Annotated in this window: 44 protein-coding genes and 3 pseudogenes (2 of these 47 cut by a window edge); 22 read left to right on the forward strand and 25 right to left on the reverse strand. The window is 65.4% G+C overall.

Annotated features, from left to right (window positions below):
- A protein-coding gene (locus P5W99_RS31805; RefSeq protein ID WP_434666288.1) for a trypsin-like peptidase domain-containing protein crosses the window boundary here: on the reverse strand, positions 1 to 468 show its 5' portion. 1,389 nt of this gene lie to the left of the window's left edge; 468 of the gene's 1,857 nt are visible here — the first part of the coding sequence; the start codon lies at positions 466 to 468; its stop codon lies off the left edge, out of view.
- Between the two features lie 341 nt (positions 469 to 809).
- On the opposite strand from P5W99_RS31805, the gene P5W99_RS31810 reads away from it, so the two are divergent.
- Positions 810 to 2,720 (forward strand): sensor domain-containing diguanylate cyclase, encoded by a 1,911-nt coding sequence (locus P5W99_RS31810; RefSeq protein WP_421028536.1) that lies wholly within the window; start codon positions 810 to 812, stop codon positions 2,718 to 2,720.
- 157 nt (positions 2,721 to 2,877) lie between these two features.
- Positions 2,878 to 4,506 (forward strand): EAL domain-containing protein, encoded by a 1,629-nt coding sequence (locus tag P5W99_RS31815; RefSeq protein ID WP_434666291.1) that lies wholly within the window; start codon positions 2,878 to 2,880, stop codon positions 4,504 to 4,506.
- Between the two features lie 32 nt (positions 4,507 to 4,538).
- On the opposite strand, the gene P5W99_RS31820 is transcribed toward P5W99_RS31815, so the two are convergent.
- The 4 genes and pseudogenes from P5W99_RS31820 to P5W99_RS31835 form a co-directional block, all read right to left on the reverse strand.
- Entirely contained in the window at positions 4,539 to 5,492 is a 954-nt protein-coding gene (locus P5W99_RS31820; protein ID WP_434662652.1) for an ABC transporter substrate-binding protein, read from the reverse strand.
- Positions 5,493 to 5,607: 115 nt separating this feature from the next.
- Positions 5,608 to 6,564, reverse strand: a pseudogene (locus P5W99_RS31825) (ABC transporter permease subunit); the annotation flags it as partial.
- 149 nt (positions 6,565 to 6,713) lie between these two features.
- On the reverse strand, positions 6,714 to 8,267 hold the full coding sequence (locus P5W99_RS31830; RefSeq protein WP_421026894.1) for a sugar ABC transporter ATP-binding protein: 1,554 nt from the start codon (positions 8,265 to 8,267) through the stop codon (positions 6,714 to 6,716).
- Positions 8,254 to 9,516 carry an ROK family transcriptional regulator gene (locus P5W99_RS31835; protein ID WP_434666293.1) on the reverse strand — a complete coding sequence of 421 codons (1,263 nt, stop codon included), beginning with the start codon at positions 9,514 to 9,516 and terminating at the stop codon, positions 8,254 to 8,256. The genes P5W99_RS31830 and P5W99_RS31835 overlap by 14 nt, the downstream gene beginning before the upstream one ends.
- Positions 9,517 to 9,736: 220 nt before the next feature.
- Here P5W99_RS31835 and P5W99_RS31840 point away from each other — a divergent pair, with 220 nt between their 5' ends.
- From P5W99_RS31840 to P5W99_RS31855, 4 genes are all read left to right on the forward strand, one after another.
- Positions 9,737 to 10,090, forward strand: a complete 354-nt coding sequence (locus P5W99_RS31840) for a YciI family protein (protein WP_421028539.1) — start codon at positions 9,737 to 9,739, stop codon at positions 10,088 to 10,090.
- A gap of 160 nt (positions 10,091 to 10,250) precedes the next feature.
- Complete coding sequence (locus tag P5W99_RS31845) at positions 10,251 to 10,676, forward strand: YciI family protein (RefSeq protein ID WP_421028540.1); 426 nt, start codon at positions 10,251 to 10,253, stop codon at positions 10,674 to 10,676.
- Between the two features lie 45 nt (positions 10,677 to 10,721).
- Positions 10,722 to 11,144, forward strand: a complete 423-nt coding sequence (locus P5W99_RS31850; protein WP_421028541.1) for a VOC family protein — start codon at positions 10,722 to 10,724, stop codon at positions 11,142 to 11,144.
- On the forward strand, positions 11,144 to 12,574 hold the full coding sequence (locus P5W99_RS31855) for an RNA polymerase sigma factor (RefSeq protein WP_434666591.1): 1,431 nt from the start codon (positions 11,144 to 11,146) through the stop codon (positions 12,572 to 12,574). Before P5W99_RS31850 ends, P5W99_RS31855 begins: the two co-directional genes overlap by 1 nt.
- On the opposite strand, the gene P5W99_RS31860 is transcribed toward P5W99_RS31855, so the two are convergent.
- Complete coding sequence (locus tag P5W99_RS31860) at positions 12,571 to 13,224, reverse strand: glutathione S-transferase family protein (protein ID WP_421028542.1); 654 nt, start codon at positions 13,222 to 13,224, stop codon at positions 12,571 to 12,573. The genes P5W99_RS31855 and P5W99_RS31860 overlap by 4 nt on opposite strands.
- A 158-nt stretch (positions 13,225 to 13,382) precedes the next feature.
- Entirely contained in the window at positions 13,383 to 14,354 is a 972-nt protein-coding gene (locus P5W99_RS31865) for a serine hydrolase (protein ID WP_434666298.1), read from the reverse strand.
- A 466-nt stretch (positions 14,355 to 14,820) separates the two neighbouring features.
- On the opposite strand from P5W99_RS31865, the gene P5W99_RS31870 reads away from it, so the two are divergent.
- The 11 genes and pseudogenes from P5W99_RS31870 to P5W99_RS31920 form a co-directional block, all read left to right on the forward strand.
- Positions 14,821 to 15,825, forward strand: coding sequence for an AraC family transcriptional regulator (locus P5W99_RS31870; protein ID WP_421028543.1), 1,005 nt, complete (start codon positions 14,821 to 14,823; stop codon positions 15,823 to 15,825).
- 376 nt (positions 15,826 to 16,201) lie between these two features.
- Positions 16,202 to 17,992, forward strand: coding sequence for an acyl-CoA dehydrogenase (locus P5W99_RS31875; protein ID WP_421028544.1), 1,791 nt, complete (start codon positions 16,202 to 16,204; stop codon positions 17,990 to 17,992).
- 36 nt (positions 17,993 to 18,028) lie between these two features.
- Entirely contained in the window at positions 18,029 to 19,702 is a 1,674-nt protein-coding gene (locus tag P5W99_RS31880; protein WP_421028545.1) for an electron transfer flavoprotein-ubiquinone oxidoreductase, read from the forward strand.
- 45 nt (positions 19,703 to 19,747) lie between these two features.
- Positions 19,748 to 20,935 (forward strand): beta-ketothiolase BktB, encoded by a 1,188-nt coding sequence (bktB, locus tag P5W99_RS31885; protein ID WP_434666303.1) that lies wholly within the window; start codon positions 19,748 to 19,750, stop codon positions 20,933 to 20,935.
- A gap of 168 nt (positions 20,936 to 21,103) precedes the next feature.
- A complete protein-coding gene (locus P5W99_RS31890; RefSeq protein ID WP_421028547.1) occupies positions 21,104 to 22,753 on the forward strand; it encodes a fatty acid--CoA ligase in 1,650 nt (549 codons plus the stop codon).
- Positions 22,754 to 22,772: 19 nt separating this feature from the next.
- Positions 22,773 to 23,276, forward strand: coding sequence for a DUF523 domain-containing protein (locus tag P5W99_RS31895; RefSeq protein WP_421028548.1), 504 nt, complete (start codon positions 22,773 to 22,775; stop codon positions 23,274 to 23,276).
- 82 nt (positions 23,277 to 23,358) lie between these two features.
- On the forward strand, positions 23,359 to 23,703 hold the full coding sequence (locus tag P5W99_RS31900; protein ID WP_434666594.1) for a hypothetical protein: 345 nt from the start codon (positions 23,359 to 23,361) through the stop codon (positions 23,701 to 23,703).
- An 81-nt stretch (positions 23,704 to 23,784) separates the two neighbouring features.
- Positions 23,785 to 24,825 (forward strand): DNA-binding protein, encoded by a 1,041-nt coding sequence (locus P5W99_RS31905; RefSeq protein ID WP_421028549.1) that lies wholly within the window; start codon positions 23,785 to 23,787, stop codon positions 24,823 to 24,825.
- Between the two features lie 135 nt (positions 24,826 to 24,960).
- Complete coding sequence (locus tag P5W99_RS31910; protein ID WP_421028550.1) at positions 24,961 to 25,647, forward strand: pyridoxamine 5'-phosphate oxidase family protein; 687 nt, start codon at positions 24,961 to 24,963, stop codon at positions 25,645 to 25,647.
- 559 nt (positions 25,648 to 26,206) lie between these two features.
- A complete protein-coding gene (locus P5W99_RS31915; protein WP_434666307.1) occupies positions 26,207 to 28,408 on the forward strand; it encodes a T6SS effector phospholipase Tle3 domain-containing protein in 2,202 nt (733 codons plus the stop codon).
- Positions 28,405 to 29,466 (forward strand): annotated as a pseudogene (locus tag P5W99_RS31920) (virulence factor); the annotation flags it as partial. The gene P5W99_RS31915 and the pseudogene P5W99_RS31920, both read left to right, overlap by 4 nt.
- Positions 29,467 to 29,624: 158 nt before the next feature.
- On the opposite strand, the gene P5W99_RS31925 reads toward P5W99_RS31920, so the two are convergent.
- Positions 29,625 to 30,830 carry a hypothetical protein gene (locus P5W99_RS31925; protein ID WP_434666310.1) on the reverse strand — a complete coding sequence of 402 codons (1,206 nt, stop codon included), beginning with the start codon at positions 30,828 to 30,830 and terminating at the stop codon, positions 29,625 to 29,627.
- Between the two features lie 178 nt (positions 30,831 to 31,008).
- Complete coding sequence (locus P5W99_RS31930; RefSeq protein ID WP_434666312.1) at positions 31,009 to 32,001, reverse strand: DNA-binding protein; 993 nt, start codon at positions 31,999 to 32,001, stop codon at positions 31,009 to 31,011.
- A 174-nt stretch (positions 32,002 to 32,175) separates the two neighbouring features.
- Here P5W99_RS31930 and P5W99_RS31935 point away from each other — a divergent pair, with 174 nt between their 5' ends.
- On the forward strand, positions 32,176 to 32,484 hold the full coding sequence (locus tag P5W99_RS31935; protein WP_434666315.1) for a type II toxin-antitoxin system VapB family antitoxin: 309 nt from the start codon (positions 32,176 to 32,178) through the stop codon (positions 32,482 to 32,484).
- The gene (gene vapC / locus P5W99_RS31940; protein WP_027820332.1) at positions 32,481 to 32,885 is read left to right on the forward strand and encodes a type II toxin-antitoxin system VapC family toxin; all 405 of its coding nucleotides are present in this window, start codon (positions 32,481 to 32,483) and stop codon (positions 32,883 to 32,885) included. The genes P5W99_RS31935 and vapC overlap by 4 nt, the downstream gene beginning before the upstream one ends.
- 57 nt (positions 32,886 to 32,942) lie before the next feature.
- Here vapC and P5W99_RS31945 read toward each other — a convergent pair whose 3' ends face one another.
- Positions 32,943 to 35,381 carry a TOTE conflict system archaeo-eukaryotic primase domain-containing protein gene (locus P5W99_RS31945; RefSeq protein ID WP_434666322.1) on the reverse strand — a complete coding sequence of 813 codons (2,439 nt, stop codon included), beginning with the start codon at positions 35,379 to 35,381 and terminating at the stop codon, positions 32,943 to 32,945.
- Positions 35,382 to 35,491: 110 nt separating this feature from the next.
- On the opposite strand from P5W99_RS31945, the gene P5W99_RS31950 reads away from it, so the two are divergent.
- Positions 35,492 to 36,469: a site-specific integrase gene (locus P5W99_RS31950; protein WP_434666325.1), complete on the forward strand. Its 978-nt coding sequence runs from the start codon at positions 35,492 to 35,494 to the stop codon at positions 36,467 to 36,469.
- Positions 36,470 to 36,536: 67 nt separating this feature from the next.
- Here P5W99_RS31950 and tnpC read toward each other — a convergent pair whose 3' ends face one another.
- Positions 36,537 to 36,908: a Tn3 family transposase post-transcriptional regulator TnpC gene (gene tnpC / locus P5W99_RS31955; RefSeq protein ID WP_175233003.1), complete on the reverse strand. Its 372-nt coding sequence runs from the start codon at positions 36,906 to 36,908 to the stop codon at positions 36,537 to 36,539.
- 6 nt (positions 36,909 to 36,914) lie between these two features.
- A complete protein-coding gene (locus tag P5W99_RS31960; RefSeq protein WP_434666328.1) occupies positions 36,915 to 39,911 on the reverse strand; it encodes a Tn3 family transposase in 2,997 nt (998 codons plus the stop codon).
- 146 nt (positions 39,912 to 40,057) lie between these two features.
- On the opposite strand from P5W99_RS31960, the pseudogene P5W99_RS31965 reads away from it, so the two are divergent.
- Together P5W99_RS31965 and P5W99_RS31970 are read left to right on the forward strand one after the other, a co-directional pair.
- Positions 40,058 to 40,465, forward strand: a pseudogene (locus tag P5W99_RS31965) (virulence factor); the annotation flags it as partial.
- A 117-nt stretch (positions 40,466 to 40,582) separates the two neighbouring features.
- Positions 40,583 to 41,920 carry a virulence factor gene (locus P5W99_RS31970; RefSeq protein ID WP_434666331.1) on the forward strand — a complete coding sequence of 446 codons (1,338 nt, stop codon included), beginning with the start codon at positions 40,583 to 40,585 and terminating at the stop codon, positions 41,918 to 41,920.
- Between the two features lie 20 nt (positions 41,921 to 41,940).
- On the opposite strand, the gene P5W99_RS31975 is transcribed toward P5W99_RS31970, so the two are convergent.
- The 13 genes in view from P5W99_RS31975 to P5W99_RS32035 are tightly spaced (at most 56 nt apart) and all read right to left on the reverse strand, a layout consistent with a single transcriptional unit that may run on beyond the window.
- Positions 41,941 to 43,062 (reverse strand): hypothetical protein, encoded by a 1,122-nt coding sequence (locus tag P5W99_RS31975; RefSeq protein WP_434666333.1) that lies wholly within the window; start codon positions 43,060 to 43,062, stop codon positions 41,941 to 41,943.
- Between the two features lie 9 nt (positions 43,063 to 43,071).
- Positions 43,072 to 45,432, reverse strand: coding sequence for a hypothetical protein (locus P5W99_RS31980; protein WP_421028555.1), 2,361 nt, complete (start codon positions 45,430 to 45,432; stop codon positions 43,072 to 43,074).
- 55 nt (positions 45,433 to 45,487) lie between these two features.
- A complete protein-coding gene (locus tag P5W99_RS31985) occupies positions 45,488 to 46,936 on the reverse strand; it encodes a hypothetical protein (RefSeq protein WP_434666336.1) in 1,449 nt (482 codons plus the stop codon).
- Positions 46,929 to 47,423, reverse strand: coding sequence for a hypothetical protein (locus P5W99_RS31990; RefSeq protein ID WP_421028557.1), 495 nt, complete (start codon positions 47,421 to 47,423; stop codon positions 46,929 to 46,931). Before P5W99_RS31990 ends, P5W99_RS31985 begins: the two co-directional genes overlap by 8 nt.
- A 56-nt stretch (positions 47,424 to 47,479) precedes the next feature.
- Complete coding sequence (locus P5W99_RS31995) at positions 47,480 to 47,839, reverse strand: hypothetical protein (RefSeq protein WP_421028558.1); 360 nt, start codon at positions 47,837 to 47,839, stop codon at positions 47,480 to 47,482.
- Positions 47,840 to 47,850: 11 nt separating this feature from the next.
- Positions 47,851 to 49,959, reverse strand: coding sequence for a hypothetical protein (locus tag P5W99_RS32000; protein WP_421028559.1), 2,109 nt, complete (start codon positions 49,957 to 49,959; stop codon positions 47,851 to 47,853).
- Complete coding sequence (locus tag P5W99_RS32005; RefSeq protein WP_434666340.1) at positions 49,956 to 50,603, reverse strand: hypothetical protein; 648 nt, start codon at positions 50,601 to 50,603, stop codon at positions 49,956 to 49,958. The genes P5W99_RS32000 and P5W99_RS32005 overlap by 4 nt, the downstream gene beginning before the upstream one ends.
- A gap of 2 nt (positions 50,604 to 50,605) precedes the next feature.
- A complete protein-coding gene (locus P5W99_RS32010) occupies positions 50,606 to 51,100 on the reverse strand; it encodes a hypothetical protein (protein WP_421028561.1) in 495 nt (164 codons plus the stop codon).
- Positions 51,101 to 51,820, reverse strand: a complete 720-nt coding sequence (locus P5W99_RS32015; RefSeq protein WP_421028562.1) for a hypothetical protein — start codon at positions 51,818 to 51,820, stop codon at positions 51,101 to 51,103.
- A gap of 26 nt (positions 51,821 to 51,846) precedes the next feature.
- A complete protein-coding gene (locus P5W99_RS32020; RefSeq protein WP_421028563.1) occupies positions 51,847 to 56,613 on the reverse strand; it encodes a hypothetical protein in 4,767 nt (1,588 codons plus the stop codon).
- Between the two features lie 19 nt (positions 56,614 to 56,632).
- Positions 56,633 to 56,875 carry a hypothetical protein gene (locus P5W99_RS32025; RefSeq protein ID WP_421028564.1) on the reverse strand — a complete coding sequence of 81 codons (243 nt, stop codon included), beginning with the start codon at positions 56,873 to 56,875 and terminating at the stop codon, positions 56,633 to 56,635.
- A 21-nt stretch (positions 56,876 to 56,896) separates the two neighbouring features.
- Positions 56,897 to 57,331: a hypothetical protein gene (locus P5W99_RS32030; protein ID WP_421028565.1), complete on the reverse strand. Its 435-nt coding sequence runs from the start codon at positions 57,329 to 57,331 to the stop codon at positions 56,897 to 56,899.
- A gap of 45 nt (positions 57,332 to 57,376) precedes the next feature.
- Positions 57,377 to 57,671 carry the 3' portion of a hypothetical protein gene (locus P5W99_RS32035; RefSeq protein ID WP_421028566.1) on the reverse strand. The gene runs 890 nt beyond the window's last position, so only the last 295 of its 1,185 coding nucleotides appear in the window; its start codon lies beyond the right edge, outside the window; it ends in the stop codon at positions 57,377 to 57,379.

Below are 57,671 nucleotides of genomic sequence, written 5' to 3' on the forward strand. Positions count from 1 at the left end.
CACGACGTGCGCCGTGGTGAACACGAGGCCATGCGAGGTCACGATGAAGCCGGAGCCCGCGCCCGTCATCGCGCGCGGCGCGCCGGGCTGGCCCTCGGACGGTGGCCGCGGCGCACGCCTGAAGAACGCGAAGAACGGGTCGTCGGCGTCGATGGCTTCCTGCCCGGGCGCTTCGGACTGGTCGTCGGGGCCGCGCGCGATCACGTGCACGACGGCAGGGCCGTAGCGCTCGGCGAGCGCGAAGAAGTCCGGCGTGGCCATCGCGGAGGGCGTGACTGATGAAGCTCCGGCGATGGTCCCAGCGCGAGTGACGGCAGCGGGCTTGCCTGGCGCGGATTTGTTGGCGCTGGATACGCTGGACGCCGGCACGGGCGTTGCCGCGTTCGTCCGGAGGCAGAAAGCACTGGCGAGCGCCAGCGTGAGCGCCGCCGCGGGGCGCGAGGTGCGGGCGAAAATGAGGCGGAGCACAGCACACCTCCCAGGGCAATCGTGCTGGCGGACGTGGACCGGGATGCAATGGTGATGCAGCGGGCGCCGACAGAAATAGTTTAGTCACGCGGCGCAGCGAGTGGGGAGGAGGGTTTGTCCGGTTGCGCACGCAGAGGGCTTGGTGCCGGGCGCCGATGCGCCCGCAACGAAACCGGGCACAGCGCGTGCGGCTACGCCGTCCGGTTGAAAAATCGGCGCTGATATACTGGGCGCTCGATTTTTTCGTCCCCGCGCGCGCCATGCCCGTTCCCCAATCGTCAGCCGAATCTGCGTTCGTCCCGCCCACGGCGCCGGCTCGCGATGCGCATGGGAGCGTCCGCGTGCCCGGCGTGCATAGCGCGGGCTCGCATGCCGGGAACGGGCTCGATTCTCTGCTCGATGCGCTGATGCGGCTCGTGGCCCGCCATTTCGGCGTGGCGGCCGCGTGCGTGTTGCCCGGCGATGCGGCGGACGGCGCGCCGGCCTGGGCGGGCGCGGGTGTGGAAGCCGCGGGCGCCGCTGCATCGGGCGTTGCGTTGCCCTTGCGCGAGGCGCTGGCCGAAATCCGCTCTGCACAGAGCGCGCTCGCCATGAGCGGTCCGGCTGGCACGGCTGAGCCGCATGACATCGCAGGCGCGGGCGAGCCGTTCATCGTCGGCGATCTCGGGGCCGCCCCCGCATGGCAGGCGTGCTTGTCGCGGGCGAGCGCGCTACCGTTTCGCTTCGTGGCGGCCTGGCCGCTGCGGGGGGCCGGCGGGGACCCGCTGGGCAGCCTGTGCCTGCTCGATCATGCGCCGCGCAAGCTTTCGCCGGCCGACCGTGCGAGCCTCGACGACTTCGCGCGCGTGATCGCGGCGCTGGCGGCGCAGGAATCGATCATCGAAACCCGGGGCGCGCCGTCCCCAGCCGAAGCCATGCTGCTCGAGGAGCTTGAATCGCTGCGCGCCCGCGAGCGGCTTCTCGCGCTCGCCATCGCAGGCAGCGGCACGGGCATTTGGGATCGCGATGTAGCCACCGGGGAAATCCGCTATTCCACCGGCTGGAAAGCGATGCTTGGCTACGCCGACGACGAGGTGACCAACCGCATCGAAGACAGCTACCAGCGCCTGCACCCCGACGATATCGACTACGTGAAGGCCACCATGCAGGCCCACTTCGAGGGCCGCACCGAGCAATACGAAGTGGAGCACCGCATCCGCTGCAAGGACGGCAGTTACAAGTGGATTTGCAGCCGCGGCAAGGTCACCGCGCGCGACAGCGAAGGCCGCGCGCTGCGCATGATCGGCACCACGACCGATGTGACGTCGATGCACCAGATGGCGGAGCGCCTGCGTGAGTCGGCCAGCCTCGTCACCAATCTCACGAATGAAGTGCCGGGTCTCGTGTTCCAGTGCCGCCGCACGCCCAGCGGCCACATGAGTCTGCCTTACGCGAGCGCGGGCATCGCGGAGATTTACGAGCTCGCGCCGGCGCAGGTCGCGGCGCACGCACGCGCGATCGAGGCGCTCATTCATCCCGACGATCTCGACGCGTACCGCGCGTCGTTCGCGGCTTCGGCGGCCACGCTTGCCCCGTGGCACCTGGAATATCGCGTGTGCCTGCCGCGCCAGGGGCTGCGCTGGCGGCAGGGCGATGCGAAGCCGCAGCGCCTCGCCGATGGCGTGATCGTCTGGCACGGCTTCATTACCGACGTCACCGAGCGCAAGCGCATCGAGGCCGAGCTGCAGGAGTTCGCCACGACCGACGGCCTCACGGGCCTCGCGAACCGTCGCCACTTCATGATGCGGCTCGAGGCGCAGCTTGCGCTGTTACGCCATGCAGACAGCGTGGGCAACCCCGGCCATGTCGGCCACGCGAGCGCCGCCGTGCTGATGTGCGACCTCGATCATTTCAAGTCAATCAATGACCGCTTCGGCCATGCCGTGGGCGACGAGGCATTACGCCATTTCGCCGGAATCCTGCGCACGCATCTGCGCGCAGGCGATGTGGCCGGGCGCATCGGCGGCGAGGAATTCGCGCTCCTGATCGGCGGCGCCGATCTCGACGGCGCGTGCACGGTCGCGCGCCGCATCCAGGATTGCATTGCCCGCGCGCCGCTCGCGGGCGGGGCCGCCGGAGTGCCGCTCACGGTCAGCATCGGCGTCACGCAGTTGCGCGCCGGCGACCCGAGCGTCGAAGCCGCGCTTTCGCGCAGTGACGGCGCGCTATATCGCGCGAAGAAAGGCGGACGCAATCGCATCGAGCGCGCCTGAGCCGCATGGTGTGATCGGCCTGCGGCCGGCGCGGGCGAGCGGCACGGCCCACTCTTCATTCCGGCCCTTGGTGTAACGTTCCAGCAAGCCAATACTTTTCGCGCCGGCGCGCCAGGCGGCGTGTCGCCGGCCGCCGCCCAGTCGCAGGGAGGCGTATTTGCCGGAGCTCGATTCCAGGTTTTCGCACCAGCAGCAGACCGGCGCGGCTAGCGCGTGGGCGCGCGCCGCTCAGGCGGCGATGATGGCGCTCGCGGCGGCGCTGCCGGTACTGCTATGCGCCGCGTTCCTGCGTTACGAAGCCGCGCGCCTCGTGCGCAACGAGGCCGGGCTCGTCTCCAATTTCGTCGTCAATCAGGTGGTCGCGATTGCCGAGCGCGCGCGCAATGCGGCGCGGGTCGTCGCGCCGCGCGCCGCCGAGCCGTGCACGAAGCTGGCGGTCGCGCTCACGCTCGGCGCGGCCATGGAGCCGTATATCCGCACGCTCAATATCGTCGACGGCGATCGACTTGTCTGCTCTTCGGCGCTCGGCCAGCAGGCGCTCGCCCCGCACGCCGCCATGGCCGTCAATGGGCGCCTGCCGCGCGGCGACTGGCTCGCGATCGTGCCGCACACGCCGATGGTGGTCGATCGCCCGACGCTGCTGGTGGGCGTGCGCGCGCCAGGCGCACGCACCGTGGTTGCGGTGGTCGATTCGCAATATCTGCTCGACTTGCTGCGCGCGGCCGCTCCGCTTTCCGTGTATCGCCAGGCCGATTTGCGCGTGGGCACCGGCACCTCGCTGCGCGAAGCCCGTGACAATACCCCGCTGGCCTCGAGTCCGCTCGTGGCCGATACGCGCAAGCTGTTTGCGGGCAGCGTGATCGACCTGCAGCTTTACGGCGAGCCCGCGCACCTGAACGACATCTGGGGCGGCCTGCTGCTGCGTTACATGCCATGGGTGGTGGCGTTCTCCGCGCTGCTCGCGTGGCTCGTGCACCGCATGCAGCGCAGCCGCCAGTCGCGCCGCGAGCAGTTGCTGCGCGCGATAGGCGCGGGCGAATTCCACGTCGAATATCAGCCGCTGTATGGCGTCGAGTCGGGCCGTTGCGAGGGGGCCGAGGCGCTGCTGCGCTGGGTGCGTCCGGGCATCGGCGCGGTGCGCCCCGACGAGTTCATTCAGGCCGCCGAGGAAGACGGCGTGATCGTGCCGCTCACGCAGCATCTGCTGAAGTTGATCGCGCGCGACGTCATGCGCTGGGGCACGCGGCCAGGCTTTCACCTGGGCATCAACTTCTCGCCGGAGCATCTTTCGGGCGAGGACCTGCTACCTGACGTGCGGCGCTTCATCACCCAGATCGAAGGGCGTCAGATCCAGACCGTGCTGGAAATTACCGAGCGTTCGATCATGCGCAATACCGGGCAGGCGCGGCACAATCTGGACACATTGCGCGGCGAAGGCGTGCAGGTCGCGATCGACGATTTCGGCACGGGGTATTGCGCGCTGTCCTATCTGGAGAAATTTCCATTCGATATCCTGAAGATCGATCGAGGCTTCGTGCTTACGATCGATGCCGAGGGGCGCAGCGCAGTCGTGCTAGACACCATCGTCGGCCTCGCTCACAGCCTGGGCGCGCGCATCGTGGCGGAGGGCCTGGACTCGCAGGCGCAGTTCGAGTATCTGCGCGCGCGCGGCGTGAATTACATGCAGGGCTTTATCTATGCGAAGCCGATGCCGGCTGATGTCTTCAGCCGCTGGTATAGCCGCGCGGGCAGCGAGGCGTGCGCCAGTCCGGAGGCGCACGCCTGAATCATGACAGGGGCAACACCGAATAAAGCCACTCAATGCGGCGACGACCAGCCCTTGTAGCTGCCGATGTTGTCGCGCGTGATGAGCTGCGGCGTCATCTGGATCAGCGGATTGGCGGGCCTCTTGCCGTTCATGATGTCGTAGCCCACCTGCACGGCCGTCTGCGCCATCTTCCACGGATCCTGGCTTGCCGAGGCCTGCACCAGCGTGCTGGTCTTGAGCGCCGTTTCGATATCGGGCGCGCCGTCCACCGAGGTGATCACGATGTTGCTGCGATTGAGCTGCTTGGCGGCCAGATCGCTGCCCACGGCCTGCGGATCGTTGATGGTGAACACGCCGGCCACTTGCGGGAAGCGCGTGAGATAGCCCTGCATGGTGTTCATGCCGCCTTCGCGCGAACCCTTGCCGTCCTGGTCGTCGGAGAGGATCTTGATGCCCGGCGACTTCGCGAGCACCTGCTTGCAGCCGTTCACGCGGTCGATCACGGCCGAGACCTGCGGGCCGTTCTCGATGATCACGTTGCCCTTGCCGTTGATCTTCTTCGCCAGATATTCACACGAGATCTGGCCAGCCTTCACGTTGTCGGTCTGCACGGTGGCGTCGGCGCCCGCGGCAGCCACGTCCACCGCCACCACCACGATGCCCGCGGCGCGCGCCTTCTTCACGGCCGGCTCGATCGCCTTCGGATCGGAGGCGTTCAGCAGGATCATGTCGACGTGCGCCGAGATGAAGTTGTCGATCTGCGTGAACTGCTTGTTCAGGTCATAGTCGGCGGACACGGCGGTGACTTTCGCATTCGGATTGAGCTGCCTGGCCTTGGCTTCGGCACCCTGCACGATCGTGACGAAGTAAGGATTGCCAAGCGAGCCCACGGTGATGCCGATCGACTTCAGTTGCTTGTCGGCGGCATGCGCGCCCTGCAGCGCGAAACCGAGCGCGAGTGCGGCAGCGGCGCGAACAGCGAAAGCAGCCTTTTTCTTGAACATAACGTTGTCTCCAGAGGGGTCCGGTTGGTGTGTGTCATGCAGGGCGGGGGCAGGAGGACCGCCTGCCCCCGCTTTCAAAGCCGGTTCAAGGCCGGTTCAAGGCCGGTCAAGCGGTTCAGGTGCGCGCCGAGCCGCGCTGGCGGTAACGGTCGAGCGCCACGGCACCGACGATCACGAGGCCCTTGATGATGTATTGCCAGATGTCCGAGACGCCCAGCAGCACGAGGCCGTTCGAGAGCACCGCGATGATGAGCGCGCCGATCAGCGTGCCGACGATCGAGCCCACGCCGCCCACGAAGCTCGTGCCGCCCAGGATCACCGCCGCGATGGCGTCGAGTTCGTACGACTGGCCGAGCTGCAGGCCGTTCGCGGCATAGAGGCGCGCGGCCGACATCACCGCGCCCAGGCCCGCGAGCAGGCCCGAGACCGCATAGACGAACATCTCGATGCCCCACACCTTGATGCCCGAGAGGCGCGCCGCTTCGGGGTTGCCGCCCACCGAGTAGATGTGCAGGCCAAGCACCGTGCGGCGCAGCACGAACCACGACACGGCCACCACCACCAGCGCGATGATCACGAGCCAGGGCACGCCGAACACCGTGCCGTTGCCGATGAAGGCGAACGAGAGTTGCGGATTGAAGACGGTGGTGTCGTGGCCGATGAGGCGGGCGATGCCGCGCACGGCCGTGAGCGAGCCGAGCGTGACGATGAACGGCGGCAGGCGCAGCAGCGAGATCAGCGCGCCGTTGACGATGCCAAAGCCAAGCCCCACGCCGAGCGCGGCGGGAATGCCCAGCCAGCCCCAGCCCGGCACGGTCGAGCACAGCATGGCCGTGACCGCCGAGGCGGCCAGTATCGAGCCCACCGAGAGGTCGATGCCGCCCGTGAGAATCACGAAGGTCATGCCGGCGGCGAGCACGATGTTGATCGACGCCTGCTGCGCGACGATCGAGAGATTCTGGAACGTGACGAAGCCATCGGTCAGGAAGCCGAAGCCGATGCATAGCAGCACGAGCACGGGCAGCATGCCTGCCGTGCGCATGAGGGATTTCATGCGGGCGCGATGGCCGTCGGGCGCAGCGCCCCCGCGCGCGGCCTGGGCCGGTTGGGCGGGCGACGCTGCAACGCCGTGGCGGGGAAGGATGTTCTTCATGATGTCGTGCTCCTCAATATCTCTTCGACTGGTGCGTCGGACTGGTGCGTCGGACGGGTGCGTCTGAATCAGGCGGCCTCGTCCAGCGCGTCCTGCGAGCCGGTGGCGAGTTCGATGATGGCTTCCTGGTTGATGGGCTTGCCGGTGTAGCCGCCCAGCTCTCCGGCGAAGACGCCTTCGCGCATGACGAGCACGCGGTCGGCCACGCCGATGATCTCGGGCAGTTCGCTCGAAATCACGATGATGCCCACGCCGGTTTTGGCGAGGTCGTTGATGATGCGGTAGATCTCCGACTTCGCGCCGATGTCCACGCCGCGTGTCGGCTCGTCGAGGATCAGCACGCGTGGTCTGGTTTCCAGCAGGCGCGAGAGCAGCACCTTCTGCTGGTTGCCGCCCGAGAGCGCGCCCACGTTCACGCGCGGGCTGGGCACGCGGATCGAGAGCGAGCGGATCGAGTCCTTCGCGCGCGACGCGCCGCGCGCGAGGTCGAGCACGCCGAAGCGCGCATCGCGCCCGGCCACGGCCACGTTGATGTTGTCGCGCACGCTCATGTCGAGAAAGAGGCCCTGATGCTTGCGGTCCTCGGTCAGATAGACGAGGCCCGCCTCAATCGCATCGCGCGGGCCATGCACGTGGAGCGTGCGCCCGTCGATGGCGATCTCGCCGCGCACGCGCGGCTCCGCGCCGAAGATCAGGCGTGCGAGCTCGGTGCGGCCCGCGCCCACGAGGCCGGCAATGCCGAGCACTTCGCCCGCATGCAGGTCGAGACTGCAGCCGCGCACGCGGTTGTGGTCGGCCACGTCGCGCACCGTGAGCACTGCCTTGCCGGGATCGTAGGGCGCGTGCTCCTTTTTGTAGAACCCCGAAATATCGCGGCCCACCATCATGCCCACTAGGCTTTCCGCGTTGAGCGCGTCGCGCATCAGCGTGCCCACGTAGCTGCCGTCGCGCAGCACCGACACGCGGTCGGAGAGCTCATAGATCTCGGCCATGCGGTGGCTGATGTAGATGATCGCGAGCCCTTCCTCGCGCAACTGGCGGATCAGCTTGAACAGACGCTCGGTTTCGCGCGAGGAGAGCGGCGTGGTGGGCTCGTCCATCACGATGATGCGCGCGTCGCCATGCACGGCGCGCGCGATTTCCACCAGCTGGCGTTCGGCGATGGAGAGCGAGCCCACCAGCGTCGCGGGGCCGAAGCTGGCGCCGAGACGCTTGAGCACGTCTTCGCAGCCGCGCTCCATGGCGGCCCGATCGACCATGCCGAAGCGGCGGCCGCCGCGGCGCAGCTCGCGGCCCGCGTGAATGTTTTCGGCAACCGAAAGGTTCGGCGCGAGGCTCAGCTCCTGGTAGATCACGGCCACGCCCAGCTCGCGCGCGGCGAGCGGCCCGTCGATCACGACCGTCTTGCCGTCGAGCACGATCTCGCCGCCGGCGTCGGCCTGATACGCGCCCGAGAGAATCTTCATGAGCGTGGATTTGCCCGCGCCGTTCTCGCCCATCAGCGAATGCACCTCGCCGGGCCACACCGAGAGGCGCACGTTGTCGAGCGCGCGCACGCCGGGAAACGTCTTGCTGATACCCCGCATTTCCAGCAGCGGGGGCGTCTGTTCAGAGCGCGACATGGCTCTCCTCCTGCGCTTGTACGTTGGCTTGTGCGCCGGCGCCCATCAGGATGCCCGCACGCGGCGAAAAGTTGAAGAACATGGGCAGCGTGGCGGCGCCCAGCGCGCCGGCGTCGGGGCCGAAGGTGCCGCGCACCAGCGCGGGCGTGCCGCGCGCCTCGGGCGCGGTGGCCGCCACGGCCACGCGCAGGCGCTGCATGAGCGTATCGATGAGGCCCGCGTCCACGTCGGCGTCGAGCACCACGGCCGGCACGTCGAGCACGCACAGCGCGGCGCGCAGCGCGGGCGCGAGCGCGTCGATGCAGTCGTCGAGCCATTCCCCGACGGCCGGATGGCCGCGTGCGATGCACGCCTCGATATCGGCGCGGTTGTCCACCATCTCGCCGTGATATTGCAGATGGCGGCGCAGCGCGATGAGCGAGGCGCGCGAGAGCAGGATGTCCCACTTGCCGGCGGGCTTGTGCGCCGAGGGCAGGGCGCCCGGCGGCACGGGCATCACGGCGAAGTCGCCCGCGTTGCCGGAGAGGCCGCGCACGCAGTCGCCGTTGATGGCGATGCCGCCGCCAATGGCCGGGCCGAGGAACAGATAAAGGAAGTCGTCGCGCTGACGGCCGCAGCCGTAGAAGATTTCGGCGATGGCGGCGGCGTTGCCGTCGTTTTCGCTGAACACGGGCAGCCCGAGCGCGCGGCCCAGCTCGCCCGCGAAATCGACGTCGCTCCACACGCGGAACGCCTCGGCGGGCAGACCCAGCTCGCTCAGCCAGCTGCCAAGGTTGTACGGCTGCGCGACGCCAATGCCCGCGAGCCGGCTGCGCTCGGATTTATCCAGCAGGGCGGATAGTTCGCGGATGTCCTGCTGGACGATGTCCTGCGCCACCGAAGGTTGGGGGAGCAGCATGTCGTGCGAGCGCCGGCCGATCATCTGGCCCGCGAAGTCGACCAGCACGGTTTCGATATTGGTCCGGTCGAGCCGCACGCCGATGGCGAACGCGCCGCGCGGCGCGAGCCGCAGGAGCGAGGCGGGCTGGCCGCGTCCGCCGTCGAGGCGCCGTCCGCTCATCTCGATGAGGCCGTTTTCCGCAAGCGAGGTGATGATGCTGCCCACGGCGGTGCTGGTGAGATTGGCGAGGCGGGCGAGATCGGCCTTCGAGGCCTCGCCGGCGCGCCGCAGCGCCTGCAGCAGCAGTCGCTCGTTGAAGCGGCGGACATTGGCCGAGTTGCTGCCCTGGCCGACATGCGGACTTCTCACGTGTTTTCTCCGGTTGCGCCAGCAAAGGGTGTGACAGGGTTGGCGACTAAATAAATCAAGTTGATTTATTTAATGACGGAACGCGGCCTGTGTCAGCCTGGGGAAATCCCGGTCGCCGTGTAGCCGCCACGTCTTCCTCCTGAGCTATGCTTTCTTTGCTTTCAACGGCTTTCATCTGTGCGCGGCGATCGTGCACGGTGCACACAGGAACAGGAACTTCATGGCATACATGCTGCTCATTGCAGAACCGCGCGGCCAGCGGAACGCGCGCACCCAGGCCGAGGGCGAGGCGCTCTACGCCCGCATGCTGCGCTTTGCCGACGATCTTGCCGTGCGCGGCGTGTTGATCGACGCGCAATCGCTCGTCTCCGACAAGGAGGCCGCTCGCGTGCAGGTGCGCGAAGGGCGGGCCAGCGTGCTCGACGGCCCGTTCGCGGAGGTCAAGGAAATGATAGGCGGCTTTTTCATGGTCAATTGCGCAACGCGCGCAGAGGCCCTCGCCATCGCGCGCGAATGCCCCGCCGCCGAGTGGGCGAGCGTGGAGGTGCGCGAGCTTGGCCCGTGCTTTCGCTAGTCAGCGAAGGCTGATTGGCGGCATCGGCCCAGGTAGTTTCCCTGGGTAAGCAAAAAAATATTCAAGCGATGTCGATTTGCTGGGCCGTGACGCGTCGTGTGAATGAGCGCATCGAAACGATGGCGCCAACCCCGCACCCGAATGGAGACAGGAGAAAGCAATGCGATTCATGATCATGGTGCGCGCCAACGCGCTGAGCGAATCGGGCGACACCCCCAACGACCCGGAGATGTTCGCCCAGATGGCCACCTACCACGAGGAACTGGCCAAGGCGGGCGTGCTGCTCGACGCCTCGGGCCTGCAGCCGAGCTCGCGCGGCTTTCGCGTGCGCTACACCGACGGCAAGCCGGCCATTGTCGACGGCCCGTTCACCGAGACGAAGGAGCTGATTGCCGGTTACACGCTGATCCAGGTGCGCTCGCGCGACGAAGCGCTCGAATGGGCGCGACGTTTCCCGGCGCCGTTCGGCAAGCACACGGACGGCGAGATCGAAGTGCGCCAGCTTTATGAACTCGACGATTTCGCACCGTGCGAGGGCATCGAACGCTTTGGCGCGCTCCTCGAAAAAGAGCGCCGCGCCAAATAAGCGATTTATTCTGCAATCCAGACGATATCGATAAAGGAAACCATCATGCACAAGCATATTTTCGTCAATCTGGGCGTGCGCGACCTGAAGCGCTCGATGGACTTCTTCGGCAAGGTTGGCTTTACGTTCGAGCCTAAATTCACCAACGACAAGGCTGCCTGCATGGTGATCGGCGAGAACATCTTCGCGATGCTGCTCACCACCGACTTCATGCGCGGCTTCACTGACAAGGCGCTCGTCGATGCGCGCGAGCAGACCGAAGTGCTCGTGTGTCTTTCGTGCGAGTCGCGCGACGAAGTGAACGCGCTCGTGGAGAAGGCGCTGGCGGCGGGCGGCAGCTCGAAGCGCCCGCCCATGGATTGCGGCGATGCCATGTATGGCCGCAGCTTCGAAGACCCCGACGGCCATATCTGGGAGCTCATGTACATGTCGCCGGAAGCGGTCGAGAAAGGCGCGCACGGTTCGTGATGCGCGAGGCGCGCCGCGAGCATGACGAAGCAGCCGGCCAGGCGGCGACGCACCGCGCGATTGCCGCGGTCTGGCGCATCGAATCGGCCAGGGTGATTGCCCATGCCGCGCGCCTGCTCGGCGACGTGGGGCTCGCCGAGGATGCCGCGCAGGACGCGCTGCTCGCGGCGCTCGAAAGCTGGCCTGCGAGCGGCATCCCCGCCAACCCGGGAGCCTGGCTCATGACGGCAGCGAAGCACCGCGCGCTCGACCGCTTGCGGCGGGCCGCCTCGCATGCGCGCGCGCACGAAGCGCTGGGCGCCGATCTCGAAGCGCTCGAAGCGCACTTCGCGCCTGATTTCGTCGATGCGCTGGACGCCGCGCGCGAAGACGACATCGGCGACGACCTGCTGCGGTTATTGTTCGTGGCCAGTCATCCGGTGCTGCCACGCGAGGGGCGTGTGGCGCTCACCTTGCGGCTCCTGGGCGGGCTGACCACGGCCGAGATCGCGCGCGCGTTTCTCGTGGCCGAGGCCACCGTCGCGCAGCGCATCGTGCGCGCGAAGCGCACGCTGGCGGAGGCAAACGTGCCGTTCGAAGTGCCGGACAAGGCCGCGCGCACGGCGCGGCTTGCTTCGGTGTTCGAAGTCATCTATTTGATTTTCAATGAGGGTTATGCAGCGACGGCGGGTACGGACTGGATGCGGCCGGCGCTTTGTGAAGAAGCGCTGCGCCTCGCCCGCATGCTTGCCGAGCTGGCGCCCGAGGAGTCTGAAGCGCATGGGCTTGCCGCACTGCTGGAATTGCAGGCGTCGCGATTGCCTGCGCGCGTGGACCGGCAAGGCCGCGCGGTGCTGCTCGCCGACCAGAACCGCGCGCGCTGGGATACGCTGCTGATCCGCCGCGGCCTTGCCGCGCTGGCGCGCGCCGAACAATGTGCGAGGTTGGCGGGGGAGCGATCCGCACCGCGGCCCGGCGCTAAGCCAGATGCGGGATCTGCGCAGCGAGAGGCCGACGCGGCACTTGGGTCGTATGCGCTGCAAGCCGCGCTCGCCGCGTGTCATGCGCGTGCGCCGAGCACGCAGGAAACCGACTGGGCGCGCATCGTTTCGCTCTACGATGCATTGCTGCGCATCGCTCCGTCTCCCGTGGTGCAGCTCAATCGCGCCGTGGCGGTGAGCATGGCGCAGGGGCCACAAGCGGCGCTCGACATCGTCGATGAGTTATGCGAGGAGCCGGCCTTGCGCCAATACCCCTGGCTGCCTGCCACGCGCGGCGATCTGCTTGCGAAGTTGGGCCGCGCCGATGAGGCGCGCGCCGAGTTCGAGCGCGCCGCCGCGCTCACGCAGAATGCGCGCGACCGCGAGGTGCTGCTCGAGCGGGCCGCAACGGCACCAACCGATCAGCCGAACGTGAACGGCCAGGACCGGAATTTCAAAACACGCACCTAAACATTGCGCGGCGCAATGCGCTCGCCTGGCATCAGTTCATAGGGGGCCTTCCAGCCGGGCAGATGCGCGATTCGCTGCGCCCAGCGCGCGATGTTCGGATAAGCGGCGGGAAGATCGAAGCCCGTTTCTTCGGCTGGATAGAACACGTATCCGGCGAGCGAGAGATCGGCGATGGTGGGCCGTTCCCCCACCATATACTCGTTCCCCGCGAGATGGGTTTCGACAATCGAGTACGCGGCCTCGGCCCGGCCCTTCAAGAACTTCTGGACTTCGGGGTGCTGCGGAGTTGTCGCGAACGAGCGGAAGTAGCGATAGGTGGCGATATAGCTGGTGAACTTGTGGTTATCGAACAGGATCCACCGCAAGATTTCGCGCCGCTCGTGCTCGCTGCGCGCGGCGAATGTTCCGAGGCGATCGGCGAGGTAGTCGAGAATCACGCCCGATTGCGTCAGCGTGTTGCCGGCATGTTCGAGAACGGGCACTTCACCCATTTCATTGGTGCTTGCGCGCCAGTCCGCGCCGCGCGTTTGCCCGTGGAAAAAGTCGACGAACACCGGTTCCCAGTCGACGCCCGAGCAGGCGAGCATCAGCGCCACCTTGTACGCGCTGCCCGATTGCGCAAAGCAGTGCAGCTTGTATTCCGTGCTCATGATGGTCCTCCGGGGTGCGCCCTTGGGTTATGCCATCGGCAGCGTAGCAGCAAACCGGCGTGCTGTACGCAAGCGGCCACTAATTCGTTGGCAAGGGCGCGAGCGGCGTGGACGTGGTGCGTTGCTGAGGGCATCGCTTCAAGCGAGCCTCGCCGGCCTCAGCGCAGCGAGCAATTGAGCCAATGCGCGATGCGCATGCCGTCGAGGCGCGAGCCTTCGGCGCTCGCGCTGTCGAGCATGACGACAATCACGGGGCGCCGCCCGTGCACCATCACGCGCATGACCATGTTGTGCCCCGACTCGTTGATGAAGCCTGTTTTCTGCAGGCTCGCCTGGACGCGCTCGTAGCGCACGAGGCGGTTCGTGTTCACGTACAGGAGTTTTCCGGGGTCGGTGAATACGAGTTGCTGTTTGTCGGTCGAGTAGCGGCGGATCAGCGGATAGCCGTTGGCGGCACGCACGAGCCGCGCAAGCTCGCGCGCGGTGGAGACGTTGTGCGGCGAGAGGCCCGAAGCGTTGACGAAATGCGTGTGCGGCATGCCGAGCTTGCGCGCTTTGGCGTTCATTGCTGCTACGAACGCGGGGCGCCCGCCCGGATAGTCGCGGGAAAGCGCCGCTGCCGCGCGGTTCTCCGAGGACATTAGTGCGATATGGAGCATGTCGGCACGCGAGAGGCTCGAGCCCACCGGGAGCCGCGAATGGGTGAACTTGAGCGTGTCGAGGTCGGCGTCGGTCACGGCAATGTGGCGTGCCAGCGGCGTGTCGTGCTGATCGAGCCAAACCACGGCGGTCATCAGCTTCGAGACCGATGCGATGGGGGCGACGGCGTCGGCGTTGCGCGCGTAGAGCGGCGTGCGCGTTTTTTCATCGACGACATAGACCGAGCGTGAGAAGAGCTTTCTGCGCGAGGCCGGCGTGAAGCCGCAGCGCGTGAGCAGGCGCGGGCCGGCCGTGCTGGTTGTGCTGGTTGTGCCGGTCGTGCCCCCGGGTGTCGCGCGTGCCGCGTGCCTGCTCTTTGCTGCGCGCGGCGGACGCGATGTATGCGGCGCGGCTTTTACCTTTGGCCGCTTTGCGCGGCGTTTCGCATCGGACGCTTCGCCGCTCGCCAAGGCCGGCGAAGTGCGTTGCACGGAGCGCCGCTTGCGCGTGATTTTTTTCTTTTTAACGGGCGCGTGCGCGCGCATTTCGGTGTGATGCCGCTGTGGCGTGGTGGCGAAGGCGGCGGTTGCGGTCAGGCTCGCAATGAGCAGGGCACAGAGAACCAATGGGAGTCGAGAAAGGGAAATCACCGGCGGACGCAGTTGAAGCTTGAGTTCGGATGGGCTGAATATCCAGGCGAGTTTCGGGCGTGAATTTCGCACCGAATGGAATCGGGACCTGGAGGTACGAGTCCGCGCCACGGTGTGCGCGAGGCCTCCATGGTACAGGCACGTTGCTGCGCGGTGTAGTTTGTGGCCGTGCAACGATTCGTGATGCAGCGTCACCCATGGCAGCGGGCTCGATGGCGAGACGCGGTTCGGAAGTATCATGCTGGTTTGCGTAGCAGCGCTCCTAACAAGACAATTCTGTTCCGGCCGCCTGGCCGCTTACCCACGCATGCAACTCACGGGCTCGACAGTTCCCATTTCCCTCGTACGCGGTTTTCTTGCTGCCGCCCAGGCGCGGCCGGAAGTCGTTGGCCACTATCTGGAACAGGCGGGCATTCCTGCGGAACTGCTCGACGAACTCGGCGCGCGCGTGACGGAGGAGCAGTTCTCCACGCTCTACCGCCTGCTCGCCATCGAACTCGACGACGAAATGCCGGGCATCTTCAGCCGCCCGTTTCGCAGCGGCACACTGAAATTCCTCTGCCTGAGCCTGCTGGATGCACGCAACCTCGAGACGGCGCTGCATCGCTTCGGCCAGTTCTTCCATATCGTGCTCGACGACTTCCGGCTCGAATCGCGCCGCAGCGAACTCGTGGCTCAGGTGGAGTTGCGCCCGCATGCCGCGTTCGGGCCGATCGGTCCGCTCGGCCAGGAGTTGATGCTCAAGCTGGTGCACGGTGTGTCGTCCTGGTTGATCGGCCAGAAGATCCCGCTGCTGCAAGTCGAACTGGCCTGTGCGCGGCAGCCTCACGCGCTCGATCACCGCTACTTCTTCTCCTGCCCGGTGCGTTTTGGCTGCGAGACCGCGCTGTTCCGCTTCAGCGCCGCCTACCTCGACATGCCGATCCGGCAGAGCAAGCGCAATCTCAGGCAATTTCTCGAGCGCTCGCCCGGCGAGTGGATTTTCGAGTCGTTCAGCGAGCAACTCGTGAGCCATCAGGTGCGCCAGTATCTGGCCAGCACGCTGCCCGATCTGCCGACCATCGAGGCGGCGTCCATGCATTTGCATTGCTCGGTGCGCACGCTGTGCCGGCGGCTCGCCTCCGAAGACACGTCGTTTCAGATGCTCAAGGACGATCTGCGGCGCGACGTGGCGATCCAGCGCCTCACCGATACGCAGGACACCATCGCCGCAATCGGCGCCGACATCGGCTTCGACGACCCCAGCGCCTTTCATCGTGCCTTTCGCCACTGGACCGGCAGCACGCCCGGCACTTATCGCGGGCGGCCCTGAGCAGCGCGTCCCGGTTCGAGCGATCCCGGGTGTGATTCCTGCTGCTTGACTGTCCGATGTGTCCAGTTTTGCACGCGATCCGCACCTGACCCGGTTCTGTTCCCCAGCACGATTTCCAGGCGGATTTCACGCCGGAAGCGGCCCCCCGCCGTAAGGGGGGCGCGTGCGCCGAAGGCACCAGGTTCAACCCTGGTCACCCGAGCCTCTCGTCGAATTCCGGCAAGCCGTGGCAAGATTTGTCACTAGATGGGCCGGTTTGGACAGTTTCGCGGGCGGGTTTTGGGGCTACGATCCATCGACATCGCCCCAGGTGCGCCGGCTCCGCAGCCAGCCCGCGCCGCGGCTCCCGAGATCCACGCGTGAAAAGAGGTTCGCCATGAGCTTTACCGCCCCCGTCAAAGACATGCTGTTCGTGCTGAAAGAATTGGCCGGCATCGACGAAGTTTCCACCTTGCCCGGCTTCGAGGATGCCGGATTCGACACCGCCCAGGCGGTGTTGGAGGAGGCTGCGAAGCTGTGCGGGGAAGTGCTCGCGCCGTTGAACGTGGAAGGCGACCGTACGCCGAGCAGCTGGCATGACGGCGAAGTCACGGCCTCGCCGGGCTTCAAGGCCGCGTTCGAGCAGTTCGCCGAAGGCGGCTGGCAAGGTTTGCAACACCCCGCCGAGTTCGGCGGCCAGGAGCTGCCGAAGCTCATCGGCACGCCCTGCAACGAAATGGTCAACGCCGCGAACCTGTCGTTCGCCCTGTGCCCGCTGCTGACCGACGGTGCGATCGAGGCGCTGCTGACCGCCGGCACCGAAGAGCAAAAGGCCCGCTACGTGCCGAAGCTCATTTCGGGCGAATGGACCGGCACGATGAACCTGACCGAGCCGCAGGCCGGCTCCGACCTCGCCCTCGTGCGCTCGCGTGCCGAGCCGCAGGCCGATGGTTCGTACCGCGTGTTCGGCACGAAGATTTTCATCACGTGGGGCGAGCACGACATGGCGAAGAACATCGTCCACCTCGTGCTGGCGCGCGTGCCGAATGCACCCGAAGGCGTGAAGGGCATTTCGCTTTTCATCGTGCCGAAGTTTCTCGTCAACGAAGACGGCAGCCTCGGGGCGCGCAATGACGTGCATTGCGTGTCGATCGAACACAAGCTCGGCATCAAGGCGAGCCCGACGGCCGTGCTCCAGTACGGCGACAACGGCGGCGCGATCGGCTATCTCGTGGGCGAAGAGAACCGCGGCCTCGAGTACATGTTCGTGATGATGAATGCAGCGCGCTTCGGCGTGGGCACGCAGGGCGTGGCGATTGCCGAGCGTGCGTACCAGCAGGCAGCGGCGTTCGCCAAGGAACGCGTGCAGAGCCGCCCGGTGGATGGCTCGGCGAAGCAGTCGGTGACCATCGTGCAGCACCCCGACGTGCGCCGCATGCTCGCCACCATGCGTTCGATGACCGAGGGCGCGCGTGCGCTCGCCTATGTCGCGGCAGGTCACTGCGATATCGCGCATCGTCATCCGGACGAAGCCGTGCGCGAGCGTCATCAAGCGATCTACGAATTCCTCGTGCCGATCGTGAAGGGCTGGAGCACCGAGATGGCCAACGAGGTTACGAGCCTCGGCGTGCAGGTGCATGGCGGCATGGGCTTCATCGAGGAAACGGGCGCGGCTCAGCACTATCGCGACGCACGCATTCTCGCGATCTACGAAGGCACGACGGCGATCCAGGCAAACGACCTGATCGGCCGCAAGACGGTGCGTGACCGCGGCGCGGTTGCGAAGGCGCTGCTCGGCGAAGTCGCGAAGACGATCGAGTCGCTCGCCCAGGCCGATGGCGCGGAAGCCGCTTCGATGCGCGTACAACTTGAACAAGGCGCACAGGCGCTCTCGCGTGTCGTCGACTTCATGATCGAGAACGTCAAGCGCGATCCGAACGGTACGTTCATGGGCAGCGTTCCCTATCTGAAACTCGCGGGCATCGTGCTGTGCGGCTGGCAGCAAGCGCGCGCGCTGCTCGCGGCGCAGCGCAATCTCGCCGACGATCCGTCGTTCTACGGCGCGAAGATCGCCTTGGCGCAGTTCTATGCCGACCATGTTCTCTCGCAGGCCAATGGCCTCGCGACGGCAGTGCTGGGTGCGCGCGGCGCGCAAGGCGTGCTGGCGCTCACGGAAGAACAGTTCTGATACCGGCCTGATGCCGGCCGAAACGGGAAACGCAGCATGAATACGAACGATTTGATCGCACAATACGGCCCACGCGAGTCGATGGAATACGACGTGGTGATCGTGGGCGGCGGCCCGGCAGGCCTGTCCGCAGCGATCCGCCTGAAACAGCTGGCAGCAGAAAAAGGCGCTGAGATCGGCGTATGCGTGCTGGAAAAAGGCTCGGAGATCGGGGCGCATATCCTCTCGGGCGCGGTCATGGATCCGCGCGCCATCGGCGAGCTCATTCCCGACTGGAAAGAGCAAGGTGCGCCGCTGAACGTGCCCGTTACCGAAGATCAATTTCTTTTCCTTTCGGAAACCAGCGCGAAAACGGTGCCCAACTGGGCGCTGCCGGACAACTTCAAGAACCACGGCAACTATGTGATCAGCCTTGCGAACGTCACGCGCTGGCTTGGGACAATGGCCGAGGCGCTGGGCGTGGAAATCTTTCCGGGTTTCCCGGCCGCCGAAGTGCTCTACAACGACGATGGCTCGGTCAAGGGCGTGGCCACCGGCAACATGGGCGTCGGCAAGGATGGCGAGCCTACCGAGATTTTCCAGCTCGGCATGGAGTTGCACGCGAAGTACACGCTGTTCTGCGAGGGTTGCCGCGGTCACCTGGGCCGTCAACTGAACGAGCATTTCAAGCTCGGCAAGGACGCGGATCCGCAGGTGTATGGCATCGGCATCAAGGAGCTGTGGGAGATCGATCCGGCCAGGCACAAGCCAGGCCTCGTGATTCACACGGCGGGCTGGCCGCTCGAAAAAGACACGTACGGTGGCTCGTTCCTCTACCACACCGACAATAACCAGGTGATGGTGGGTTTCGTCGTCGGCCTCGCGTACCAGAATCCGTACCTCTCGCCGTTCGAGGAATTCCAGCGCTACAAGACGCATCCGGCGATCCGCAAGTATCTGGAAGGCGGCAAGCGCGTTTCGTATGGCGCGCGTGCAATGACGGCGGGCGGGCTGATGTCGCTGCCGAAGCTGGTGTTCCCGGGCGGCGCTTTGGTGGGCGACGACGCGGGCTTCCTGAACGCTGCGCGCATCAAGGGCAGCCATGCGGCGATCAAGACCGGCATGCTCGCGGCTGAAGCGGCGTTCGATGCCGTACAGGCTGGCCGCCAGAGCGATGAACTTGCCGCCTATCCGGAAGCGTTCAAGCAGTCGTGGCTCTACACGGAACTGTACAAGGCGCGCAACTTCAAGCAGTGGATGAGCAAGGGCCTGTACCTGGGCACGCTGATGGTGGGCATCGAGCAGAAGCTCATGGGCGGCAATGTGCCATGGACGCTGCATCACCAGCACCGCGATCACGAGATGCTCAAGCCGGCGTCGCAGTGCAAGCCGATCGAGTATCCGAAGCCCGATGGCAAGCTCACGTTCGATCGCCTGTCTTCGGTGTTCATTTCCAATACGAATCACGAAGAGAACCAGCCGGCCCACCTCACGCTGAAGGACATCACCGTTCCGGTGGGCATCAACCTTAAAACTTACGCGGGTCCCGAATCGCGCTTCTGTCCAGCAGGCGTCTATGAATTCGTCAAGGACGATTCGGACGATGACCGCCTGCAGATTAATGCGCAAAACTGCGTACACTGTAAAACCTGCGACATCAAGGATCCGACGCAGAACATCGTGTGGGTCACGCCCGAGGGCGGCGGCGGCCCCAATTATCCGAACATGTGATGCACGCGGCGCAATCGCGAGCGAGACAATGAGCAAGGAGCGGAAATGAGCAAAGAAGTCGTGGTAGTAGGCGGTGTGCGAACCGCAATCGGCAAATTCGGTGGCAGCCTGAAGGATTTCGCGCCCACCGAGCTCGGCGCGATCGTGCTGCGCGAGCTGCTCGCGCGCAGCGAGGTCAAGCCCGAAGACGTGGGCCATGTGGTGTTCGGCAATGTGATTACCACCGAGCCGAAGGATCTTTATCTTTCGCGCGTCGCGGCCATCAACGCGGGCATTCCCGATTCGACGCCGGCCTTCAACGTCAACCGCCTCTGCGGATCGGGCTTGCAGGCGATCGTTTCGGCTGCGCAGACCATTCTGCTGGGCGACGCCGATGTCGCGATCGGCGCGGGCGCGGAGAACATGAGCCGCGCGCCGTATATCGCACCCGACATGCGCTTTGGCGCACGCATGGGTGATGCGCGTTTCATCGACATGATGCTCGGCGCGCTCCATGACCCGTTCAATACGGTGCACATGGGCGTGACCGCCGAAAACGTCGCGCGCAAGTTCGACATTTCGCGCGAGCGTCAGGATGCGCTGGCGCTCGAATCACACCATCGCGCGGCGCGCGCGATTGCACAGGGGCGGTTCAAAAGCCAGATCGTGCCCGTCACGCAGAAGGTGAGGGGGCGTGAAGTCGTTTTCGACACGGACGAACATCTGCGCACCGACGCAACGATCGAAGACTTCTCGAAGCTCAAGCCTGTCTTCGCGAAGGAGAACGGCACCGTGACGGCCGGCAACGCCTCGGGCATCAACGACGCGGCCGCAGCCGTGCTGCTGATGTCGCGCGAAGCGGCCGAGCAGCGCGGCGTCAAGCCGATGGCGCGACTCGTGGCCTACGGGCACGCCGGCGTCGATCCGCTGCACATGGGCATCGGCCCTGTGCCGGCCTCGCGCCTCGCGCTGCAGCGCGCGGGCCTGCGCGTCGAAGACCTCGACGTGATCGAATCCAACGAAGCCTTCGCGGCCCAGGCGTGCGCGGTTACGCAGGAACTCGGTCTCGATCCCGCCAAGGTCAACCCGAACGGCTCGGGTATCTCGCTTGGCCATCCGATCGGCGCGACCGGTGCGCTCATCACCGTGAAGGCGCTGCACGAGTTGCAGCGCATCGGCGGCCGCTATGCGCTGGTGACGATGTGCATCGGCGGCGGCCAGGGCATTGCGGCGATCTTCGAGAACCTCGCTTGAGGTTCGATGCGGGTTCGATGCGGATTGATACGGGTTCGATAAGGACTCGAAGAAAGCCTGCTCAAGGCTCGAAAACGCATCGATAGTGCCGGCGCGCCTCGTGAATCGAACGCGGCGCGCCTTTGTAGTTGTCACTTGTAATTGATACACCGACTGTTAGGGACTGCCATGTACGACCCGGCTAGCGAAGCAATGTCATCGGCTTATGCCTACCCTCTCTTGATCAAGCATCTGCTGCGCACGCCGATGGCACACGCGCCGAATCAGGAGATCGTCTACCGGGGCAAGGTCCGCATGACCTACACCCAGCTCCGGGAGCGCATCGCGCGACTCGCGAACGGCCTGCAACGGCTTGGCGTGGAGCATGGCACCACGGTCGGGGTGATGGACTGGGACAGCCATCGCTATCTGGAGTGTTATTTTGCAGTGCCGATGATGGGCGCCGTGCTGCAAACGGTAAACATCCGTCTCTCGCCGGCTGAGATCACCTACACGATCAACCATGCGGGCGCCCAGGTGCTGCTCGTCAACGCGGATTTTCTGCCGGTGCTGGCGTCGATTCGCGACAAGCTCGAACACGTGCGCGCGATCGTGCTGATCGACGACGAAGGCAATGCGGCGGCCTCGTCCGGGATTGAATTCGCCGATGAATACGAGCATCTGCTCGCGACCAGCGGCACGCACTTCGACTTCCCCGATTTCGACGAGAACACGCGCGCCACGACGTTCTACACCACGGGCACCACGGGCCTGCCCAAAGGCGTGTATTTTTCGCATCGGCAACTGGTGCTGCACACCATCACGGGGATGGCGGCGCTGGCGAGCCCTGCGTCGGGCCAGCGCTTCCATCGCGGCGATGTGTACATGCCGCTCACGCCGATGTTCCATGTGCACGCATGGGGCATGCCGTACATCGCGACCGTGATGGGCGTGAAGCAGGTGTACCCGGGCCGTTATGTGCCGGACCGGATCGTCGAGCTGATGCGCGAAGAAGGCGTCACCTTCTCGCATTGCGTGGGCACGATTTTGCACATGCTACTGAGCTGCCCGCAGGCCAAGACCGCCGACTTCAGCAAATGGACGGTCGTGATCGGTGGCGGGGCGCTGCCGCATGGTCTCGCGCGTACCGCACTGGAGCGCGGCATCGACGTCTTCACGGGTTACGGCATGTCCGAGACGTGTCCGTTACTCACGCTCGCGCAGTTGAAGCCGAGCGCCGAGCCGCGCGACATCGATGAGGAAGTCAGTCTGCGCTGCCGCACCGGTCTGCCAGTGCCGCTCGTGGACCTGCGCATCGTCGACGACGAAATGCAGGATCTCCCGCACGACGGCGTGGCGAGCGGCGAAGTGGTCGTGCGCGCGCCCTGGCTCACGCAGGGTTATCTGCACAATCCCGAAGCCTCCGCGCAGTTGTGGGAGGGTGGCTATCTGCATACGCAGGATGTGGCGCGCATCGGCACGGACGGCTATCTGCAGATCACGGACCGCATCAAGGACGTCATCAAGTCGGGTGGCGAGTGGGTTTCGTCGCTGGAGATCGAGAGCCTGATCTCGCAGCATCCCGCCGTGGCCGAAGTGGCTGTCATCGGCATCAAGAACGAGAAGTGGGGCGAGCGCCCGGCGGCCGTGGTCGTGCTGCGTCCCGGGTACGGCGAGCCGGTGAGCGAAGACGAAATCAAGCAGCATGTCCTGCGCTTCAGCGAAACCGGACAGATCTCGAAGTATGCGGTGCCGGAAGTCGTCAAGTTCGTCGACGCGCTGGAGAAGACCAGCGTGGGCAAGATGAACAAGAAGTGGCTGCGCGAGAACTTCGACTGAGGTGACGGCTTCGTCCGCGATGACCCGCGATGATTCAAAAATCCTGATAAGCGCGTGCCTGCTCGGCAGTCCGGTTCGTTATGACGGCGCGGCTAAAGCGCTTGTCCATCCGGCGCTCGATGCCTGGCGGCGCGAGGGACGCATCGTGTCTGTCTGTCCCGAGTTGAGCGGGGGATTCGGCGTGCCTCGTCGGGCCGCCGAAATTGCCCGCGCGGAGTCGGGCGAAACGGTTCTTGCGGGCGCGGCCCGCGTGGTCGATATCGCGGGCGTCGATGTCACCGCGCTTTTTCTGGCCGGTGCGCGGGCGGCGCTGCAACTCGCGCGCGAACACGATTGCCGCTTCGCATTGCTGATCGACGGCAGTCCATCGTGCGGCAGCAGCGTCATCTACGACGGGAGTTTCTCGGGCCAGCGCCGCGCCGGGGCCGGGGTGACGGCTGCGCTGTTGCGCCAGCACGGCATCGAAGTCTTCGCGGATTCGGAAATCGACGCGCTCAGTGCGCGGCTGGATCGCAAAGGCTGATTCCCAAACTCAGCCAGGCGTAATTGGTGCCGATCTCGGGGCGAATACAATCATCGCTCGCAATGAGATCACCTGGCGCCTCATGACACCCGTTAAATTCATTCTTCGCTACACCGCAATCCCGTTCACAGCAATTGTGGCAGTCGTTATCTGGACTGCGGTGCCATCCTCGAAGGAAGTCGATGCAAGGCAGTACGCGGCGTTGTCGCGTGCATATACGAGCTTTCCGGTTGCGCTCCGGCGTGAAATCTCCGACGCAATGGACCATGGCCGGATCAGCGACTGGCAGTACCAGACGCTGGTCCGCGACTCGCTCGCCAACGGCGTGGCGCTGGATTGGCCAGCATCCGGCGTGGATGACGTCGCGCTGGAGCGGCAAAAGCTGGCGACATTGATACACGCAGACCCTGATCTTCCAAAGACTTGATGTCGCTCGCCGGCAAGGAGTAGGAATTCAACGTTTTACGTTGTATTATTGATAATCGAATCGATCCTGCCCCTGCTCGCCATGTCCGACGCCACTCTCGATGAAGTCCGTCTCGCCGCCGAAATCGAGCGGCTCAAGAGCGAATTTCCCAAAACCCGCGAGCTGTATCGTGAAGTGTGCGCGCTGCTGTTCTTTCGCTTCGGCGTCACACCTACCGCCAACCGGCTTTATCAGCTGGTGCGGCGGGGCAGCATGGGCACGCCCACGGCGGTGCTTTCTGAATTCTGGGCGGAATTGCGTGAGAAAAGCCGCGTGCGCATCGAGCATGCGGACTTGCCCGAAGATTTGCAGGGCGCGGCGGGCGAACTCGTGGCCGCGCTCTGGACGCGTGCCACGGCAGCCGCGCAAGATGCGCTGGAGGCGCTGCGAGTCGAGGTCGAGCAGGCGCGCCTGGCGGCCCAGGCATCCGTTACCGCCATGGAGGGCGATCTCGCACGCACCGAGACGGCACTCGAGCAACGCACGAGTGCATTGCTCGCGGCACAGGTGCGCATTCAGGAGCTGGAGCAGGCGCAGGCCGCTGCCGCCGCCACTCGCAATGCGCTGGAGCGCGAAGTAGAGCGGCTGCAGCAGGACGGCCGCGAGCGCGATGGTGCGCTCGCGCAGGCGCGCGCCGATTTCGCGGTCGAGCTTGACAAGCTTCGTGCTGGAGCGGAGTTGGCCGAGACCCGCTTGCAGGCCGCAGAAAAGCGCGCGCTGCTCGAAATCGAGCGCGAGCGCGCGGCCAATGCGCGCCTGCAGCGTGACATCGAGGCGTCGAGCAAGCGCACTGCGCGGGCCGAAGAAAGTGCGCGGGCGCAGATTCAATCCCTGCAGGGACAGCTTGGTGATTTGCGCCATCAGGCAGGCATGCAGGAAGGGCGCCTGGAGACGCTGCGCGCGGAGCATGCGGCGCAGAAGCGCGAACTCGATGCGTTGCGCAAGAAGGTGGGTGAGGGCAGTGGCACGGGCGCGGCAACGGGTGCCGCGCCGGCCCAGCGCGTAAAGCGGCGCACGGGGCGCTCCGCGGATACCCCGGCGAAGCCGCTGCGTCCCGCGCGCAAGGCGATCGCGAGAAAGTGACTCTTGCACCGCAGATGCGACTTGGGCCGGGTTCGTATCGTGGCCCCAGACGAATACGCAGTGCTGGGTCTACCCTTGGAGCCACCGTGTCGCTAACGTAATCGGCATCTGAACATGATCGAGGAGATGCCGAGGATGTCCGAAACCGATACCGTTTCTGCCAATGGCAAGGCACCGTCGCCGCGTACGCGGGTGCGCCGCATTGCCGAGCGCGCGAACTACGATCGCGACACGCTTTATGCAATTGTCGACGCGGCCTACGTATGCCATGTTGCGTTTGCCGACGAGCACGGCGTGCACTGCATTCCCACGGCATGCTGGCGCGAGGGCGATCATCTCTACATCCACGGCTCCAATGGCAGCCGCATGCTGCGGCTCGCGGCCGACGGCGCGCAGGTCTGCGTGACGATCACGCACCTCGATGGCCTCGTGCTCGCGCGCTCGGCGTTTCATCACTCGATGAATTACCGTTCGGCGATGATTTACGGCGCGTTCGAAGTGGTCGAGGCCGATCGCAAGGCCGCCGCGCTCGATGCCTTTCTCGACCATATTGCGCGGGGCCGCGCACGCGAGGTGCGTGCCAGTGACCGCAACGAATTGGCCGCCACGACAGTGCTGCGTCTGCCGCTCGACGAAGCGGCCGCGAAGATCCGCACGGGTGGGCCGAAGGATGATGAAGCGGATCTCGGCCGCGCCGTCTGGGCGGGTGTACTGCCGTTGGCGCTCACGCCGCTCGCGCCAGAGCCTGACGGCATGCGGCCTGGGGCTGTCGTGCCTGACTATGTGACCGCGTGGACGCGTCGCACGGGAAAGCAAGACTAGCGCTGTGTTCGATGCTGGATGGCGGCGATAGGGCGTGCCGCCTTAGAGCAACCGATTTCGAGTCGCGGTGAAGCTTGAGCCCCCATTGTTACGATTGTGGCCGCGCATCGACTTTCCACACATCCTTCCCTTTGCCTTGCGACGATCGCCGCACTTATGGCATGAGCGCACATTGAATTTGCGTCACCCGATGCAAGTGGATCTGTGCGCCAGATCAATAACAATTAATAACTCATGCTGTAGCATTTTCCGGATTTAATTTTTCATAAAAAAGCCGCAATATTTTTCGGTATTCAAATCTGGAAAATCCGGTCTCAAGTTTTGCGTCGTCTTGATGCATCCCCCGGATTCATCGATTTCCTTGCCACTGCATTGGCTGAGTAAAATTATTTTATTTTGCATTGCATATCATTAAGAAAATCGTTTGAATATGACTGACTCATTCCTGAATCCAGACACACCCGGCACTCCATCGCCGGGCGCTGGCGCCTCCCATTCCGGTACGGCCCCGGCGCCGAATTTGCCACCGCGCATAATCGTGGGCTCGGGCCAAGGTCCGATGGTCTTCGATGTTACGAGCGAACTGATCTGCGTGAAGCAGCAGCCCTTGCCCGGCGTCGTCATTTTCGTGCACGGCGTGAACTCCGAGGGCGAATGGTTCGAAGCCGCCGAGGAAGGGCTGTGCCAGGGCCTCAACCGCCGGCTCGCGAGGCTGGACGACCAGATGGCGCACAGGGGTGTCGTCGGTGGGCAGCTTTCCCCCGTCTCGTACACCGAAAGCCTGACGCCGGATGGCTTTCTCAATCCGAAGCTGTGGGCCGGAACCTACATCAAGCCTGATCCGTCGTTCTCGCCGGTCATCCACTTCCGCTGGGGCTACAAGGCCAACAAGGAAGAACTGAAGGAGTACGGCGACAAAATCTTCCTGAACGAGCAGGACTACTGGGGCGGCGGCCCATTCGCCAATGGCTGCACCAGCTTGCCTGACCTGTGGCACGAAGGCATCGACGACCGCATTTTCGGATTCCTCTCCGTGCAGGCCCTGAATCCGACGCAACGTCCCCTGTATCGCACGCCGCCGCGCGGCTATGGCGTGCTGGCCGCGTTACGTCTTGCCAGGCTGGTGCAGTCGATCCGCCGGATGCAGGCCAATGTCCCGATCACGATCGTCTGCCACAGTCAGGGCAACATGGTGGGCCTCACGGCTGCGTTCTTCGGCGACGCGTTCCCGGAGGTTCAGGACCCGTGGGGCAACACGGGACGCTGCGTCGCCGATGCCTACGTGCTCGCGAATCCACCTTACAGCCTGGCGAACACCGACACCTTCCTGGAGAACTGGTCCCAGCGCGAAATGCGCGACGCCCGGAACCGGGGCGGCCGGCAGACCTACGCGGCGCGCACCCAGACCCTGCGCAGCTTCTTCGACATCATGCGCGCGCGCACGGCATTCGAAATGCCGGCCGCCAAGGTCGATGATGACATGGCCAACACGCGTACCTCGGAGACGGGCGGCAAGCCCTACACCGCCGGCGAAGACCGTACGGCTCACGGCCTGAACGGCTACACCTATGGCCGGGTGACGCTGTATTGCTGCCCGCACGACCAGGTGATTTCCGCCGCCACGGTTCAGGGCATCGGCTGGCGCGGGCTGGGCCGCGTCGTTGAAGATCCCGCCCAAGGCGGGCCGCGCGCGCGCAACGGGATGCCAAACGACGAACTGGCCGACGTCGGCGCCCATGGGGTGCTGACCCAGCGCGTCTTCGCAAGCGGCTTCGAGGTCGGCAGACAGGCTGACTATCACTACTGGGAAAACGACTGGCGCTACAGGGAGGGCAAGACGTCGGGGTTCTGGTTTCCGCCTTCGCCGCCGGCCAGATACGGCATCAAGCATGCATGGAGCGCCAACGAGAACTACGTGGCGAAGCTCGGCACGACCGCTACCGCGCCCATGCTTTATCTCGTGACGATGGCGACGTCAGCCTTCGGCCTGTGTCCGGTCAACGCCGAGCCGCCGAAGGGCTGGACGGTCACGGCCGATGCGCCGCCGCTCGATGAGCCGTTTGCGCCACAGGCCCTGCGGTACGGCAAGGAAGTTCACGTCACCGATGGCGAATTCACGAGCAACTTCAACGAGGGCAACGACCCGCTGGCCGCGGCCCGGAATGCGGACAAGCAGGACAGGAACGCCGACGACCCCTACGACAGCTACAAGCTCAAACAAGCCGACCAGGAAGCGGCCGGCGACGTCGGCAGCGAGGCGTCACAGCGCTACGAGGACCACGCGATCCTGCGCATGCGCGTGCGCAGGGACGGCAATTCGCAGTGGATCGACGGCGAAGGCAACGTGATCGGCGAGGACGGCAGGAGCGCCCTGCCCGAGGGGTACGCGCAGTGGCGCAACGAGCAGGTTACGGAGATCCTGGATGGCAGCCGGACGAACAACCCGACCAACCACTCGACCATCATGACGAACCCGATGCATGCGCGAAAGGCGCTTGCTTATGACGTGGCGATTGGGTTGTGCTACCTGTCGCCGGAGCAGATGGCTGCCTTGAGGATCGAGGCGGACTGGAGGCTGGGGGAAGGGATGAGTGATGAGAATCCGAATAAGAGGTATTCGAGATACTTCACGCGGGGAAAGATGGAGGGGCAATTCCTGAGCGAATGGATTGCCACGTCAGGCAGTGAAGCTCAAAAGCCCGAGAAGATCGTCGACGAACGCGAAGGCCAGTTCTATTTGAATCTGGGAGTTGTGGCATGAGCGCGCTCATTTCGACGTGGCCGCGCAGACTGGCGCTCGCCGTGCTGGCAATGGTGCTGGGCGCACTCTTCATGCTTTATTTGACCGTGGAGGTTGGCTACCCGCCGGCCGCTGAATTAACTACAGGAGCGTTGATGAAACGACTCGTTGCCATACCCGTCCTGCTGGCCATTGCAACCTTTGCATTCACGACGGCCGCCATGATGCCAACGCCCGCCCGGGCCGCCTCATCCCACACCGGCACACCTCAGATGGATCCCGCCAAACCCTTCATGGTGCAGGTTGTCGGGCTCGAATGGCTCAATCCGCTGCAGCGGCGCGACTACCCGACCGAGTGGCAGGTGTTGTGGACCATGGGGCTCGTCAAGCCGAACAAGAACGATGACATGGTGCGGACAGACCCGAAGTCATTCACCACGTTGCAGTCGGTGGCCGGGGTCGCATACGGCAATCACGGCAAGGAAACTTTCAAGGGTTTCTATCACAAGTATGTGGACAAATTGCTTGGCTTGTTCGGCACACGCTACGTGATGAACGCGAAATATTTCTACACGGTCAAGCCAGACAGCAAAAAGGACTGGCGGGAGTTAGCAGGGATTCATGTTGAATTCGCGATTCCCACCCGCCTTGATCCAACCGAGGCACAAACTTATTTGCGTAACGAAATCATTGACAATTACGAGATCGGGAACCCGTCAGCTAAAAGCCTCTGGAGCCGCGACACGCCTCCCGACGTGCACGTCACCCCCGGCGGTGCGAACGCGGGCTTCACCTCGCTGAACAACGCGCTGGACTACCTCCAGGCGAACCCAGACAAAAGCGTCTGGGTGATGAACTGGGACGCCCCGAGCTTTCCGCCAAAGGACGGCCAGCTCAACGAAAACATGGTGCTGCTGTTCCTCGCCGGCCCGCAGATGAAGACCGAACGCGCCCCGCTCGCCTGGATCGGCCGCGCGGCCACGGGCAACGCACAGGACTTCGAACGAAAGCCCGGCACGACGCGCGCGGTCGAAGCATGGAAGGCCACGATCGCCGCCGCCGCGCACAACGCGAACGTATCGGGGGGGCGAACAAGGTAAGCACAATTTCCTATCATAGGCGTCCAAGTTATGATGCCTTGGTCAAATCGCGGAAAATTAGCATATATACCGGGCCAACTGGGCTCAGAGTTCATCCCAGATTTGCGGAAATGCTTCAGCAGGTCAGGCCAGGGAGGCTAAGACTTGGGTTGCCACAAATACCCCGCTTTTTGCAGCCGGGCAAGCCAGGCTCCCCGCTTGCCATGACTCGACATCAATTGCGCCAGACGACGCCGGAATACGGCATCCCGCCTGGCGTTTTCATACGCTTCGGCGAGATTCTGCAACTTCTGGAATGCTTGATCGTAGGCGCTGCCCGTCGTGCGTCGCAGTTGTGCATCGATGCTTGACCACGCCGCGTCTTCCTGTTCGAGAAGTGATTTGAGGTGCCGTGTGCGCTCATTACGACGGCGGGCCTCGTCCGCCTGGCGTGCTTCCTGCTCCCTTCTTTCACGGATGGCACGATGAGAGGCGACCCTTGATTCGATTTCGGATATTCGACGGCGCCCGGGCAAATTCAATTGCTTTGCATTCCTACCCTTCTCCCATTTGAGAAAGGCGTTTCGAAGCGTTCTCTCCGCTTCACGGCTACGTCCTTGTAGCAGCATGCGCAGTTTCGCCCGCATTTCCTCAACCGGCAACTCACGTAACCAGGGATCAAAGCGACTGTCTTCGCTCCCGCTGGATTCCGGGGCCAATAATGACGGACTGGCCTCGGCGGCGGCGGCGAGCCAATCCGCATCCAGCATCAGAAACTCAGCCAGTGCTACCTTTGCGGGCGTCAACGCCTGTAATCCCGCAGGTACCGGCGGTTCGATTTCGTCACCGTGTAGCTCATCATTCCCGAGTCGGGCAAGCCACCCAAGATAAAGCGGGCGAGTATCGCCGCCGAGCAGCTCGTCGCGTACTGGCAGCAGGCGCGTCATCCACCCGGCACCATCCAACTCCTCCGAGAAGCGGGCGTGTTCGCCCGAGTCATCGTTGAACGACCAGTCGAGGATGCACCAGTCATCGACGTCCATGGCCTCGAATGCTTTCTCGAAACGGGAGCGCCTCTTTCGTCCCGCCTTGACGTAGTCGCGGATGGTCGCCGCGTCAAACGTCCCGTGCGGCAGGCGAAGAAGCAGGCGGCAGCTGCCCCAGTTGGAGGAGTAGACGTGGGCATCGAAATATTGCTGTACCCATTCGAGCGGGTCGCCCTTGAGATTTCCCCAGTGATATTCGTTGACGAAGCTTGAGGCGGTGATCGTGGCCCGCGTGGAGAAACTGCGCAACTCTGCCTGCTGGGTCGCCGTAAGCAGTTGGTCGACGCATGCAAACTCGTAGTATTGGTATTCGCTCATGCCAGATTCCTGTAGCGAAGCGCATGGAAGAGAAGAAGGTGGATATGCTGGTGCACAACCCGCCGGAGCCATGAAACGCCGGGCCGACGTGAAAGCCAGAATGCTTCATGGCAAGCGCCGAAACGCGTGCACGTTGCCATTGTGACGTGACGTCCTTTCGGCACGCGATGCGGCGCTTTCAGCCAGCCGCGTCCGCGCCGCCCAGTCGCATGCGGTAGTCCACCAGGAGCTGCTGTTGTGCTTCGAGCTGCGCGGCCAGCTTCGTGAGGTCCGCGCGGAGCGAGTCGCGAGCCTCGCTTACCTGGAGCAGTTCGGCTGCCCGCGCATCGGCTGCCGCCTGCGCTGCGTCGCGCTCGGCCTCGGCGCGCGCCCGATCGGTGAGCTCACGATTGAGGGCGGACTGCAGCGCCTCGCCATGTGCCTGCTGATCGCGTGCGAGCCTGGTCGTGGCTGTCGCTTCTGCGACGAGCCGCGCGTTGTCCCGGTTCAGCTGTGTGATCTCGTTCTGCCGGACGATGGCCGTCTGGTTCGCCTGACGTAGCTCAGCCTGGACCTGCTGGACCTGCTGCTCATGTCGGTGGGCTTCCTGTTCACGCTGCTCGCGCGCGGCCGTACGGAAGTGCTCAAGGGAATCGCGCGCATGCACGAGCTTGGCCTCAAGCGACAGGCGGAAGCCTTCCTGCTCGGCAAGGCGCTCGGTCTGGTCGCGTACCTGCTGGGTGAGCCGCTCGACGTCCAGGTCGCGCTGATGCAGCGCCACGCGAGTCTCGGCGTGCGCCTCCTGCTCCGCGGAAAGGGCGGCGGTCGCTTCAGTGAGTTGCTCCCGCACCGTGGCCAGCTCAGCGCCGAGCCTTGCGATTTCGGACTGCGCCTGCTGCTGTTGCGCGGCCGCAGCAGCGGCCTGCTGGTCGACGAGGGCTTGTGCTTCTTCATGCAGGCGGGCCGCGAGCCGGGCCACCAGATCCTGGATCGCGTCCGAGAGCGACCCGGCGCGTGTGAGTGACGCGCCCTCATCTTCCTCCAGTTCCTTCAGGTACCGGTGGATCGTGGTTTTCGAGCCCGTGTTGCCGAGCTCGATACGGATCGCGTCGATCGATGTGTGCTGCCCCTGCGCGAGCAATGCGTCGCGGGCGCGCTTCACGTCCATGCGCGTAAGACCGGTGCGGGCCATCTGCTTCCTCGCTCGAATATCGTACTGTATTACGTACCATGTATATACGTATCAGTGGACGCGGTCAAGGGTGGCCTGATCCTCGTATTGCTGGCCTGCGATAAAGGCGGATTATTCAGTGTGATGGTCCGAATCCGGCTTGTTCCGCCGCACAACCGGTACGGAATATAGAAATTGACGATCTCCGGGGGATTGCTGGTCAAATTGGGATGTCGCAACCCGGAGCGTGGACCACAAGCGTTTGATGTGTATAATTCGATTGTTTTATACACATTTACGAGGCGCGCCATGCGTACCAATATCGAGATCGACGACCGGTTGATGGCCGAAGCGCTTGCCGCAACGGGCATCCGGACCAAACGTGAAGCGGTCGAGCTTGGCCTGAAAACGATCATCCGGCTCAAGCAGCAGGAGCAGATTCGCCAGTTCCGCGGCAAATTACCGTGGGAAGGCGACCTGGATGCCATGAGGCGCGACCAGTGATACTCGTCGATTCAAGCGTGTGGATCGACTACTTCCGGGGGCTGGCTTCACCCCAAGCCAGCCGACTGGATGCCCTGCTGGGCCGGGAGGTGCTGGTCACCGGCGACCTGATCGTCGCCGAGGTGCTACAGGGATTTGCCGCCGAGTCGGCGTTCAATACTGCCCGGCAGCTGATGACGACGCGATTCGATGTCGTCTCGCTGGTGGGGCCGGATAACGCCATTCAGGCGGCCCGGAATTACCGCATCTTGCGAGCGCAGGGCGTAACGATCCGCAAAACCATCGATACGCTAATCGCGACGTGGTGCATTGAAAACGGTGCGCCGCTGCTCTTCAGCGACCGGGATTTCGATCCGTTCGTCGAGCACCTCGGTCTTCAGTCTGCAATGCGCGACGACTAACGTGCCGGTGACAGCAAACAGCAAGAAACGATACGGAATACGAATTCACCACCGGTTTCAGGCCAGCTGGAGCTGGATATCTTCTCCGGGCGTGCGGACCTGATAGCCCATTGCCCGGTAGCCGCGCTGGCGTTTCTCCCACATGCGCTGCAGCACCGGATGGCCGCCATCCACATAATCGATCACCCGTACGCCGGTCTTGCCCGCATGCTCGCGGTGCAGCCGGCCGGCGTACTGCTGCAGCGTGCCCCTCCACGCAACCGGCATGGCCAGGACCAGCGTGTCCAGCGCCGGATGGTCGAAGCCTTCACCTACGAGCCTGCCAGTCGCCAGCACCACGCGGGGCGTGTCACCGGCCAGCGCGTCAAGGGCAGCCAGCTGTGCCACCCGCGCTTTCCGGCCGAGGCGACCGTGCAGCACGAACAGCGGTTGTACCGTGTCTTCCAGGGCCTGCTGCAGGCTTGCGAGATGGTCTGTGCGCTCGGTGAGCACCAGCACGTTGCGTCCCTGCGCGAATTGCTCACGGATGGCCGTGGCGATCATGTGCGTGCGCGACGCATCCTGGGCGAGACGCGCGAACACTTCCTGGATCGGCGCGTCGGTAGAAACGTCTACTGCAGAGGTGAGCCTTTGCGGGAACACCTCAAGCACCTGCGGCGCGCCAGCGGGCGATTTCGCCGCATGCCGGATCGGTCCACACAGCATGAACATCACCGGTTGCTGGCTGTCGCGCCGCACCGGCGTCGCCGTCAGGCCGAGCACGTAGCGTGCATTGACGCCCTTTAGCACGGCCTCGAAGGAATCCGCGGAGACGTGATGACATTCATCGACGATGACATGGCCGTAACGCCGCAACAGCTCGCCGCGAGCACCATCGGGTGCCACGGATTGCAGCATCGCGACATCGATCCGGCCCGTCGCCTTCGACTTGCCGCCGCCGATCGTGCCGATCTCGCGCGCGTCGAGTGCGAGAAACGACTGCAGGCGCTCGCGCCACTGGTCAAGCAGCTCCCGGCGGTGCACAAGCACGAGCGTGTTGACGGCTCGCTGCGCGATCATCGCGGCCGCCGTCACGGTCTTGCCGAACGCCGTCGGCGCATGCAGGATGCCGGTGTCGTGTCGCAGCAGGTCAGTAACGGCCGCCTGCTGGTCATCGCGCAACGTGCCGGCAAACGGAACTGCAAGCGGCTCGCCGGAGCAGCGCTCGTCGCGGATGTCGCAGGCGATGTCGTTATCGCGCAGTAGCGTCATGACGTCGTCGAGGCATCCGCGCGGCAATGCAATGTGGCGCGGGCAGTTCTCGGCGCGCCCAATGATGCGTGGCTTGTCCCATACGCTGAAGCCGCGCGCCTGGGCCCGGTAGAACTCCGGATTCTGGAAGGCGGCCAGCCGGATGAGCCGGTTGAGCAGTGCCTGCGGAAGCTGCGCCTTTTCAAGATAGAGCTGGTTCGCGAGCGTCAGTGTGAGCGACGCCGGCATCGTTCCGGCCAGCCGCTTCGGCTGCGCGGGCGGTGGCTTCCACGGTTCGGCCTGGTCCTCATCGGCGATGAACGCGACGTCGAGCGGGTGCGCACCGCCCGTGGCGCGAAAGATCACCCCCTCGATGTCCCGGCCGTCCATGGTTTGCACGGACGCGAGATAGGCCCACTGGTCAGCGTACGGCTGAAAGCCGTCATCGACAAACACACTCCAGCCGTGCTCGCGTGGCTGCTTCTGCAGCGGCAGGGCAATGAGGTTACCGAAGCCGCCTTTGGGCAGCACGTCCTGGTTCGGGAAGAGCCGGTCGTAGGACGTCAGTTCGAGCTGCCGGGTCCGGGTACAGGTGTGGCTGATGAGGGCTGAGCCCATCCGCCGCGCGTCACGCGCAGCAACGGCCGACGAGAAGAAGATCCACGCGTGGGCGCCATTGCCTGAACGCGAGATTTCGAGCGATACGGGCACGTCCATCTCGAGGCAGGATTGCCGGAACGCCTGCGCATCTTCACGCCAGCCTTCCTCGTCGAAGTCGACAGCGAGCAGGTAGCAGGTGCCGTCCGGCATCAGCGGATAGAGGCCCACTGTGCGATCGCCGGCCAGGTGCGTATAGACGACCTGGTCGTCCAGCGTCAGCAGTACACGATGCCCGCAGTCGGCGCACCGGATGCGGGGCTTTTCGCAGATCCCGGCGCGCCATTCGTTGGCGCACGCCGGCGCGTAGCCGGATTTTCCGGAGTTGCGGCTTTCCCAGCGTAGCGGATAGACATCCGTGCGACCGCGAAACTGCCGCCGGAAGAGCTGTACCTTCTGCTCGGGCGAAAGTACGGGGGCGCCCGTGCTTCGCACTGCTGGCGATGGCGTGCTCCGGGCCACCCGCACGGCCTTTGCCTGCGCCTGCAGCGTTGCCGGCAGCAAGGCCGTGAGCCGCGCGATTTCGGCCTGCAGGCGGGTGAGCTCCGCGAGCAGCTCCTCGCGTGTGAAATTCTCCCAGTCTGCCTGTAACAGCGTGCCTTCGTTCATCGCTTCACCGGCCGAAACCCTGGCTCCCATCGAGCACGCCGGCTGGCGCACACGTTCGTTGTTGCATATCATCGTCTCCGATACAGATCACCTGATTTTACCCACGAGCCATGTCTGCCATCGATCGCTACGTCGAAGCCGCGACGCGCGAAAACACCCGGCGCAGTTACCAGTCGGCACTCCGGCATTTCGAGGTTGAATGGGGCGGTTTTCTGCCCGCGAGCGCTGACATGATCGCGCGGTACCTTGCCGATCACGCAGAAACCCTGTCCATCAATACCTTGCGCTCGCGGCTTGCAGCGCTCGCGCAATGGCATCAGACGCAGGGTTTTCCGGATCCGACGAAGGCACCGCATGTACGCAAGGTCCTCAGAGGCATCGTCGCGCTGCATCCCGCAACCGAGAAGCGGGCGAAACCCATGCAGCTCGCACAGCTCGAAAAGCTCACGGCCTGGCTCGATCAGCAGATCACCATGGAAGCCGACGGGCGCGAGCGCCTCGCGTGCATTCGCAACCGGGCCCTGGTGCTGCTGGGCTTCTGGCGCGGCTTTCGCTCCGACGAACTCAGTCGGCTGCGGATCGAGCACGTTGCCGTTGAGGCGGGCCGCGGCATGACGCTGTACCTGCCCCGCACGAAAGGCGACCGCGCGCAGCTGGGCACGACCTTCAAGGCCCCGGCGCTTTCACGCCTGTGTCCGGTGACGGCTTACGAGGCGTGGATTGCGGCGTCCGGCCTGACGGAGGGGCCCGTGTTCCGGGGCATTGACCGCTGGGGAAACATCAGCGACGAGGGACTGCATGCGGGCAGCTTCGTGCCGCTGTTGCGTGCGCTTTTCCAGGCGGCAGGCCTGGCCGCGCCGGACAGCTACAGCAGCCATTCGCTACGGCGGGGCTTCGCAACGTGGGCCAACTCGAACGGCTGGGATCTGAAAATGCTGATGCAGTACGTGGGCTGGAAAGACGTGCGCTCTGCGATGCGCTACATCGACGCCGCCGATCCGTTCGCGCAACACCGCATCGAATCGGCACTTGCAACGCCAGGCACGGCCGTGCAGGAACGACCCGTCATCGCATTGCCTGCAGCATAGTTGCTGGATCGGGGCGTCACTCCACGCTCCTCTGACGGATACGTACCGGGGGAGATTCGCTTTCAGCTCAATCGCGATCCGGGCCTGCCATATCTTCATGACGGAGCGCTTCGAGCGGGCGCAGTGCATCACGGATCGATAAAAGCCCGGCGACAAAGTGATCGATCTGGTCGAGCACATCCTCGATCTGTTCGACAATCGACGCGTCCCGGGTTGTTGCCGCGAAGCTCGCACCGTTGACGAGCGCATGCGCCATACCGTGCAGGCGCAGGAGATCGTCCCGCAGGCCTTCCGGATCGTTAAGGCCCGTGCGCAGTTCGTCGAGCGTATCTACCGCATCGAGCACCCGCGTCGTGTCATAGCGCGACTGCAGCCCTTCCAGTGCGGCGGCATCAACTTCACCGTACGGCGTGGTGGTCACCGCGGCTCTTGCACTCATCCAGCGTTACCTCATTTCGTCGTGAGGCCGGGCCGCCCGGCCAAACAGGGCATCGTTGATCCAGCTTTCGGGCGGTCGTTCCAGATGCAGCCGGTAGCGCCCGAAGCGGCGAATGTTGTGCGTCGCATACGGGCTCACGAATTCAATGTCCTCGGTGCGGACCTTCTCGCCCTCGGCCACCATGTCGCGCAGGGCTCGCATCATGTCCACCGTGTTTTGCAGGATCACGGCCGATGCGATGAGGTCATTGTAGCGTAGCCGTTTTTGCTGCTCTTCCGGCTCATTCTCCGCGATCACATCGCCGCCGAACGACAGCCATTTCGCGAAGCCGTTGTACGACTCGATCTTGTTGGTGTTTGCCGTCACGTCCTGGCGCAGTTCCCGGCTGCTGATCCACTCGAGCAGAAAAACCGTGCGTACGACGTTGCCGAGTTCGCGTGCAGCGAGATACAGGCGATTCTTGCGGCTCTCGGACCCAAGGCGGCGCAGCAGCAACGGCGAAGAGATCGTGCCCGCCTGGATCGACACCGCCACCTGCATGAGCTCCTGCCAGTGCCGTTCGATCAGCACCCAGTCGATGGTCGCCGTGAAAAGCCTGTCGATATGCCTGTACTTCGCGTCGTTGTGCGGGCGGTACAACACGAGATCTTTCCAGTTGCGGATTCTGGGCATCAGCTTGACGCCGAGCAGATGGGTGAACGCAAACACGGCGGCCGATTGTCCCTGCGTATCCGCATGCACGGTGTCGGCCTTGACGGACAGGCCGGCCTTGAGCAGCCCTTCGATTACATAGATCGCTTCCCAGACGCCCGGCGGGATGAAATGCCGGAATACCGCGATATAGTTGTCGGCGACATGGCGGTAGGCGACCGCACCCATTTTCCGGTAGCGGAAGTGATAGCCGGCCAGCAGGTTGTTGTCGTAGAAGTCGTACTGCGTGCCGTCGGCCGCTACCGTCTTGCCGTCGCCCCAGTGCTTTGGCAGGTCGAGCCGCAGGTATAGCTCGATCAACTCGCGCTGCGCGGCCTCGAGCCTGTCCAGATTCATATGCCGACGGTTCACGAATGACAGCATGTGCGCCGTCACGTCGGTATCGAGATGGCGTGCCGCCTGGGTCGGACCCAGGTTGCAGCCCATCGCGAAAATCGTCAGCAAATACCGCTCGGCCGCCTTGCGTATCTGCGGATCGATCCCGGACAACGGTCCGAAGTGCCGGGTAAAATGCGTCCAGTGTTCGATGTTCGCGAGAATGTCGAGCACATTGCGGGTCGGCAGACGCGCATTGATCCGCTCCTGCACGGCGATCGCACTGGCCGGAATTTCCCGGGCAATGGTCTTGCGCAGGATCGGCTCGCCTTTCTGGTCGATCGTGACATGTTCGCGCTTGCGCGGATACTCGTCGTCAAGCTTGCGCGCCGCGTCGGTCAACCACTGCCGCAGTTGGGCAACGAATTCGCTGCCCGTTTCCGGCAGGCCGACCTTCGCGCAGTAGTCGGGCAACTGCTGCTCACACTGTCGCCACGGCAGCAGGTGGTCGCGATAGTCGGCGTAGGCATCAGACCCGGACACGCACAGGTCGCCGACGCGCAGTTCCTCCGCCATGTACGAGAACACGCACAGCTCAAGATAGCGCCGGTTGGTCGGCGCCCCTTCACCGTGGGAGCGCCGCACAAGCTTGCGCCAGCGCGCCGCTGCGAAACTCAGGTCCACATCGGCATCGATCCATTCGCGGTGTAACGTTTCGTTCTCCAGTACAACACCGAGCGCATCGAGGAGCGTGCGTACCTGGCTCGTGGAATCCCATTCGAGCGTGCGGGCGAGACGCATGAGGACCGAACGGTGCGCCCGGAAATACTTCCAGAGCAGCGGCAGGTGATTGCGGCCGCTGAATGCGCGGATCTCGGCACAGCTCTCACGCAGCGGTTCGAGGTCGCCTTTCGGTGCAAGCCACTTTCGTATGGACTGCGCGATCGTCCTCTCATCGGACTCGTCAGCAAGAATGTCGACGACGCCATCGAGCAGGACCACGAGATCCTCGACCTTGTCACGCTGCCTGCGCTGAACGATCTCCAGTTCGTCGCTCGCGCGCTTGTGGATCACACCCATACGTCGCACGAACATGTCGGCGAGATCGTCGCGGGTACGCACGCGCATGCGATTAAGCAGCGCCACGATCAATGTGTAGCGTTTCTCGGGAAGGGTGTCTTTCCGGAGGGCGGACGCGTCGAGTGCCATCGCCTGCATGGCCAGTGAGCGCAGCTTTGATGCCGGGACGCCGGCGAGCGCGATGGTGAAGTCGCCGATCTCGTCGAGCCAGGTGATCTGGTCAATCAGCAGGTCCAGGTGCTGCCGCGATGGCCGCCTCGCGTGGCGCTTGATGCGGTTGTAGGCGGTCTGCCGGCTCGACAGGTCGCGCGCCAGCAGACGGTCCAGATTATTCTTCTGTTCATCGGTCAGGCGTCGTGCGACCCGCCGGAAAAGCCGCGCCTGGGTCTTTGCATGGATCTGCTCGGTAATCCGGTCCAGCGTCGAGAAAGCCGGTAGTTCGATGTCCTGCGCGATCAGTTCGTCGATCGTGGCATTGATGATGTCGACCGGCTGGTCCATGGACAGCGCAGCCGTATGTGCGGCGCGCGTCGCAATCGTACCCGCGTCGGTGCCGTAGTACGGCTTGACACCGAGGTGCTCGCGAACTGCGGCGTAATGCCGGAACAGCGTGGGCGATGCCTGCGTGTCATAACCGAAGCGTATTGCGGGACCGATATTTGCCACCGCACGCACGTGTTCGACGACCGCCACCGGGATGCTGTCGAGCGACGGGAAATGATGCATCTGCTGGAAGACTTTCAGGAGCACCAGCAGACCCAGCCGGGGGCGCTCGCCCCGGGACGACCGCCGCGCCCATTCCAGTTCATCGGGCAGGGGTGTGTAGCAGGTTTGCAGGTCCCGCGTGGCAAGGACCTTGGGAAAGCGCGGATACGCAGTACGTTCGATGGTGGCCATGCGAGTCGTCCTGATCGCAGCGGGCCGCTCAGATTAGCCGAAGAAAATCTGGTCGTTACCAGGTCAGTTCGAAATGATTCTGCGCGTTTTTATAACCAAAATGCTTATGATAGAAATTTACGCTTACCTTGCTGCTAGCCCTATCGGTGCCCGATATCCACTACACGATCCACGATGCGGGCAGGGGCAGCGAAGCCTCCTCCTCGCGCATCGGCTCGCTCGGCCGCACCCTGACCGAGACGATGCCCGACTTCGACTTCCAGAAGCAGACCTTCAACACGCCGGAGCTGCTCGGCGAAATGGGCGCCGGCACGGCGCTCACCGATGTGGTGCTGGCAATCGGCCGGGCGAATCATCTGGGCGAGACCGTGCTCGTGGCCGGCACCACGGACGCGGACCATCCCGTTGCGGTCGTCGTGACACCGCCGCCCCAGGTCGTGCCAATCGATCCAGACTCGGACTGGTTCCGCGCGCGCGGCGAAAACAACGCCTATCTGCCGTGGTGGGGCCGGCGCTACGACTCGAAGTATGGCCAGCAGGGCTGGTCTTGGTGAACCGGGAACGCAGGCCATGAAAAGCATCATTCTGAAACGACTCGTTACTGTACCCGCCGTGCTGGTCTTCGCGACGCTCTTGGCTACCCGCCGGCCGCTGAATTAACTACAGGAGCGTTGATGAAACGACTCGTTGCCATACCCGTCCTGCTGGCCATCGCAACCTTTGCATTCACGACGGCCGCCATGATGCCAACGCCCGCCCTGGCCGCCTCGCCCCACACCGGCACACCTCAGACGGATCCCGCCAAACCCTTCATGGCGCAGGTTGTCGGGCTCGAATGGCTTAATCCGCTGCAGCGGCGCGACTACCCGACCGAGTGGCAGGTGTTGTGGGCCATGGGGCTCGTCAAGCCGAACAAGAACGATGACATGGTGCGGACCAAGTCGCAAAAATTCTCGACACTCCAGTCGATCGGCGCACTTGCCTACGGCAATCACGGCAAGGAAACTTTCGACGGCTTTTATGAAAAATATATGGACGAGTTGCTCGTCAAGTTCGACACCCGCTACGTGACGAACGCGAAATACTTCTACACGGTCAAGCCCGACAACAAAAAGGACTGGCGGGAGTTAGCGGGGATTCATGTTGAATTCGCGATTCCCACCCGCCTTGATCCCATCGACGCGCAAACTTTTTTGCACAAAAGCATCGTCAGGCGATTCAACATCGGAAGCAGGAGCTTCCCCAGCCTCTGGAGCCGCGACACGCCTCCCGACGTGCACGTCACCCCCGGCGGTGCGAACGCGGGCTTCACCTCGCTGAACAACGCGCTGGACTACCTCCAGGCGAACCCAGACAAAAGCGTCTGGGTGATGAACTGGGACGCCCCGAGCTTTCCGCCAAAGGACGGCCAGCTCAACGAAAACATGGTGCTGCTGTTCCTCGCCGGCCCGCAGATGAAGACCGAACGCGCCCCGCTCGCCTGGATCGGCCGCGCGGCCACGGGCAACGCACAGGACTTCGAACGAAAGCCCGGCACGACGCGCGCGGTCGAAGCATGGAAGGCCACGATCGCCGCCGCCGCGCACAATGCGAACGTATCGGTGCCCGATATCCACTACACGATCCACGATGCGGGCAGGGGCAGCGAAGCCTCCTCCTCGCGCATCGGCTCGCTCGGCCGCACCCTGACCGAGACGATGCCCGACTTCGACTTCCAGAAGCAGACCTTCAACACGCCGGAGCTGCTCGGCGAAATGGGCGCCGGCACGGCGCTCACCGATGTGGTGCTGGCAATCGGCCGGGCGAACCATCTGGGCGAGACCGTGCTCGTGGCCGGCACCACGGACGCGGACCATCCCGTTGCGGTCGTCGTGACACCGCCGCCCCAGGTCGTGCCAATCGATCCAGACTCGGACTGGTTCCGCGCGCGCGGCGAAAACAACGCCTATCTGCCGTGGTGGGGCCGGCGCTACGACTCGAAGTATGGCCAGCAGGGCTGGTCTTGGTGAGTCCGGAGCGCCACACCCCACTAAACCCGCGTCAACGTCTTCGCCAGTGCCGACGTCGCGGCCACATCGCCCGAATTCATCGCCACGCCTCCGGTCGACAGAGCCTTGGTGACGTCGGTGGCATTGGCGGCCGCGAGTTGCCCGATCGTGGTGATGCCGCCTTTGTTCAACGCGGCGGCGGCGCTCGACGACAAGCCGGGCAGGTTGGTGATCGGCGCGCTGGACGCTGCACCGGTCGCCCCCTGGACGCCGAGTGCCGCGTTGACGACGGCGCTCCCGCCCGTCGAGCGAATCGCTCCAGCCTGGCGCTCAACGAGGTCGGAGGCTAGCGCGTCCGGGGTCGCATACGAAGCCGTATCCGGAAGAATGCTCACGGCATCCGCGACGCTCATGCCGTTGTCGAGCGTCTGCGTCCCGTAGTTCTTCACCAGGTCGGCCTTGCTGACCGTCTTGCCGCCGAACTGCTGGAGGAATTGCGGATTCGACGCCATGAACTTCGCGAGACTCGCCGGGCCCGACACGCGCGGATCGCTGGCCGGGTTCGACGGCGTCGGCGTTACGTTCGGCAGCATGATCGTGCCCTGGCTGGTCTGCCAGACGGCAACGTCCTTGTCGAAATACTTCGTTAACCCAACGAAGTGAGCGTTCGTGGCGTCGAAGGGCGGGATGAAAGGCGCCGGCTCGTAGCTCACGCGTCCCTGCGCGAGGTTGAACAGGTCCGCATTGATCAGATTGATCTGGGTCCGAATCTCGTCGAGCAGGCTGCGGATCTCGGCGCGCATGTTCGCGAGACACGCGAACACCTGGCCGAGGTCCGTGCGCACGGCGGCAAAATCCTGCTCGATCTTGTGCAGGCGCGAATTGAATCCTTCTTCTCCCGCCGTTTGCTGGGCCTGCACCACGCTCTCGCCGTCCACCCAGTCCGTGTGGTGGAAGGTCGGCGTGAAGGTTTCGACGCAGTCGTTCTCGACAGCCGGGAAATCGGTCTGATAGTTGAAGACGCGCTGCTGCCGCGCGCCCTGCTGGATTAGCCAGTTGCCGAGGATGATCGATGCTTCCGAATCGCCGACGCCCGTGTCGCGAATGGACTTCATCACATCGGAGATCGCCATTCCATCGAGTTGCAGTGTATCGACAGCCATTTTGGTCTCCTATGCGCCGGTGTCGGCGGGCGGCAGTGGCGGAACGACGAGACCGCGATGGCGGTCTTGCCGGAATGGGCGGAACGTGCGCGCGGCGCTGGGCGGGAGCGGATCGGCGTGGCCGTCGCCGTTCAGGTCGACGCTGCTCTGGCGCAGCGCGAAGGTATTGACCAGTACGCCGATCGGCAGGATTTCACCGAGCGTGTTCATCAGGTACTCGTACTGCGGGATCGTGAGCAGGGTGCCGCTCGGCACGCTGGCCCGGAATTCGTAGGGATCGTTCAGGCCGGGCCGGCGCGCGTAGCCGAGCACCACGACCGCCGTGAGTCCGGCAGTCGCGGAGGTGAAGACGGTGCGGCTGCCGATCGGCTTGACCTGGCCGCCGGTGCCCGAGAGCGCGACGGTGTACCAGCGAAAGCCGACCGAGCGGCGATCGGAGAGATTCACGCCTGCGCCGGGCAGGCCGATTGCGCCGATTGTCAGGATCACGCGATGGTCGGTGGTGGTGAGCGGCAGCGCCGAGGCGAGCCCGTTCGCCGCGAACAGTCCGACCAGCCGCTTCAGGTCGTCGGCTGCAGATGGCGTGCCGGCGAGTACCGCCGAGGCCAGCGCGGCCGGCAGGGCGATCGTGGTGACCAGTTCCGGCGGAAGCGCCTCGAGCTGCGCGACGATGGGCGCGGGCGCCGTGAGATCGGCGAGGCCGGCGGCCCGGAACACGGTGAGCGGCGGGTCGGCGGCCGCGTGGGGCGCGGCGGCGTTCCACGCGGTGGTGGCGTCAATGGCCGATAGCGCGGTCCACGCGGCGCCGCCGGACGCCGTCCATTGCGCGAGCGTGGCGGCCAGGCCATCGTGGATCACGACATTCGCCGTAGGGTCGCCGGGCGCCTGGTAAGCCGCTTGCAGCGTGGCCGCTGCGTTCACGGCGGCGTTGGCCGGTCCGGCGATCACGAGCCCGAACGCGGGCAGGTGCGAAACGTAGACGGTTGCGGCGTCGACGGCATAGACGGTCTGCAGGCCGCACGCACTCAGGAACCACGCACCGGCCGGATCGCTCGCGGACGATACCGGCGTCATCGTGCTCACGAGCGCTGCGAGTTCAGCGTCGGAGATGGCCGGCGGGTGGGCGACGGCCGCCGCGAGCGCGTCGAGGTCCGCTGCGGCGGGCGGTTTGAGGTCGGCGCCCAGCCCAAGCTGATAGCGGCTGTTCGCAGCGCCATCCTGCGCGCGCGTGATGCTCCAGTGCGCAGCCTGGCCGAGCGCGCGCCGGCAGCGTCCGACGCGATCCAGCGCGGACGCGAGCAGCGGCGCCAGCGCAGCCTGAGCCGGAAAATCGAAGCTCTGGCGCAGGCTTGCGCGCAAGGTCTCGACACTGGCGCGGCGTTCCGTCGACAGCGCCCGCGCCAGATGAACGCCATTCGCCGTTGCTTCGTCCTGCGGCCAGATCAGATGGACCGCGCGAACGTAAGCGAGGAAGTTCGTGCGGACGGCGTCGCTGCCCGTGCTGATCAGATGAACCGCGACCGCGAACGGATTGACCCGTTCGTCGATCTGGAAGCGCGCCTGCACGCCCAGGCCGGCGAGGAGCCCCGCATTGGGCGCGCCGGCCAAGCCGGGGCCGTTCAGGGCATCGTCGAGCCGCGCGCGGGTCGCGCGCAGGAACGGCCGGAACAGGGCGAGCCGGCGCCGGTAGTGGTCGTCGGGTTCCGGAGCCGGTGCGCCGCCCGCGTCGGTCCACGGCTGGAGAACGATGTGGCCCGCATCGGCGGCGAGCCGGTCGGCGAGGCGCGGCACGGCCACTTCCGCGCCCACCCGGTCGAGCGCGTCGGCCGCCGCGCCGGCCAGTTGCCGCATTGCGGCCAACTCGCGCGCCTGACGCCGGATCGTGTGCTTCTCCGCCGAGAGCGCGTAGAGGAGCCGGCCGAAGATCCCTTCGATCAATTGAAGCTGGATCTGGTTGGCGATCTGATTGGCGGCGATGGCGCTCGTCGTGCCATCGGCCGCGACGGCGGCTAGCGTGAGCACGAGCGTGAACGGCGCGGCTGTCCGGACATCCGGATCGACTGTCGGCAGATGGAGCGGCACGAACGCGCCCGCTTCGGTCCACGGGGCGAACACGGCCGTGCCGAAGCTCGCCGGCGCATTGTCCGCGAGCAGCACGGCGCTGACCTGCAGACCGGTTGCGCCGAGCGCGGCGGCCGGCGCCACGACGAGCAGCGGGTCGCGGGTCACATCGGGAATCGCCGCGTGGCCGGTGGCGTCGCACGCGATGTCCCGCACCTGCGCGCCGCCCGCGAACGGCGCGGTGAGATTCGCGAACAGGTTGCCTTGCGACGACGCCGCCCAGCGGTCGGGCTTCAGAATGTCAGCCATGGCGCCTCCTTGCGGCGCAGCGTTCGCGCGCGGCCCATCACGGCGGTTGCGTGTCTCATATGATCGTCAGCACCGTTGCGGTGTCCACGAAATCGGCCACCTGGTTGATCGCCAGATCGATGTTCAGGCCGCAGCCGGGCCCGGCGGGGCCGTTCGTCGATGCCTGAGTGAAGTCGATGTTTTCCATCGCAGGCGGATAGCGGAGCAGCATGACGTTCTGCACATCGGTGATGCCGGGCTCGCTCATCAAGGCCCAGATCACTTCCGAGACCCGCACCGGCTCGCCGAACGACAGGCTGTCGATGTAGCGGCGCAGCCGTTCGTTGAGCCGCGCTTTCAGCGCCTGGGCCGGAGCCGATGCGTTGACGGAAGCCTTCGAGCCGAACGGCATCGGAATCCCGCGCACGACCAGGTCCGCGTTCACGCAGATGCCGATCTGATCGGCCTGCTGAACCTGCGGGAAGATGCCGATCGGACGCAGATCCTCGATGGCCGTGAGCACCGAGGCTTCGAGGCCGTCGGGCCCGTCCCAGATCGCCGAATCCGTGGGCGACACGAGCACGGTGAAATAGTAAGGATTCCCGAGATCACGTTCGCTGCCGAATACGCGCTCGACAAAGTTGAAGTTGCCGAAGATCGACTGGTTGATGTCGAGTCCGCCCCATGCGTCGCGGATCAGCGCCTGGCGCACGCCCGGCACGAGCGATACGGCGATCTGGATCGCGTCGACGGTCCAGATCGAGCGCGGCGCGCGCAGCAGCATCGAGCGGTAGCGCGCGTCGGGCCATTGCAGCTCGCCGCCGGTCAGCTTCTCGCTGTGCGTGATGCTGATGAGTGCCTTGTTCGCGGCTTCTTCCGCCGCCCGCAGATCGGCGAGCTTGGTGTCGTATGGATTCCAGCGGTCGATTCGCTGCGGATGGCTGCCATCCGCCGCCGTGAGAGCCGGATCGAGATTGTGCGAAGGCCCCGGGTAGAACGCGACGACGGCGATATCGGCCTGGGGGCTCGCGGCGGTGATCGTCGCCGATTCGTCGGTCGCGACGTGATGCCCGCCCGGCGTAAGCAGCCGCGCGCCGCGCGGGATCGTGATCTGCGCGACGCCGGCCGGCAGCGTGCCCGTGAGCTTCAGCGTGATCTTGCCGGTCGCCTCGAGGCAGGGCCTCGGCAGGCCGAGCTCCGCGCCGAGGCTGCTCAATGCCTGGCCCTCTGCCGACACCACGAACATGTTGTCGTAGATCGCGCCAAGCGCCGTCCAGGTGCGGGCGTCCTCCAGCGCCGCGACCTCGAAGAGCTTGCGCACGACCGAGCCCGAGGTGAGGTCGAGGTCGGTGCCGAACAGCGCGCGGCCAAGCGCGAGCTTCTCGGCGAGCAGCCGCGCGAACGGCTTCGCGTAGAACCCTTGCGGCGTGACGCCGAACGGGGCCGCGCTGGTCGTCCGGATCACGGACGCGTCCACCGCCAGCACGTCGGCGGTGTCGATACTGGTGGGGTTCTGGTCAGCCATTCGTCGTCACCTGGCCCGCGCCGAGCGCGATTTGATCGATGTTGATGGAGTACGTGTCACCCGAAAGCGTTTCGAACGCCACGCGCACGTCGAGAATGCGGCTGCCGGACGTGACGGGATCGAGACGGCCGTCTTCGAGCTTGACGTCGACGATGCGCCGGATGCGCGGATCGGCGCGCAGCACCTTGATGACCGCGATGCGAATGCGCTCGCGCATCAGGACCGGGTTGGTCTCTTCGGCGATCGCGTTGATGCCGTCGAAGCCATAGCCGATGTTGAACAGGTCGCTGCCGAGCGCGGTGGTCAGCGCGATGGACAGCGACTGGCCGAGGTTGTCGATCAGCTCGACGCACGCGAGATCGAGCAGGCCGTTCGTCGTCACGAAGCGGATATCGCGTCCGATATCGGCGTTGGCTTCGGCTGGGGCGCACGCGACGCCCCAGCCCAGCACCCTGCGCCGCAATGGGTCTTTCTGTTGGTCGGTCATCGGTCCTCCCTGAGGGGTGCCCTGACGTACGTCCGTGTGCTTGCCTGTCGTTTGCCCTAACTGGCGGTGAGCTTCGTTTGCCCGGCGATGCCGGCGAGCAACTGCTGCGGGGTGGTCTTGGCCACCATGCCATCGGTGGTGCCGGCCAGCGTGTCGAGCATCACCGGCTGGCCACCGGCCTGAAGCTTGGCCGCTGGGCCGCCCGTCACCGAGGCGACCGTCGTGCACGGTTTCGCGGTCGGGCCGGACGCATCGGAAGCGGGCGGCGTCGAGCATCCCGCGATCGACTGGCCTGCAATGCCGCTTTGAAGCAAAACGGCCGCGCCATTCACCTGCAGCTTCGTGGAGCTCGATGTCGATACGTTGCCCGCGTGGCCACAGGTCACGTTGCTCGAAGTTGTCAGCACGCCTGGCATGGCGGTGCTCCTCAATGAACGTTCATGTTGGACTTCACCTGGACATCGACGCTGTTCGCTTTCATCGTGATGGTCCCGTCCCCGGCGTCGATGGTGATGTTCTTCGCGGTGATGGTCACGCTGCCGTCTTGCGCCATGACGATCGACGATTGCCCGCTGGTGTGCTCGATCGTCACCGCCCCCTGGTTTTTTTGCTCTGGCCGATCGGGCCGCTTGCCGGCGTTCCCGAGATGGTCGCTGCCCACTCGCACCGTGAGCTCGCCGACCTCGATGATGCGGTTGCCGTCTGCGTCGATCAGGTCGTTCGTGACCTTGCCGGCGTACTCGGCGGGCGTCTTCGTGTCGTCCACCTGGCTGCGGCTTCCCGGGTCGACGCCGGCGGGCAGGGTTAGCCAGTAGTCGCCCGGCTGAGATGCTGGCCCGTGCCCCGATGTCCACAATGCGCCGATTTCCACGGGATCTTCGGCGCGGCCGTTGCGATGGGCGAGCACCACGCGCATGCCGGGGTAGCGCGGCAGCACCAGCCCGCATTTGCCCCACGCGAACGGCGACGCGTAGCTCACGCCTTCGAGCGGCGCGGGGGTGTCGCGCTGGATGTCGAGGCGCCGGGCCTGATTGGCGCGCCCGTCCGGCCCCACGAGGCCGCGAAAAACGCGCTCGGTCTGGCCCGGCGGCTCGGTCGTGCCGCCGCCGGAAGGATGAAAGCCACGCACCTCGCCAATGTCGACGCTGCGCGGCGTTTCGGCGCCTTCGCGCACCACCTGGCGAATCGCGGAGGCCGCCGACGCGGCGCCATCCGCGCGGTCGCCCGTGGTGCCGGTCGCGCGGCCGGGCGCATGCGTACCCGCGCCGGAGGCCGTATCCCACGGCTGCGACGTGTCCTTGATCTCGACGCCCGTGACGGTCGTCACGAACCCCGACGCCCGTCCGAGCTGGTGCATCACCGAGGTCACGTAAAGATTGATCGGATTGGTGATGGAGTCCGGGTCCGTACTCATCCCGGGAAGAAGCGAGCCGGCGAATGCGCCGCCGAGCAGCGAATTCAGAAAGCCCGGCTGGGTCACCAACTCCTCGGGGGGGCTGTCGAAGGTCGCCATGTCGCCCGGTTTGATGTCGGGTCGGCCCTTGAGCGTGAGCCTGAACTGGCGGCGCGTTGGGGTAAGGGTGGGCGCGGGTGGGGTTGCGTCCGCGGCGGCGGCGGGTTTTGTCGAGTCGGATGAGGCGTCCGGATTGGCCTGAACGGCAGCGAGCGGCTCGGTGTTGAGCAGCCCGTTGCCGAGCGTCAGCGGCTTCGATTTATCGTTCGGGGCGAGCGGGAAGCTACGGATGCCGAAATATAATTTTCCGTCGCGGATCACCATCAAGCCGCGCCCATACTTGCCGCTCGCTTGTTCCATCCGTGTCGCGAGGTCCTTGAGCGCTTTGGCATAGGTGCCGCCCGAATCGATCGAGATCTGTTCGTCGCCGGGACTCGTCGCCGAATTGCCGCTTGCATTGCCGCCTGGGTTGCCGCTGGCCGTCGGCATCGAGCCGTCTTTGCCGAAGCCCTGCAGCTGGATGTCGACGTGCGTTTGCTTGCCGATCGTCGTGACCGCTTCGCTGAGCTTGTTCGCTTTCACCGGCTCCGCAATCTGTACGGTCGACAGGTTTTGATAGACCCGCTCCTTGCACTCTATGGTTGCCTCGTAGCGGCGCACGCCCACCGCACGCGACACCTTGACGATCCGCAGCACCGAGACCAGCGACGACTTCATCGACTCGGGATCGAAGCGCCCGAGCGTGTCGGTCAGGCCGCCGAGGTTGGCGAGATAGCCGAGCGGGCTCGCGTTCGCGTCGATCCAGTACAGATAGAGCTGCGCGACCGTCGGCTGCGACGCCGCGCCGGTCTGGGCGATCTTGGCGTAGTCTGCGTCGGTCATGCCTTCGACGGTGATCGAGCAGGCGCCGGCTTCGAGCCCGGCGGGCAGCGTTGCGCTCAGCCGCGCCTCGTAGTCGGCGGAGCACACGGTCCATAGCGCAGGCTGGATCGCGCCGTCGCTATCCTCCTTGTGGAAGGTCAGCGCCCAGCCGGCCGCGTTGCCGATCATCACCTGGTTCGAAGTCAGCGTCGGGAGGCTCATCGCAAGACCCTCGGGATCGTGATGCGCAGCCGGTCGTAGAGCGCCTGCGCGAGGTTCAGGCTGACCACCGAGCGCATCGCGATGTGCGGCGGCAGACGCAGGCGCAGGAAGGGATTGAGCGGCACCGGCCCGAAGGTCTGCATGCCCGTATCGTTGCGGCGCCATGCGAGCGTGAGTGTCGAGCCGTAGTCGCCGGGGCCGATCATCGAGCCCGCGCGCAGATCCCATGACAGCACCGATACTTCGAGACGGCCCGCTGCGTCGCCGCCGTCGGCGGGTACGCTGAACGTCGCGCCGGCCGTGAGCGGGATCGACGCGACATTCGTGCCGCCGCGCTGGATCAGCAGCCGCGCCGTCGCGCGCTCGACGTTGCAGACCGGCGCACTCACAGCAGGATTGGCCGACGGATCGCATGGATCCGTCTGCACGGTGCTAATCGACACCACCGCGGCCGGGTCCGCCTGCTGCCACTCGCCGGCGAGGCCGGTGGGCACCGCGAGCACGGCGGTGAAGTCGGCGTCGAGCGTGATGGGCTGCGGAATGCCGGTCATGATCTTCTGCGCGAGCGTCGCGAAGCCGTCGGGGGCGGCTGGCGGGTCGGCGGGCGTCAGGTAGCGGTCGACGGGGATGGGCGGCGCGGGCATCGTCAGTTCCCTCCTGCGTCCATCAGCGCGCCCACGCCGACGCTCGCGAGATCGAGCAGCTTGCCGAGCGCGCCGGGCAGCGGCATGTAGGCCAGCTGGATCGACACGTCGAGCGCTTCGCGCTTCGTCGTGCTCGCCGTGAAGGACAGCGACTGGATCTGCATGTCGGTGCGGATCGTCATCGCGGTGATCAGGATCAGGCCCGACACCTTGCCGCCGGTGAACGAGCCGAGCGCCGTGCCGCGCTTGCTCGACTCGGCCAGCGTTTCGAGCGCGAGCTTCCACGCGAAACGCTCCATGCCGACCAGCACGCCAGTCAGGTCGATGGTGTCGTCGTGCACGCCCACGATCGCCCGCGCGCCGGTGGAACCGATCGGCGGCAGGTGGTAGGTCTCCGTGAGCTTCATCGTCGTGACGGCCCAGATCGGAATCGGCAGGATGCCGTCCGAGATGATGGCCGACGGGATGTTCGCGTAGTTCTGGTAGCTGGAGGCCATCTATTTCCTCCCGGTGGTTGCTTCTTGCAGTAACGCGGCGATCGCGTCGTGCACGGGCGCCGGCGTGCCTTCCTCGGTTTCCACCGACCACGACGCTTCGCCCGGCTGCAAACCGATGGCGCTCGCGCAGTGCGCGAATGCTTCGATCACGCTGCGCCGGTTGCGCTCCACGAGCTGCGCCGGCTGCTGTCCGAATGGCCGGCCTTCGCTGTCGAAGCGCGGGAGCTGGCCGCTGAGCGGATAGCCGAGCATCGGCAAGCAGAGGCGGATCTCGCGCCAGTTGCTGGACCAATGGAAATCGATGTACGCGAGGGTGAGCAGCGTCGGCGTCGGGCGTGCCGTTCCATCGGCGGCGACCCGCCCGTACCACGCCGGCGCTGGAGACAACTCCGGCGCGACGTAGCGCAAGCCGCCTATGAGCTGGACCAGATAGTCGTCGCCGGCGGGAAGATCGTCCACGACGCTCGCCTTCATGGCCGCACGCCCGTCGAGTTGCGTGACCGGCGACGTGGTCGCGGTCTCCCCCGGCCACGGCGCTCGGTCGATCGCCGGCCCGGCCGGCAACCAGTCGTACGCTTGTCCGGAGACGAACGCGTGGCACTCCATCGGAAGAAAGACTTCCGGCGACCAGCGCTCGATCAGGCGGCGCAGCGTCCCGGTCGGGCCGCCGGCCACATCGCCTGTCGACGAAAAATCCAGTATCAGATCGATTGCAAGCATGGTTTGTTTTGCCTTGTCCAATCAGCCTATGGCGTCCAGCTATGGATCAGCGCGCCTTGCGAATTGTAGAAGCGCACCCGGGCGATGCTCTCCGAGCCTACGGCCTTCACAGTCACACGATCCAGAAAGGGCGCCAGCGAGCCGTCCGCCTGCATTTGCGCGAGCAGGTTGTCGAAGGAGAAGCCGTCCGCGGACGGATCGATGCGGACATCGATCTCCCGGCGCAGCCAGCGTATCTCCGTGCGACCGCCATAGACGCCGCCGGGGCTGTATTGGACGACCTTCTTTCTCAAACTCGACGAGCCCAGGCTCTTTTCCAGCGTGAGCAGCGGATTGGCGGGATCGACGGCTGGAATCTCGGTGGCCACCGACTCGCGCCCGATAGTTTCCCCCGTAACTGTCGTGAGCATGACGTCCGGGCCTTTCACGCCTTCACCCGCGACTTCGACTGTAGCGACATTGACATCGGTTGGCAGCGTCAGCATCGTTTGCGCCTGGGCCGGCGAGACGTTGTCGCCCAGCAGCCGGACATACGCGCGCGCTTCCTCCGCTGCGGACGGGAAGGTGGTGGCCCTCGGACCGGTGCCGACCGTGCGGGTCGGAAATCCGGACTGGCCGATATCGGCGGCGATCTGGTCGATTTCGGCGATCGGCGTCGGTCCGCGTGTCGTCACCGACTGGAGCGCCTGGATCAGGTCGGTCATCTCGAAGCGCTGCAGGCTGCCGCCGCTCAGCGCGCGCACGCGCGCGAGGAGCCGGCCGAGCGCGTCGATCGCCGCGCCTTCGTGGCCCGGGTAGCGGCCCACGAAGGCGCGGAAAGGCGTGCGATTGGCACGCTGGCGCAGCATCTCCATCACTTCGTCATGGCGGATGATGGCCTCGGCGTGTCCCAGTTCGTTCCAGTACGGCAAGTCGTCGCGATACAGCCCGCGCAGCGCGGAGTCGAAGCGCGCGCCCGTGAGCCGCTGGAATTCCTGCACGGTCATGCCCGAGCGCTCGACGTACACGTTGTCGAGCGCGCGCTGGAGTTCCGTGTCGAGCGTCAGATGCTGCTGCAATACGAACAGCAGCGAGTCGGACGGAACGCGGTTGCCGGCGCGCAGCAGTGTGGCGATTGCGAGATCCTGCTGGTCCTGCGAGAACGCGCGCAGCGCTCCGGCGAAGGCGTCGAGGCCGGCCACTGCATCGGCAATCGTCGTGCCGAACGGGCCGTGCGCGGCCGCGAGCGTGCGGAACGAGTCGAACCCGTTGCGGCCGATGAAATCGAGCGCATTCGGCGCGCTCGCCAGCGGCTCGAGAAAGCCGTCCTGCGCGATCCGATTCACGACTTCCTGCCGCTGCGCACCGAGCCAGCGCAGGTAGCCGGGCGCGTCGGCAGCCGGGATCGCGCGCATCAGCGTATCGGCTGCCGCCGACTCCAGCGCGCCGTACAGGCGGTCGAGTCCCTCGCCGACGCCCGCATTCAAGCCGCCTTTTTCGAGCGCCTGCGCGACGCCCTCGGGCGTCACGAGTTGCTCGGGACGACGAAGCATCTCCAGCGCCGAGATCTGCTGTTCGTCGGTAAAGGGCGCGAGCCGGCCGAGGAAGGCTTCGCAATCGGCCGTCGAAAGGCGGAACGACGGCCCGGCCAGCACATCCCAGATGCGGTTGATGTCCCCGGTCGTCAGGTGGTGCAGCAGATTGGGCGACGACGCCAGGCCATCGAGCTGCCCGCCGCCGATCAGCGCGCCCGCGCGTTCATCGGTAAGCCGCCCGAGCGCGTTCAGCAGTTTCTGCGCGCGGCCGCGGTCGACTGCCACCCGGTTCAGGAACGCCAGCAGTTCTTCTTGCGACATGCGCGCCGCGCCGGCCTCGGTCGTCGACAACAGCCGTTCGAGCCCGTCGGTCTCGACTGGGCCCATGCCGATGTCGGCGAGCTCGAAGACCCGGCGGAACATCGAGAACTCGAAGCGCCGCCCGATGGCGCCGAGGCTCAGCCCTTCGCCGAGCGTCGCCATGCGCTCGCGCAGGCCGGTGATGATCGTCTGCACGCTCGATGCTTCGAGAAAGGTCGCGAGACGTTCGCGGATCGCGGACAGCGCCTGCGAGATCTCGGCCGCATAGCGGGCGGGCGAGACGCCCGATCGTCGGATGACCCCGATGGCTTCGTCGGCGGTGTTCAGCACGGTTTGCCCGCCGACCCGGAACGCGCCCTGCAGCGCCGGACCGATCACGAACTCGCCGAACAGCCCGAACACGGCGCCCATCGTCATGCCGCGCACATACTGGCCAAGGCTCGGGCCCGGCCCGTTGCGCAGCAGCGTGTCGGCGAGCCCATGCGAGAACACGACCGCGCCGCCGCCGAGCGAGCCGCCGACGATGCCCACGAAGAGCCGTTCCGCGACCCAGCCGCCGACGATGTCCGACATCGTCGCGCGTCCGATGCGCAGCGCGATCGCGCGCCCGCCGATGCCCGCGAAGCGGAAGGTCAGCGCGAACAGGTAGCCGTCGATCGCGGCCATCACGAAGCCTTCGAGACTGTAGTGCTTCGCAGTCGCGAGATAGAGGATCTCCGAGACGAATACCGAGGTCAGCACTGCCCCCGTGCCGCCGGCCGCCTCGACCAGCGCGGTGACGATGCCGGCTTCCCACGCGACGGCAATCACCGCAATGCCGCCGATCACGAGCCCGACCGTCTCCAGCCGGTCACCCATGCGGCCCAGATCCCAGCCGAACAGGAGCCACTCGAAGTCGAGTTCCGTGGTCGTGCGGCTCGTGCCGGCAAGATCGGTCCAGCTCGATTCGCCTTCGATCTTCTGGACCATGTTGAAGGTCACGTTGTAGCGCTCGATGCCGCGGTCGACGACAAACTCGATCGCGGTCACGCGCAGCGACGTGATCTGGGTGACGGTTTCGAAGTCGTCGTTCGAGAGGTGGATCGCGGCCACCGCCCGGTTGATCGCTTCGTTCGCGAACTCCTGGTTGTTGAAGTCCCTGGCGACCCGGCCGGCCATGATGTCCCCGAGCAGCTGATTGGCCGCGGTCTCCAGGGCAGCGTCGAACTCGGCCCGCCGTTCTTCGCGCAGATGCTTCACGCGCGCGTGCGACGCATAGTCGGCGTAAGCGTCGGCGACCACGCCGTTGTGCGCCACGCGCCGGTCGGCGTCGTGGAACAGCCACATCGCGCCGCTGTCCGGGAAGTAGGCATTCTTGAGCGCTGCGCGCGTCGCGTTGTTGTAGTCGCTGCGCATCTGGCTGATGCGCGGATGCGCGTTGTAGCGCGCCGACGCCGTGGCCGCCTGGATGAAGTGCAGGGCGGCGTCGCCGCGCGTGCTCGCCATCTTGTCCAGCAGCGCGTCGAACCACCGGCCGCCGTCACGCCGCTGCAGCGCCTCCATCCAGAGGTCGAACATCGTGAGCCTGCCGGCCCCGTTGGCGCGAGCCCCGAGGTCGCTGGTGCAGAGCGCGTCGAGCCGGCTCCACCACGGGATTTCAGCCAGCGAATCGCCGCGCGGATAACTGCCGAGCAGCGTAACGATGGCATCGGCGATTTGCTCGGCACGCGCGCGGTGACTGGCCGCGAACTGCTGGTCCTCGTTCAGCGCGAAGGTCGCGGACAGCAGCGCGCCGCGCCAGCCGACCCGCCAGCGGCCCCAGCGGCTGTCCGCATCGAGCGCCAGCGTGGCCGGGGTCGTCAACGGCGCGACGGTTGTGCGCACGGCATCCGGCAGCGTGTCCAGCGTGTCCTGGTTGAGCAGGCGCAGGTCCCGCCTGGGGTAGACGAGCGGGCCTGCAGACGGCAGTGGGTCGCGCGTTTCGACGAGTTGCTGCAGCGTCGTCGGGAGCACCGGCGCGGTGACCTCGACCGGCGACACGTGCAGCATCGTCGTTTCATCGCCCATCGCGGCGATGAAATCGGGCCATGACACGCCCAGCGCATCGCGAAACCCGTCCTGGTAGACGAGGAACTCCAGCTCGCGGTTACGGACCTCGACGTCGACCGGCGTGCCGGGCCGCGCATAGGTCTCCAGCGAGATGGTCGGCAGGACCATCATCGTGAAGATGACCTGCGCGCCGGGCATCAGGTAGACCTCGCCGCCGTAGATCCTGAGGTAGCGGCTGTTGCCGCTCAGGTCGGATGTGGCGCCCGCAACGAGATTGTCTTGATCGAGTTCGATCACGCGCTGCCGGTCCCGCTCCGACAGGTTGATCACCCAGAACCCGTCTTCGCGTCCGGGGTGCGCACGGCTCAGCTCCAGCGCGCGTGCGGACAATTCCGCCGAGAGATCGTCGCGCCGGTACGGCCGGTCGACCCGCACGACCCACAGCGAGACCCATTTCAACTGCTCCTCGTAGTCCGCATAAACGGTGGCGTAGTCGGTGTGGCGGTCGTGGATGGAGGTATCGAGGAACGCGAGGTACTCGCCGACCTTGGCGTGAAAGTTGATGCTCGTCAGCGTTTGCCAGCCGCGCCACGGCCGCCGGCGCAGGCTCGTGCCGGTCGTTGCCGTCGTGCCCGTGGTCGGGGTGCTCGCCTGCGTGCGCGCCGAGCGCTGGATCACGCGCGCGAGGCGCGCCTCGGTGTCCTGGCGCGTTTCGGCCGGGACGCTGCGCAGGTTCGCGCCGCGCCACGAGAAGGTGGGGTCGTGCACGACGATGGCCGAAGGGTCGCCGGAGCGCGCCGTCGCCGCCGCCGAACGCCGCATGGCGCGCGCCATCGCCGCCGCGAGCGCGGCGTCGAGGTCGGCCGGGCGATGCTCGATCGCGTCGAGATCCACCGACAAACGCACCGGAATGTTGACGTTGATCCGCATACGCGCAGAGAAGCGGGTATCAGCCGGTCAGCTCGCGGGCGAGCCGTTCCAGCGTGGCGTGAATCAGGCGGTCCTCGTCGATGGCCGCCACCGTGTTGCGGACCTCGATCTCCACCGGGAAGTGGTAATGGACCTCCGGCGGGCCGCTGCCGCTCGTTTCGTCTGCTTCGGAACCGAGCGACCAGCCGACCGAATGGCCGTCGTGCACGAGGGTTCCCGAGGTCGGATCCTGCGTGTCGTGTCCGCTGTGTCCATCAGGCATGGTCGGTTACTCCGGGCGGGGCTAGGGCAGCGTGGCGGTGGTGTTGCTCTTGTCGGTCTCGGCGGCGCTGAGACAGAAGCCGGTGAACGTTGCCGTGGGCGCGCCCGAGACGGTCGCGGTGGACGGCACCGCGCTCGTGATGACGCAGTTGCTCATGACCACCGACGCGTACGCCCAGTCGTTGCCGTTCATCGACTCTTGCAGCGTGACATCGAACGGCGTGCGCTTGATCGCCAGCGCGGTCAGCTCGGCAGCGACCGTGCCGATGGCCTTCACGGTCATCGTGAACGTCATCGACTGCGGCGAGTAGATCACGCCGATGTGCGTGTGCTCGATCGAGTGCAGCGGCTCCGCAGTCAGCGTGAAGGTGGGGGTGAACGAGTCGATCGGCGTGATCGTTCTAGTCTGGTTGTTTGCCGTATAGGACACGGCCAGCCGGGTGTTCCAGTCAGGCATGTTGGGCTCCTCTTCGGTAGGCAGCGCGGGAAACGAAGCGGTCGGTCAGAAGCTCGGCGCCAGCGTGACGCGCAGCTGGTGCACTGCCGGGCCATAGGTGATCGACACGAACACGTCGACGGTCCGGTTCGCGCGCGCGGTCACGATCAGCGCGCTGTCCGTCGCGCTCCAGGCCGACTCGGGCGTCATCAGGATGTTGAGCACCGGGATCGTGGTCGAGTAGTCGTCGATCACGGCAGCATTGAGCAGCGGCCCGAGGATCGCATCGATGCGCACCTTGACCTGCGTGAGGCCTGCCTTGGTAATGCGCGAATCGCCGATCAGGCCGATCAGGCCCGCC

This window comes from Paraburkholderia sp. A3BS-1L (assembly GCF_051125215.1).
Lineage (GTDB): Bacteria > Pseudomonadota > Gammaproteobacteria > Burkholderiales > Burkholderiaceae > Paraburkholderia.

Coding starts and splice junctions, on each gene's coding strand:
- P5W99_RS31820 (WP_434662652.1), bottom strand. CDS start 5,492: ATGTTCAAGAAAAAGGCTGCTTTCGCTGTTCGCGCCGCTGCCGCACTC.
- P5W99_RS31830 (WP_421026894.1), bottom strand. CDS start 8,267: ATGTCGCGCTCTGAACAGACGCCCCCGCTGCTGGAAATGCGGGGTATC.
- P5W99_RS31840 (WP_421028539.1), top strand. CDS start 9,737: ATGGCATACATGCTGCTCATTGCAGAACCGCGCGGCCAGCGGAACGCG.
- P5W99_RS31845 (WP_421028540.1), top strand. CDS start 10,251: ATGCGATTCATGATCATGGTGCGCGCCAACGCGCTGAGCGAATCGGGC.
- P5W99_RS31850 (WP_421028541.1), top strand. CDS start 10,722: ATGCACAAGCATATTTTCGTCAATCTGGGCGTGCGCGACCTGAAGCGC.
- P5W99_RS31855 (WP_434666591.1), top strand. CDS start 11,144: ATGCGCGAGGCGCGCCGCGAGCATGACGAAGCAGCCGGCCAGGCGGCG.
- P5W99_RS31860 (WP_421028542.1), bottom strand. CDS start 13,224: ATGAGCACGGAATACAAGCTGCACTGCTTTGCGCAATCGGGCAGCGCG.
- P5W99_RS31870 (WP_421028543.1), top strand. CDS start 14,821: ATGCAACTCACGGGCTCGACAGTTCCCATTTCCCTCGTACGCGGTTTT.
- P5W99_RS31875 (WP_421028544.1), top strand. CDS start 16,202: ATGAGCTTTACCGCCCCCGTCAAAGACATGCTGTTCGTGCTGAAAGAA.
- P5W99_RS31880 (WP_421028545.1), top strand. CDS start 18,029: ATGAATACGAACGATTTGATCGCACAATACGGCCCACGCGAGTCGATG.
- bktB (WP_434666303.1), top strand. CDS start 19,748: ATGAGCAAAGAAGTCGTGGTAGTAGGCGGTGTGCGAACCGCAATCGGC.
- P5W99_RS31890 (WP_421028547.1), top strand. CDS start 21,104: ATGTACGACCCGGCTAGCGAAGCAATGTCATCGGCTTATGCCTACCCT.
- P5W99_RS31895 (WP_421028548.1), top strand. CDS start 22,773: ATGACCCGCGATGATTCAAAAATCCTGATAAGCGCGTGCCTGCTCGGC.
- P5W99_RS31900 (WP_434666594.1), top strand. CDS start 23,359: ATGACACCCGTTAAATTCATTCTTCGCTACACCGCAATCCCGTTCACA.
- P5W99_RS31905 (WP_421028549.1), top strand. CDS start 23,785: ATGTCCGACGCCACTCTCGATGAAGTCCGTCTCGCCGCCGAAATCGAG.
- P5W99_RS31910 (WP_421028550.1), top strand. CDS start 24,961: ATGTCCGAAACCGATACCGTTTCTGCCAATGGCAAGGCACCGTCGCCG.
- P5W99_RS31915 (WP_434666307.1), top strand. CDS start 26,207: ATGGTCTTCGATGTTACGAGCGAACTGATCTGCGTGAAGCAGCAGCCC.
- P5W99_RS31925 (WP_434666310.1), bottom strand. CDS start 30,830: ATGAGCGAATACCAATACTACGAGTTTGCATGCGTCGACCAACTGCTT.
- P5W99_RS31930 (WP_434666312.1), bottom strand. CDS start 32,001: ATGGCCCGCACCGGTCTTACGCGCATGGACGTGAAGCGCGCCCGCGAC.
- P5W99_RS31945 (WP_434666322.1), bottom strand. CDS start 35,381: ATGAACGAAGGCACGCTGTTACAGGCAGACTGGGAGAATTTCACACGC.
- P5W99_RS31950 (WP_434666325.1), top strand. CDS start 35,492: ATGTCTGCCATCGATCGCTACGTCGAAGCCGCGACGCGCGAAAACACC.
- tnpC (WP_175233003.1), bottom strand. CDS start 36,908: ATGAGTGCAAGAGCCGCGGTGACCACCACGCCGTACGGTGAAGTTGAT.
- P5W99_RS31960 (WP_434666328.1), bottom strand. CDS start 39,911: ATGGCCACCATCGAACGTACTGCGTATCCGCGCTTTCCCAAGGTCCTT.
- P5W99_RS31975 (WP_434666333.1), bottom strand. CDS start 43,062: ATGGCTGTCGATACACTGCAACTCGATGGAATGGCGATCTCCGATGTG.
- P5W99_RS31980 (WP_421028555.1), bottom strand. CDS start 45,432: ATGGCTGACATTCTGAAGCCCGACCGCTGGGCGGCGTCGTCGCAAGGC.
- P5W99_RS31985 (WP_434666336.1), bottom strand. CDS start 46,936: ATGGCTGACCAGAACCCCACCAGTATCGACACCGCCGACGTGCTGGCG.
- P5W99_RS31990 (WP_421028557.1), bottom strand. CDS start 47,423: ATGACCGACCAACAGAAAGACCCATTGCGGCGCAGGGTGCTGGGCTGG.
- P5W99_RS31995 (WP_421028558.1), bottom strand. CDS start 47,839: ATGCCAGGCGTGCTGACAACTTCGAGCAACGTGACCTGTGGCCACGCG.
- P5W99_RS32000 (WP_421028559.1), bottom strand. CDS start 49,959: ATGAGCCTCCCGACGCTGACTTCGAACCAGGTGATGATCGGCAACGCG.
- P5W99_RS32005 (WP_434666340.1), bottom strand. CDS start 50,603: ATGCCCGCGCCGCCCATCCCCGTCGACCGCTACCTGACGCCCGCCGAC.
- P5W99_RS32010 (WP_421028561.1), bottom strand. CDS start 51,100: ATGGCCTCCAGCTACCAGAACTACGCGAACATCCCGTCGGCCATCATC.
- P5W99_RS32015 (WP_421028562.1), bottom strand. CDS start 51,820: ATGCTTGCAATCGATCTGATACTGGATTTTTCGTCGACAGGCGATGTG.
- P5W99_RS32020 (WP_421028563.1), bottom strand. CDS start 56,613: ATGCGGATCAACGTCAACATTCCGGTGCGTTTGTCGGTGGATCTCGAC.
- P5W99_RS32025 (WP_421028564.1), bottom strand. CDS start 56,875: ATGCCTGATGGACACAGCGGACACGACACGCAGGATCCGACCTCGGGA.
- P5W99_RS32030 (WP_421028565.1), bottom strand. CDS start 57,331: ATGCCTGACTGGAACACCCGGCTGGCCGTGTCCTATACGGCAAACAAC.